The sequence below is a fragment of the Lysinibacillus sp. NPDC086135 genome (assembly GCF_044746345.1).
GTDB lineage: Bacteria > Bacillota > Bacilli > Bacillales_A > Planococcaceae > Lysinibacillus.
Map to the genome: position 1 here is coordinate 32,719 of NZ_JBIVCA010000007.1, position 57,671 is coordinate 90,389.

Consider the following 57,671-nt stretch of genomic DNA (forward strand, 5'->3'; position numbering starts at 1 on the left):
TGCGAAAGCGAAGCGGCAGCTACAAATGTTTTCTGTGCGAAAGCGAAGCGACAGCAACAAATGTTTTCTGTGCGAAAGCGAAGCGACAGCAACAAATGTTTTCTGTGCGAAAGCGAAGCGACAGCAACAAAGCGCCCAGTCGGAACGGAAATCAACCCCACGTTATGAAGGTGAGCAGATAAAGAACATTAAGGGGAGAAAGTGGGGATTTCATATGACAAAGGTAGAAGTATATCGTCCAAAAAATCACGTACGTTTTGTTACAGCATCTAGTCTTTTTGATGGACATGATGCTTCGGTTAATATTATGCGACGTATTTTACAATCAAGTGGTGTAGAGGTAATTCATTTAGGACATAACCGCTCCGTAGAAGAAGTCGTAAATGCTGCGATTCAAGAGGATGCACAAGGCATTGCGATATCTTCTTATCAAGGCGGACATATGGAATACTTTAAATATATGTATGATTTGTTGCGTGAAAAAGGGGCGCCACATATTAAAATTTATGGTGGCGGCGGTGGTGTTATTTTACCACGTGAAATTAAAGAGCTACATGCTTACGGGATTGCAGGGATTTTCTCGCCGGAGGATGGTCGTGTCTTAGGGTTACAAGGGATGATTAATGAGAAAATTAAAGGGACTGATTTCCCAACTGCTACAGGTAACTATCAAGAAAAGTTGGATGCCATAACGACAGAAACACCAGAAATATTAGCAAATTTAATAACTGCTGCTGAGTCGAATGATGATGAAGAAACGAAAAAGATGCTAGAAGAAGCTCGCAAACACTCAAAAGGAACACCTGTATTAGGTATTACAGGAACAGGTGGTGCGGGTAAATCTTCCTTAACGGATGAATTAATTCGTCGTTTCCTAAAGGAGTTTCCGGATAAACACGTAGCTATTCTTTCTGTCGATCCGACAAAGCAAAAAACAGGTGGGGCTTTACTTGGTGACCGAATTCGTATGAATGCGATTTTTAATAATCGAGTATATATGCGTAGTTTAGCAACTCGTGGATCTCGTACAGAGCTTACGGCTTCAATTGGGGACGTGCTAGATGTAGCGCGTGTAGCGGGCTATGATTTAATCATTGTTGAAACAAGCGGTATTGGTCAAGGTGATGCCGAGATTACAAAATACACGGATCTATCCATGTACGTTATGACAAGTGAGTTTGGTGCTCCAACACAGCTTGAGAAAATTGATATGATTGATTTTGCAGATGTGATCGCCATCAATAAATTTGAACGCAAAGGTTCTGAGGATGCGCTACGTCAAGTGCAGAAACAATATCAACGTTCACGTGAGCTTTGGGATGAATCACTTGATAATATGCCTGTGTATGGTACGATTGCCAGTCAATTTAATGATAAAGGAACGAATGCTTTATTTGCTGCATTAATAAATATCATTAATACGAAGACAGGAAGTAATTGGGAAACGGGATATGAGCAATTTGCGAAAACGCAAAAGCAAGATGTTATCATTCCAAACAATCGTCGTTATTATTTACGAGAACTGACAGATACTGTGCGTGGCTATCATAAAAAATCAGAGCAACAGGTAGAATTTGCTCGTCGTCTATTCCAATTAGAGGGAGCTATTGCAGCGGTTAAGGAAAAAGCGCCAAATGATGCACTTATCGCATCTCTCAGTTCTTTAGCAGAAGGCGTTAGAGATGAATTAACGGCTGAGTCTAAACGTATATTAGACAATTGGCATGCTTTAAAAGAAGCGTATGCAGGAGACGAATTTGTCACGAAAGTTCGTGATAAAGAAATTCGAACAATTTTAAAGACAATAAGCCTTTCAGGTACAAAAATACCTAAAGTTGCCTTGCCGAAATTCGTAGATTATGGTGAAATTTTACGCTGGGTTTATAGAGAAAATGTACCTGGTGAATTCCCATATACAGCGGGGGTATTCCAATTTAAACGTGAAGGTGAAGATCCGAAGCGACAATTTGCTGGTGAAGGAACGCCTGAGCGTACGAATAAACGATTCCATTATTTATCGAAGGATGATGATGCAAAACGTTTATCAACAGCATTTGATTCAGTAACGTTATACGGAGAGGATCCAGATTACCGACCAGATATTTATGGAAAGGTTGGAGAATCGGGTGTTTCAATTTGTACGCTAGAGGATATGAAAAAGCTTTATGCAGGCTTTGATTTATGTGCACCATCAACTTCAGTATCAATGACAATTAACGGTCCAGCACCGGTTATTTTGGCGATGTTCATGAACACGGCTATTGATCAGCAAGTGAAACTACGTGAGGGAGAACTTGGTCGACCTTTATCAGTAGAAGAATTTACGGAGACACGAGAGAAAACATTACAGGTTGTACGTGGAACCGTGCAAGCAGATATTTTAAAAGAAGACCAAGGGCAAAATACATGCATTTTCTCAACAGAGTTTGCGTTACGAATGATGGGAGATATTCAGCAATACTTTATCGATCATAAAGTTCGTAATTATTACTCAGTATCTATTTCTGGGTACCATATTGCCGAAGCTGGTGCGAACCCAATATCACAATTGGCCTTCACATTAGCAAATGGCTTTACGTATGTGGAATATTATTTAAGTCGAGGAATGAATATTGACGACTTTGCGCCAAATCTATCATTCTTCTTCTCTAACGGACTTGATCCAGAGTACACGGTTATTGGACGTGTAGCCCGTCGTATTTGGGCAGTTGTAATGCGTGATAAGTACGGCGCCAATGAACGAGCACAAAAATTAAAATATCATATCCAAACATCTGGACGCAGTTTGCATGCACAGGAGATTGATTTTAATGATATCCGTACAACGTTACAGGCGTTAATGGCATTGCAAGATAACTGTAATTCATTGCATACAAATGCATATGATGAGGCCATTACAACGCCTACGGAAGAATCTGTCCGTCGTGCGATGGCTATTCAAATGATTATTACGAAGGAACATGGCTTAGCGAAAAACGAAAATCCATTACAAGGAGCGTATATCGTAGAAGAGTTAACAGACCTTGTAGAAGAAGCGGTACTAGAAGAGTTTGATCGTATCAATGATCGTGGTGGCGTACTAGGTGCAATGGAAACACAATATCAACGTGGTAAGATTCAAGAGGAATCTATGCACTACGAGATGCTAAAGCATTCAGGTGAGTTACCAATCATTGGTGTAAACACATACTTAAATCCGAATCCGCCTTCTGAAGATGACATTAACAATATGGAAATTGCGCGTGCATCGACGGAAGAAAAAGAGACGCAAATTCATAATTTACAAGCCTTCTGGAAGCAACATGAAGGAGAGAACGAAGCGGCTCTTGCTCGTTTACAACAAGTAGCTGTAAACAACGGTAATATTTTCGCGGAGCTTATGGAAACTGTCAAAGTCGCTAGCTTAGGGCAAATCACAAATGCTTTATACGAGGTAGGCGGGCAATATCGTCGTAATATGTAACGATCTTCTTGCTGTATAACAATTATTCCATTTTGTACAAAATGTTGGTGTAGTTGTAAGTGTCTAGTCTTAGGATTAGGCACTTCTTTTTATTTCCGTTATAATAGAAATGTAAAAAAAAGGGGAGGCGCAATAGATGATGAAATCGGCAATTAACTACATCATTATTTTAGCTTTGGTGGTAGGAGTTATTTTCCTGTATGATAAGCAAATTGGCGCTGTTCCTTTACTATTATTATCTGTCTATTTGTTTTACATGGGGATAAAAAAAATGCGTGATATAAAAAACAGTAATTGAAGCTAGCAATGAGGATAATACTTTGTATATAATGGGTATTATGCTTATGATGGGAAGTTACTTTTGTGCGGCCTTTTTTTGCTGCGCTCCGAAAATAAAGCTATATGAATTTTAAAACGTCCATTGTGATGAGAGAAAGGAAGTGCACGAATGAATTTTCGTGAAATGACAAAAGAACAATTAGCGGAAGAATCGTTAATTAACTTAGCTTATGCAATTTTAAATGAAAAACGTGCCTCAGTGTCTTTTAATGATTTATTAACAATAATGCAAGAGCTTGTGGGCTATAGTGATGAAGAAATGAAAGCCCGCCTACTACAATTTTACACAGATTTAAATGTAGAAGGCCGCTTCTTATTTAATCAAGAAACAGGCTGGGGCTTACGTGAATGGTATAAAGTTGAACAGATTGAAGAAGAAACAGCTCCATCTGTTAAAACTCATAAGAAAAAATCTAAAGCTGCCGTTGAAGAAGAAGATGATTTAGATGAAGATCTAGATGAAGAAGATATTGACTTCGATGAAGATTATGAAGAATTCGTTGAAGAAGAAGATGATCTAGATGAAGAAGAAGAAGATAAAGAAGATATCGATTTTGAAGAAGAAGATATAGAGGACATCGATGAAGAAATCGACGAGGACTTTACTGATGAAGATGAAGAAGAATTTGAAGAAGAGGACGAAGTCTAACTTATTTCAGCAAACAACTTCTGAAATAAGCCGATTCCGGACGTAATTATGCCGACGCATAATTGATGATAATTACTCTTTGAAATTTTCTTTCTTTTATCCTTGTAGTAAAAAATCTTGACTTCTATCGCGGTTCCGTTTAATCTTTTACTTGGGCTCCTTAATTAAAGGAGAAAGACCGTGTATGTAATACGCTCCCCCTGCAAACCTATGCAGGAGGAGCGTTTTTTTATTTTTTTAACTATATTCAGTCAAGTTCTCCCATGTTTATAGCTACGGAATGAATATAAATGCTCTAAATTATTCATGATGTATAATAATCGGTGACTGCGTATATGTTAGGATGATTTTTTTAAAAGGAAAGTAGAAAAGAGATAGAAACGATTACAGCTTCGAATCGACTACAATTTTGTAGGCATTCTCGGCTTTTCTTATTTTAGGGATAAGAAATATCAATTTCTTAGGCCGTAGAGACATTTGCACCAATGCTCAAGATTACTTAGCTTAGGACGTGAATGCACTTTTCTTACTAGTAATTTCTAGAACAACATAAGGAGGAATTTTTTCATGACGAAGTATATTTTTGTAACAGGTGGGGTTGTGTCTTCACTTGGAAAAGGGATTGTAGCAGCATCTCTAGGTCGTTTATTAAAAAATCGTGGATTAGAAGTAACGATTCAAAAATTTGACCCATATATCAATATTGACCCAGGTACAATGAGTCCTTATCAGCATGGTGAGGTTTTCGTAACAGATGATGGCGCAGAAGCTGACTTAGACTTAGGTCACTACGAACGTTTCATAGATATTAACCTAGGAAAACATTCTACAGTAACATCAGGGCGTGTTTATCAGTCTGTATTACAAAAAGAACGCCGCGGTGATTACAACGGTGGAACAGTACAAGTAATTCCTCACATTACAAATGAAATCAAAGATCGTATTCAACGAGCTGGTCGCGAAACAAATGCGGACGTAGTTATTACAGAAGTAGGCGGAACAGTTGGGGATATTGAGTCATTACCATTCCTTGAAGCAATTCGCCAAATGAAAACGAATTTAGGTCATAACAATGTGATGTATGTTCACTGTACGCTTATTCCTTATATTAAAGCTGCGGGTGAGCTAAAAACAAAACCAACTCAGCATTCTGTAAAAGAATTACGTTCTTTAGGTATTCAACCAAATATTATCGTTGTACGCACAGAGCAAGAAGTGCCACAGGATATGAAAGAAAAATTAGCTTTATTCTGTGATGTTCAGCCACACGAAATTATCGAATCTCGTGATGCAGAACATTTATATGAAGTACCACTAAACCTTCATGCACAAGATATCGATGATATCGTGCTTGACCATTTTGGCATTGAAGCTCCAGAGGCGGATATGGAAGAATGGCGCGAGCTTGTAGCAAAAGTGAAGAGCTTACCAAATAAACGAAAAGTAGCATTAGTAGGAAAATATGTAGAGCTACAAGATGCTTACATTTCTGTTGTAGAGGCATTAAAGCATGCAGGCTATGCATTTAATTCTGATATTGAGATTGACTGGATCAATGCAGAACACGTGAATGCTGACAATGTTGTTTCACTATTAAAAGGTGCTGACGCAATTTTAGTTCCAGGCGGCTTCGGTGATCGTGGAGTTGAAGGTAAAATTTTAGCGACACAATATGCTCGTGAAAATAATGTACCATTCTTAGGTATTTGCCTAGGTATGCAACTTGCAACAGTGGAATTTGCTCGTAACGTACTTGGTTTACAAGGAGCGCATTCTACAGAGCTTGATCCAGAAACAGAATATCCTATTATCGATTTCCTACCAGATCAAAACGACAGTGTAGACATCGGTGGTACATTACGTTTAGGTTTATATCCATGTAAGTTAAAAGAAGGCTCAAAGGCAATCCAAGCCTATGGTCAAGAACTTGTTTATGAACGTCACCGCCATCGTTATGAATTTAACAATGAATATCGTGAGGCGATGGAAGCTGAAGGTCTTGTCTTCTCAGGTACAAGTCCTAACGGTAAATTAGTGGAAATTATCGAGTTACCAGAAAATAATTTCTTCGTAGCATGTCAATTCCACCCAGAGTTGGTATCACGACCAAACCGTCCACAGCCATTGTTCCGTGATTTTATCGGAGCAACATTTAAATAATGAAAAAAGAGTTGTCTCAAGTGCTGAGACAACTCTTTTTTTGATAGAAAGAACTTGTTTCTCGATAAAAGTCCAAAATGTTTCGATAAAATGAGATTTTGTTTCCATAAAAGCTCAAATAGTTTCGATAAAGAGCGATTTTGTTTCGATAATTCTTCAAAGTATTTCTGTAATGTTAGATTCTTTACAACTCTTCGTCATCAAGGCCAAGCATTTCATCATACGCAATTTTTACTGCTTCATAAACAAAAAGGGCAGCAATAGCATGTGGCACGACTATGCGCTTGCCTAAATCGTTCGGTAATAAACCACCGCGCATGCGTATTGAAATATACGTATACGCTAAATCTGCTAGTGGATTTTCAGAGTTATCAACTTCGCTAGCAACTGCTGCAAATGGAATAAACTGATTATTTAATTGCTGTGCTAAGGCTAATGCATCCTCATCGTGTGCACTACGTGTAAAAATGCATACACGATCAGCCTCGGTGATCACTGTATCTTTTGTCCAAGGGACTAACTTGGTAAAACGTTCAACAGCTTGGTATGCATTTAATTCGACTACTTGCATTTCGCCAAAACATGCGAAATAGACATTGCCTTCACCAATACCCGCTTGTGCAAGTAATCGCGCTGTTTCTTCAATAGCTTCCTCTTCAGTTTGTGTTATTCTTTGTAATAATCCACTTAATTGTGTTGTTAGAATTTTTGACATGATCCCACCTCAATCAATATTATAGGTATGATAAGAGCATAAAGCAAAAGCAGATAATTTATAATACTAGAAGGTATTAAGAGGTTAAAGGAGAATAATACATAATATAGGAAGTTTTGTGTAAGAATAATAACTCAAAAAGGGCGGAATGAAATGTGAAACGATTACTAATTGTCGATGATCAACCAGGAATTCGTTTGCTTTTAAATGAAGTGTTGAAAAAAGAAGGTTATGTTACATATTTAGCTGCAAATGGTATGGAAGCGCTGAAATATGCTGAGGAGGAAATGGATTGTGTCCTATTAGACATGAAAATTCCAGGGATGGATGGCATAGAAATTTTAAAGCGCTTAAAAGAGAAGTGGCCACAACTTCCAGTATTCATGATGACTGCATATGGTGAATTGGACGTTGTACAGGAGGCATTAGATTTAGGAGCAATCCGATATTTTACTAAGCCTTTTGATATTTTTGAAGTGCGAGATGAAGTTAATAAAACATTAAAAGTATAGAAAAACAGGCAGTGGTCAACACCGCCTGTTTTTCATGATTGTTATAAGATTTTTAGTAATTTTTTACCGTTTTATAATCACTAGCTGCCAAAATATATAACTCATCACCATACATGAAGTTGATTTCCGTTCCGACTGAGTGCGTCTGATGAGCTGTTGACGCTGTCGCTACGTTGCACTCCGCTTTCGCGTAGAAAATAACAGCCCCTGCTTTTCAGGGGCTGAAACCTTCGTTCCGTTACACTACACTACGGTTGTGCACTGCCCCTGCGTTCCACTCCGCTTTCACGTAGAAAATAACAGCCTCTGCTTTTCAGAGGCTGAAACCTTCGTTCCGTTACACTACACTACGGTTGTGCACTGCCGCTCCGTTCTACTTCGCTTACGTGCAGAAAAGAAGACGCTGTCGCTACGTTGCACTCCGCTTTCGCGTAGAAAATAAAAGCCTCTGCTTTTCAGAGGCTTTTATTTTTGCTATGATTAAATAGCATATCTATGTAAAAGAATAGTCCTAAGAGGAGGATTTTTAGTATGGCATTAGTATCTATGAAAGAGATGTTAATTAAAGCAAAAGCAGAAGGTTATGCGGTTGGTCAGTTCAACATCAACAACCTTGAGTGGACTCAAGCAATTTTACAAGCAGCAGAAGAAGAAAAATCTCCAGTTATTCTAGGCGTTTCTGAAGGCGCAGGTAAATATATGGGCGGATTCATCTCCGTTGTACACATGGTAAAAGGTTTGATGGAATCTTATGGCACTACAGTACCTGTAGCTATTCATCTTGACCATGGTTCAAGCTTTGAAAAATGTAAAGAAGCAATTGATGCAGGATTTACTTCGGTTATGATTGATGCTTCTCATCATCCATTTGAGGAAAATGTTGCGACTACTTCAAAAGTAGTTGAGTATGCTCATGCGAAAGGTGTTTCTGTTGAAGCTGAGCTTGGCACAGTAGGTGGCGACGAGGATGGCGTTATTGGTGGTATTATGTACGCTGATCCAGAGGAATGCCGTAAAATGGTTGAGCTAACAGATATCGATTGCTTAGCACCAGCACTTGGCTCTGTACATGGTCCTTACAAAGGAGAACCAAATTTAGGTTTTAAAGAAATGGAAGAAATCTCTAAATTAGCAGATTTACCATTAGTATTACATGGTGGTACAGGAATTCCAACAAAAGATATCCAACGCTCGATTTCATTAGGTACAGCAAAAATTAACGTCAATACTGAAAATCAAATTGCTGCTACTAAAGTAATCCGTGAAGTTCTTGATAATGATAAAGTTGTTTATGATCCTCGTAAATTCCTTGCTCCAGCACGTGAAGCGATTAAATCAACAGTTATCGGGAAAATTCGTGAATTTGGTAGTGCACAAAAAGCATAATTTTTGTATCTAAAATGCTACAAAAGCACAGATGAATACACAAATAAGAGAAGTGTTGATGCTGTTATCGACCTTCTCTTGTTTTTGAAATGATAAATTTTTGGCGAAAATAATATCAAATATGCCTCGGCATAAATTCCGTGAATTCGCCGGAGGCTTTAGGCCAACAAATATTTATTGCGCGAAAGCGTAGTGCTAACGCTACGCTTTCGCACAGATAAATTGCCACAGGACGTGGCGTTCTAAGGCTGAGTTCCTTTATTTCAGCGGGTGTTTACTCGTTGAAAGAAGTAAATATAAGGTTCATCACCAAAAGTTGGGGATGGCATTTGTGTGAAAACGAATGTAATGTATAGTAGTTGATTTTCAATCCAACTGAACGGCCATAGGAAAGCGCCCAGGTGGAACGGAAATCAACTCTACGTTATGGCAATAAGCCAAACAATGATCAGGAGGGAATATAATGAAATTTTTCATTGATACAGCAAACTTTGAAGAGATTAAAGAAGCACACGCATGGGGTATTTTATCAGGTGTTACGACAAACCCATCGTTAGTTGCTAAAGAAGAGAACGTTTCTTTCCATGATCGACTTCGTGAAATCACAGAGCTTGTAGATGGCTCAGTGAGTGGGGAAGTAATTGCTCTAGATGCGGAAGGTATGATTAAAGAAGGCTTAGAATTGGCAGCAATTGCTCCGAATATTACAGTTAAATTGCCAATGACTCCAGCTGGATTAGAGGCATGTCGTTTCTTTGCAGACAAAGGTATTAAAACGAACGTAACATTAATCTTCAGTGCCAACCAAGCATTAATGGCTGCTCGTGCGGGTGCTACATATGTATCACCATTTATCGGTCGTCTAGATGATATAGGTCAAAACGGTGTAGAACTAATTGAAACGATTGCAGATATTTTCACAATTCATAATATCGATACGCAAATTATCGCTGCATCTATTCGTCATCCGCAGCATGTAACAGCGGCAGCACTTGCTGGTGCACATATTGCAACTACTCCTTTTAAAGTATTAAAGCAACTTTTCCATCATCCATTAACGGAAAAAGGAATTGAAGGATTTTTAACGGATTGGAATAAGAGAAAAGGCAAATAATAAGATTATATAGTGAGCCAATTGCAGAAAAAATTACTTTCCAATCATGAGGGAGAACGCGAAATGGATGTTTATAAAATTACAGGCGAAAATCGTCTAAAGGGTACAATAAAAGTTAGTGGTGCAAAAAATAGTGCAGTCGCCTTAATTCCAGCATCAATTTTGGCGAACTCTCCAGTGACAATTGGAGGGATACCAGAAATTTCTGATGCATGGACGTTAAAGGCATTATTAGAGGAAATCGGTGGAGAGGTTTCATTTGAGGATGGCATAATGACCATTGATCCGACGGAAATGATTGCTTTGCCATTACCAAACGGCAACGTGAAAAAGCTTCGTGCCTCCTATTACTTAATGGGAGCAATGCTTGGCCGCTTTAAAAAAGCTGTGATTGGTTTACCAGGAGGCTGTTTCTTAGGGCCACGTCCTATTGACCAACATATAAAAGGCTTTGAGGCATTAGGTGCGAAAATCACTAATGAGCATGGAGCAATTTATTTACGTGCTGATGAATTAATTGGCGCAAAAATATATTTAGACGTTGCCAGTGTTGGCGCAACAATTAATATTATGTTAGCTGCAGTCCTTGCAAAGGGACGTACGGTTATTGAAAATGCAGCAAAAGAACCGGAAATTATTGATGTAGCTACTCTTCTCACTAACATGGGAGCTAATATTAAAGGTGCAGGTACAAGTGTTATCCGTATTGAAGGCGTAGAGGAACTTCATGGTACGGAGCATACGATTATTCCAGATCGTATTGAAGCTGCTACATTTATGATTATGGCTGCCGCTTTAGGTGAGGGCATTACAATTGATAATGTTATCCCATTGCATTTAGAGGCTATTATTGCAAAGCTTCGTGAAATGGGTGTAAAAATTGAAATCGGTGAAGAAAGTATTTTTGTGCCAAAAACGGATCTCTCTACATTGCACGCCGTTGATGTGAAAACTTTAGTGTATCCTGGATTCCCAACTGATATTCAGCAACCACTTTCTGTTTTAATGTCTCAAGCATTTGGTTCCTCAAAGATAACAGATACAATCTATACAGCTCGATTTAAGCATATTGATGAACTTCGTCGTATGAATTCCAATGCACGCGTTGAAGGAAACACAGCTATTATTACAGGTCCTAGCAAATTACATGGTTCGACTGTAACAGCTACAGATCTTCGTGCTGGTGCCGCATTAGTATTAGCAGGCCTTTTAGCTGAAGGCGAAACGGAAATTCATGATATCTATCATATTGAGCGTGGTTATAGCTCACTTATTGAGAAATTACGTGATTTAGGCGCTGATATTCGACGTGAAACAATAATGGCCCGTGTAGCAGAGGCAAAGGAATAATGAGAGCTAAAAGTTTTGAACTAACTATGTTACAATAGAGGTAATTTGAATGTTTCGGTGAAGAAATATGCCGATAACGGGAGGCAAATAAAACAATGGAACGTAGTTTATCGATGGAAGTAGTACGAGTAACAGAGGCAGCAGCAATCGCATCCGGGAAATGGATGGGTCGTGGTTTGAAAATTGAGGCAGATGATGCAGCGACGACAGCGATGCGCGTGATGTTCGATACAATTCCAATGCATGCTACAGTAGTGATTGGTGAAGGCGAAATGGATGAAGCACCAATGCTTTATATTGGTGAAGAGCTTGGCCTACGTAATGGAGGTCCTCAAGTAGATATCGCCGTTGACCCATTAGAAGGTACAAATATTGTAGCGAAGGGTACAAATGGTGCAATGACAGTTCTTGCTATTGCAGATAAAGGTAATCTGTTAAACGCACCTGATATGTACATGGAGAAAATTGCAGTAGGACCGGAAGCAGCAGGTAAGGTAGATATTAACGCTTCTGTTACGTATAATTTATTACAGGTAGCAAAAGCTAAAAATAAAGATATTTCAGATGTAGTAGCTACACTTTTAGATCGACCACGTCACCAAGCAATTGTTGATGAAATCCGAGAAGCTGGGGCACGTATTAAATTTATTCAAGACGGCGACGTTGGAGCAGCTATTAATACTGCTTTTGATGAAACTGGCATTGATATTATGTTTGGTACAGGTGGTGCACCAGAGGGTGTAATTTCAGCTGTTGCATTAAAGTGTCTAGGTGGAGACTTCCAAGCGAAGCTAGTCCCGGAAGATGAAGAACAGTTAGAACGTTGCAAAAAAATGGGTGTAGATGTAGATAAAGTTCTTTATTTAGATGACCTAGTTAAAGGTGACGATGCTATTTTTGCAGCGACTGCTGTAACAGATTGTGAGCTTTTAAAAGGTGTGCAGTATAAAGGAGCTTATGCATTAACACATTCAGTTGTTATGCGAGCGAAATCTGGAACTGTGCGTTTTGTAGAAGGTCGACACGCTCTTGATAAAAAACCTAGCTATTAATAAAAATTTCTTCTAAAATATACCTAGTGCATCTTTTTGCGCTAGGTACCTTCTTCTAAATTTTCAACCATCCCATAGTTTTATAAGGCTATATTATGCTTCATTGTTTTGCATAGTTAATTCAAATACCTATCGCTCTGCTTCAAGCTGATAGGTACGAATAGACTACAGAGCCTATCGTAAAAAAAACTTCTTTGTTAACCCCAAAAACAGCAATTATATTTTGAAAAAGACTGGAGTTGTGCATATGTCTACATTGACAATCGCTCAATTAGAAAACATGACGTTAAAAGAGCTTTACGCCCTTGCACGCCAATACAAAATTTCATATTATAGCAAGCTAACGAAAAAAGAATTAATATTTGCTATTTTGAAAACACGTTCAGAGCAAGAGGGATATTTCTTTATGGAAGGTGTACTAGAAATTGTTTCGCAAGAGGGCTTTGGCTTCCTTCGACCAATTAACTATTCACCAAGTAAAGAGGATATTTATATTTCTGCGTCTCAGATTCGTCGCTTTGACTTACGAAATGGGGACAAGGTATCTGGTAAAGTACGTCCACCTAAAGAAAACGAACGCTATTATGGACTACTACAGGTGGATGCTGTTAACGGCGAAGACCCAGAAGTAGCAAAGGAACGTGTGCATTTTCCAGCATTAACGCCTTTATATCCTGATCGTCAAATTAAGCTTGAAACAACACAACGTAATTTATCGACTCGTATTATGGATTTAGTGGCACCTGTAGGCTTTGGGCAACGTGGATTGATTGTTGCACCACCAAAGGCAGGGAAAACTTCATTATTAAAAGAAATCGCGAATGCTATTACAACAAATTATCCGGATGCAGAGTTAATTGTCTTACTTATTGACGAACGCCCTGAGGAAGTAACTGATATCGAACGTTCTGTGAATGCAGATGTAGTGAGCTCGACTTTCGATGAGGTTCCAGAAAATCATGTGAAAGTTGCAGAAATTGTATTAGAACGTGCACGCCGCTTAGTTGAGCATAAGCGTGATGTTATTATTTTAATGGACTCTATTACACGTTTAGCACGAGCGTATAACTTAGTTATTCCTCCGAGCGGTCGTACGCTTTCAGGCGGTATTGATCCTGCTGCATTCCATAGACCAAAACGATTCTTCGGTTCTGCACGTAATATTGAAGAAGGCGGTAGCTTAACAATTTTAGCGACAGCTTTAGTGGATACTGGATCTCGTATGGATGAGGTCATTTATGAGGAATTTAAAGGAACAGGTAATTTAGAGCTTCATCTTGATCGCCAATTAGCAGAGCGTCGTATTTTCCCTGCGCTTGATATCCGCCGTTCAGGTACACGTAAGGAAGAGCTTCTGCTTGAGCCTGAGCAACTTGAAAAGCTATGGGCAATTCGTAAAACATTCTCGGACGCATCTGATTTCGCGGAGCGCTTCATGAAAAAATTACGTACGACAAATTCAAATGAAGAATTCTTTGAAAAGTTAAATGAAGATATGAAAAAAGCTACTAAAGGTAAAGGCTTACTATAAAACATGAATCACCGTTGACTAGCAATAGTCGATGGTGATTTTTTTGATTAAAAAGGGCATAGCGTTACATAAAAACTGAGATTGTTCAGCTAAAACAAGATAATGTTCAGATAAATATAGGCTCGCTTTGACTAGTCGTATATTTTTCATCTCACAAAATGGTATTGATAATCATTATCATTACAAATATAATGGTAGCATAAATCTTATTTTTAAGGAGACAGAGATGAATTATGATGCGTATATGCTTCTATGGCAAAATGCATTTATCCAATTGAAGCAAATTGATTATGTCAGTAATACCGCTGTACGAATGGCAAAGGTTTTAAAAAATAGCACATTTCTTGTTATGACAGCAGGAGATGCAAAAATTATCATTGATGAGCAACCTTATCATGTTCAGCATTTTAGTATTTTCCACATTGGAAAGTCCCAATCTCTCCATATTACAGCACCAAATAGCATTAGCTACTTCCTCATTTCCTATAAAGGGGATGTGCTATACAAAGACGCATTTATGCAACACTTACAGATGCAATATCAGCCATTCCAAACAAATTTCTCTTGTGTACCAGCAAACCCAATAGCCATACATACAATTCTGCAAGAAATGTACAGCAAATGGCAGTCAGGTTCTATTCAAGAGCATTTATCGGTGAAAGTATCCTTTTATGAATTCATCTATCGCATTTTTCAAGAATTAGCAGAGGGACAGGGGAAACCACATGACATTGATAAGGTAGAAGTAGCACGTCTGTATATAGAGCAACACATTCATGAACCTTTATCCATCCAAGCTCTTGCCGATTTACTGAACATTAGTACACGTCATTTATTACGCATTTTTAAAGCTCGCTATGAAGTTGGTCCACAAATTTACTTACAGGAGCTAAGAGTAGAAAAGGCCAAGCATTATTTAATAGCCAATCATTATGGCATAAAAGAAATTGCTATTTCACTTGGATTTGAAGATGAAAACTATTTTAGTCGAGCTTTTAAGAAAGCAACAAATATGGCGCCAAGTAATTTTAGGCTGAAATATACATCTAGCATGTCCGAAATTGCTATTACAAATGAGAATCATTTTCAATACAATAAGAATCAGCTCGCGCAAGCAAAACAATTTGAAAATGGGGAAAATAACATAATGATGAAAAAAATAAGTAGGCATGTAAAGATACCATTTTTGCTAAGTTTGTTCGTTTTACTTGCAGCATGTGGAGAAGATACAAAACAATCTGTTGAACATAAAGAGAATGAGCCTAATTCAGAAGAAGTAAAAACTAGAACTGTGACAGATGATAGTGGACGACAAGTAGAGATTCCAGTAAAAGCAGAACGGGTAGTGACAGACTGGTATCTTGGACAAATTTTAGCGTTGGATGTTGTCCCAGTAGGAGCAGTGACAGCTAATTTAGACTATGCAGCATTTTTAAAATCATATTATAAGGAAGGGGAAATTGCCGACATTGGTACAGATGGGAGTGCGTCATTAGAAAAAATCTTAGAATTAAAGCCAGATTTAATCATTACATGGAATAAAGAAGATGTAGAAAAATATGAAAAGATTGCACCAACTATTGTATTTTCGGAAACAGAGCATAAATCGGCTACCAAGGAAATTAAAGCGATGGGAGAATATTTAGGTCGTCAGGACGAAGCTAGCGCATTTGTTCAAGATTTTGAGAAACGTATAGCGCAAGCACAGGAAAAAATATATAACGTTATCCCAGAAGGAGCAACTTTTACTATTTATGACGTATTCGAAAAAAATGCAACGGTTGTAGGGAATTCAAGTGTGTCAGGTGGTAGAGCACTTTATCAAATCCTTAATATGAAGCCTCAGGAAAAGGTACAGGAGCTTTTTGATACAAAAGAATCTACAGGTGGGCGTTATGAAATTTCCTATGAAGTGGTAGGAGACTATGTTGGGGATTATGTTTTTGTTATTAATTTCTTTAATAAAGAGGAGAAATTCCCTCCCACTTGGACAAATTTAGATGTTGTAAAAAATAATAAAACAATCAAATTAGAACCAGAATATTATTTCGCATCTGATCCACTCTCTGGATTGCGCCAAGCTGAAGATATGGCTGACAAAATAGTAGAGTTTACAAAAGCTCAACAACAATAATAAAGATTACAAAAACGTGAGCTACCTGTGTATGATCAGGTAGCTTATTTACTAGAGAACTATGAATGATATTAATAATAGGAGGTCTCTCAATGTTATTACAGCGTTTCTTTTCATATTACAAGCCCTATAAAGGATTATTTATTTTAGATTTTTCCTGTGCCATATTAGTAGCCCTTATTGAACTAGCTTTTCCACTCGTCTTAAATAAGGTCATTGATGATATTCTTCCTGACGGTGAAATGAAATGGATAATTACGGCTAGTATATTGCTCCTAATGCTTTACATATTCAATTCAATTTTAGATTTTATCGTTTCCTATTGGGGACATATGCTTGGCATTAATATCGAAACAGATATGCGAAAGGAAGCTTTCAGTCACATCCAAAAATTATCATTTCGATATTTTGATAATAATAAAACAGGTCATCTTGTCTCACGATTAACGAACGATTTAATGGATATTGGAGAGCTTGCACACCATGGTCCCGAGGATATGTTCATTGCTGCGATGACAATTGTGGGTACATTCGGTGTTATGTTCTACATTGATCCAACCTTTACAATACTTATTTTTCTACTTGTACCGTTTATCTTAATTTTAACGATTATTTTTGGAAAGTTAATGTCTAAAGCATTCCGTCAAATGTTTGGAGATATCGCAGATTTTAATGCACGCGTTGAAAACAATGTAAGTGGCATTCGTGTCGTACAAGCATTTACGAATGAAGAACATGAGATAAAACGTTTTAAAGTAAACAATGAAAGATTTCGAATGACAAAACTCTTTTCCTATAAAGTAATGGCTTGGAATGAAGCAATTTCAGGCATTCTCACAAGGGTTTTATCATTATTTACACTATTTGTTGGGGCATATTTCGTTTTAAAGGGTCATTTAACAAATGGTGAATTTATCGCATTTATTTTATTATCAAGTATTCTTTTAAACCCAATTAATAAAATTAATATGTTTATTGAAAGCTATCCGAAAGGGATGGCAGGGTTTAGACGGTACATTGAATTTTTAGAAACTGCGCCTGAAATTGCAGATCGTTTAGAGGCAAAAGATATCGATGAAATTGATGGGGAAATTATTTTTAATAAAGTATCGTTCGGTTACTCTGAAAATAATCGGGCCTTACATCATATTAATTTAAAGGTACGTCCTGGTGAAACAGTTGCGCTAGTAGGTCCATCTGGTGCAGGGAAATCTACTATCTGCAGTTTACTACCACGTTTTTATGAAGTAAATGAAGGATCAATTAGTATTGATGGTGTTGATATACGAGATTTTAAGCTACAGTCGTTACGTTCACATATAGGAATTGTTCAACAGGATGTCTTTTTATTTGATGGCACAATTCGAGAAAACATCGCTTATGGGGATTTAAACGCAAATGAGCAAGATATTTGGGATGCTGCACAGCGAGCGCAACTTACAGATGTCATTAAAGCTCTTCCTGATGGCATGGATACATTAATTGGTGAACGTGGCGTGAAATTATCGGGTGGACAGAAGCAAAGATTATCGATTGCACGTATCTTCTTGAAAAACCCCAAAATATTAATTTTGGATGAAGCTACATCTGCATTAGATACAGAAACCGAACAGGCAATTCAACAAGCATTAAACGAGCTTGCGGTGGGGCGTACAACATTAGTAATTGCACATCGTTTAGCAACGATAAAAGACGCCGATCGAATTGTCGTTGTATCGAAGAAAGGCGTTATTGAAGAAGGTACTCATGAGCAATTAATGGAAAGAAAGAATGCTTACTATGGCTTGTATACAGCGCAATTCGGTTTACAAATTTAAGCAGTAATTTATCAATTCAAAAAGGGAAGGAAGTTTTATATGTCAGTTCTTGAGATAGATCGTGTGGCTATTGGTTACTCCTCGACGCTCATTGTACATGATTTAAGTGTGGAAATTCCAAAAGGACAAATATCAACGATTATTGGTCCAAACGGCTGTGGCAAATCTACCTTATTAAAGGCTGTTGCGCGTGTACTACGGACCCAAGACGGAGCAGTTTACTTAGATGGAAAAGCAATTCATCAATTAAAGACAAAAGAAGTGGCGAAAAGAATGGCAATTTTGCCTCAAACAGCAACAGCCCCGGGAGGTTTAACAGTTTTTGAACTAGTATCCTACGGCCGTTTTCCTCATCAAGCAGGATTTGGTACATTGCAGAAGGAAGATTATGAGTATATTCATTGGGCTATTGATGTTACTGGCCTTAGAGAGTTTAGTGACCGTCCTATAGAGGCACTATCAGGTGGGCAACGTCAACGAGTATGGATTGCCATGGCATTAGCTCAAGGAACAGATATTCTAGTACTTGATGAACCTACAACTTATTTAGATTTAGCACATCAGCTTGATATTTTATTGTTGTTACAAAAGTTAAATATAGAGGAAAGACGAACTATTGTGATGGTATTACACGATTTGAATCATGCTTCTCGTTTTTCTCACTTTATGATTGCTATGAGAGATGGACAATTAATTGTGAATGGTCAGCCAAATGAAGTGATGACAAAGGAAAACTTACAAAAGGTGTTCAATATTGATGCAGAAATGGCAATCTGCCCATATAGTAAAAATCCAATCTGCTTATCTTACCAACTGTACGACATGAAAGAATAGCATTAAATAGGAAATTGAAATCGTAAGGATTAAGGAGGAAGTATATGACTACGTCGACAGGAGTAGGAGGGCTTAGAGATTTAGAGGAATTACAGCAGAGATCTCATCCAGTCCGTGGTGTAGTAGCTTTAATTGTTGGAGTGATAGGGTTAATATTTGCAATCGGTTTGTCTATTTCATTTGGTGCAGCAGATATATCATTGAGTACTGTATGGATAGCTATTACTCATTTTTCACCGGATTTAACAACACATCAAATTATACATGATATTCGATTACCACGAGTGTTAGGCGCTGGATTAGTAGGTGGATGCTTTGCGGTCGCAGGTGCGATTATGCAAGGCATGACACGCAATCCATTGGCTGACTCTGGATTATTAGGGCTAAATTCTGGGGCCGCGTTTATGTTAGCAATCTGCTTTGCTTTTTTCCCTAATTTATCGTACATGTATATAGTTTTATGGTCATTTGTTGGAGCGGGCTTAGGTGTTGCGATTGTTTATGGTGTAGGTTCGCTGTCAAAAGGTGGTCTAACGCCAATGCGATTAGTGTTGGCAGGTGCTGCTGTAAGTGCTCTATTAGGTGCTCTAGGGGAAGGCGTTGCCCTTTATTATCGTATTGGACAAGACTTAGCCTTCTGGTATGCAGGAGGTGTATCAGGTACAAAATGGTATCATCTTCAAATATTATCGCCATGGATACTGGCGGCAATGATTGGAGCACTAATTTTATCACGCTCCATAACATTACTTAGTTTAGGTGAAGAAATTGCCGTAGGACTTGGGCAACGTACTAACGTAGTAAAAATATGGGGAATGGTGATTGTTTTAGTATTGGCAGGAGCGGCAGTATCAGTCGTAGGGGCAGTCGGGTTTGTTGGGTTAATAATTCCGCATTTTATGAGATACATAGTTGGACACGATTATCGTTGGATTATTTCATGTTCACTAATATATGGAGCATTACTTGTTGTGCTGGCCGATCTTGTTGCACGGATGGTCAATCCACCTTACGAAACACCAATTGGGGCGCTTATTGCCTTTATTGGAGTTCCATTCTTCCTATATATAGCCCGTAAAGGAGGAAAAGAACTATGAGTAATAGTTTTTTAACGGTAACTCAACAAAAAGCTAAAAAGAAAAACTTCTTAATTCTGGGTACGCTAGTTTTACTAATAGTCATCACATTTGTCATTAGTATGAATACAGGGGTTATAAAGCTAACACCAATGGAGGTTATTCGAACACTTTTTGGTCAGGGCGATGCCCAACAGCAACTTATTTTATTTGAATTTAGGCTACCTCGTATTGTTATCGCTGTTTTAGTGGGGATGGGCTTAGCAGTTTCAGGGGCTGTTTTACAAGGCATTTCTAAAAATGCTCTAGCTGACCCAGGCATTTTGGGTATAAATGCAGGAGCTGGACTTGCCGTTATGCTTTATATTTCATTTTTTCCTTCGACTAAAGTAGCACCTGTATTCTTACTGCCAGTGTTAGCATTTGTAGGATCAGGGATAACAGCTGTTTTAATTTATATACTTTCTTATCGACGTCATGAAGGGATTACCCCAATGCGCTTAATATTAACAGGGATTGCAATAGCAGCGGGTATTAGCTCAGCGATGATTGTGCTGACGCTACGTTTATCACCTGAAAATTACCAATTCGTTGCAACGTGGCTTGCGGGGAGTATTTGGGGATCAAATTGGAGATTCGTATTATCTTTATTGCCATGGTTACTAATTTTACTACCATTTGTGTATTCAAAATCCCGCGTATTGAATGTTTTAAATTTAGGAGAAATAACAGCAGTCGGTTTGGGAGCTTCTATTGAAAGGGAGCGTCGTTGGCTTCTTGCAGCATCTGTAGGATTAGCTGGAGCAAGTGTGTCAGTAAGTGGGGGGATTGGATTTGTAGGGTTAATTGCTCCACATTTGGCACGTCAGCTCGTTGGGGCTAAACATCAACTTTTATTGCCAGCCGCCGCACTTTTAGGGGGCTTATTAGTTTTAATGGCTGATACAATTGGTCGCTTAATCTTAGAGCCATCAGAAATTCCAGCTGGGATTGTTGTAGCAGTTTTAGGGGCACCATATTTCTTATATTTATTAGCACGATTAAAGGAATAAAAGGGAGTACTGCAATCTTTTTTTATTGAGAATGAAAATTATTATCAAATAAGGAGTAGAATGATGAAAAAACGAACTATATTTTTAATTATTTTAGTACTTATGCTTGTGGGATGTAGTAACAATGACGAGACACCAGAAGATAAAAAAGTGAACAGTGATACTAAAGCAGCGACAGAAGCAACGACGAAAAAGATATCCACTATTAATGGAGAAATTGAAATTCCTACAAAAGTTGAGCGACTTGTAGTGGATGCATATTTGCCAACTTCATTACTATTAGGAGTAAAGCCAGTAGGTGCGACACAACGTGATTTAGAAAATGTCCACATTCAAGATCAAATTAATGATATAGAAAATACAGGGGAAAGTGCAATTGAATCAATTTTAGCTTTGAAGCCAGATTTAATTATTACAGCTGAAGCGGATGCAGAATCGTATGAAAAGTTATCCAAAATAGCACCGACTGTTGTTTTGCCCTATGAAACCTACCGTAGTGTGGAAGAAGAAGTAAAGGGGCTAGCTGAAATTTTAGGAAAACAAGCTGAAGGAGAAGCTTGGCTAAAAATGTTTGCAGAGAAAGTATCAGAAAATCGTGAAAAGTTAGCAGAAGTTTTAGATCAAAATGAAACGTTTTCTATCTTTGGGGCATATGGCAAAGATTTTTATTTATACGGTGATGGTATTTATCGTGGTGGGCAAGCAATTTATAAGCAATTACAACTAAAAGCACCCCAAAATATTCAAAAGGAGTTAATTGAAACAGGGGAAACGTTCAAGCAAGTCTCTTATGAAGTATTACCTGAATATGCGGGAGATTATATTTTCATAGATGAATCAAATGGTGCCGAGTTAAACAAAGAAGATTCTCTGTGGAAGTCAATGGATGCAGTGAAAAATAATAATGTATTTTATTTAGATGCTAAAAGATTTTGGCCGTTTGACCCGATTGCTGTACTTGCACAAGTAGAAGAAGTGACAAATTGGCTGTTAGAAAAGAAAAAGAGTGAAAAATAAATGGTTTTGTTCGTACTAAAGATGAAATGAGGAATGACGAATATGACGATAGAAATGTATGATGTAACGATTGTTGGTGGGGGACCCGCAGGTCTTTATACATCTTTTTATAGTGGGATGCGCGATTTAAAGACGAAAATTATAGAATATAGCTCTCAGCTTGGTGGTCGAATGTTAATTTATCCAGAAAAGATGATTTGGGATGTTGGGGCTGTAACACCAATATTAGGTAGACAGCTAATTGAGCAACTAGTTGAACAGGCAAAAACATTTGATCCAACGATAGTATTAAATCAAAAAGTTGAAAAGTTAGAAAAGCAGAGTGATGGTACATTTATTTTAACGTCCTCAACAGGTGAAAAACACTATTCGAAAACGGTCATTTTAGCAGTTGGATACGGTGTACTTTCGATGCAAAAGCTCGAGCTGGAAGGAGTAGATCGCTATGAGGTGACAAATTTATATTACACAGTACAGGAGTTAGAAATTTTCCGTAATAAGCATGTTTTAATTTCTGGTGGTGGTAATTCCGCTGTAGATTGGGCAAATGAGCTAGAGCCAATTGCTGCTAGTGTAACAATTGTTCACCGACGTGATGAATTTGGTGGTCATGAAAAAAATGTTATAAAAATGCGCGAATCCTCTATATCTATAAAAACGCCTTATGAAGTGGTGCAATTGCATGGTGATGGTGATTTAATACAGTCAGTGTCAATCGCAAATAAAGAAACGGACGAAATAGAACAATTAGAAGTGGATGTAGTCATCGTTAATCACGGCTTAAAATGTGATTATGGCGCACTTGAAGAATGGGGCTTAAATATTCAAGAAGGAGTAGCTATTGTCAATGAAAAGCGTGAAACAAATATAGAAGGTGTTTATGGTGCAGGAGATTTTGTAGATCATCCTTCAAAGGTAAGATTAATAGCAGGTGCATTTACGGATGGTATTCTAGCATTGAATAGCGCAAAGCTTTATTTAGAGCCGGATGCACCAAAAGTGGCGTACGTGTCTTCCCATAATATTCGATTCAAAGAACGAAATAAAAAAATAGGATTAGTGGATAATGACTATCGTGAAGTGCGTGGTTAACTATTAATTTTTTTGAAGGGAAGTTTAATAAAAATCTAAAGCCTACTCTAAACATGAGTCACCATCGACTAGCAATAGTTGATGGTGATTTTTTTACCACACCGTGTGGGTGATGCGCTTTTCTAGGGGTGATAGAGGAGTCTAAAAACGGAAGTTATTCCGATAAATCTTCAAAGTATTCATCTAAAAATGGATTTATCACAATAACGTGGAGCAAAATCGTGAGGAAGTATTGTTTTGCACATACAGTGGTAAAGTTGCAATCGAGCCATAAAGAAGATTCCACTAATTATGAACATAAAAAAATATATATCTTTTCGTCTTAAAATGGACAACATATCTTGCTAAACTTATAACGGTAAAACTATTTTCTGAAAGTCTAAGTTTCACAAAATGTGAGATCATTTCCGTAAATATGATGATATATATTGGACCGCATTTGCTATTGGTATTATCCCTATGTTTGTCATGATTAAGTTGTTAAGTAATAAATCTAAAAATATTGATAGATTTTACGGTTTTATTTTCGATTATTTTTTCATTTATGATGGACTCTTTAATAGGAGAAGTGTTTAGATATTTGTTATAAATAACTAATTGTTAATACACACAATACTATTGTCAAATGTATATTTCATATGGTAATATTGCAAAGTATGCAACGTGTACATATGTAGCCGACATATTCGGGCTATGTAAGGTACAGTTCGATAATACTCTGTTCCAGATGGTTCAGGGCGAGAGGAGAAAACGAATATGAAACAAGGAATTCATCCAGATTACAAAGAAGCAACAGTAACTTGCTCTTGTGGTAATACTTTCAAAACTGGTTCAGTAAAAGAAAACATCGTTGTCGAGTTCTGCAACGACTGTCACCCATTCTATACTGGCCGTCAAAAATTCGCGTCTGCTGATGGTCGCGTGGATCGTTTCAACAAAAAATACGGTCTTAAAAACTAATGTTAGTTTAATACCTGCCAAGCATGTGCTTGGCAGGTATTTTTTTCAGTATAATCAATTATGCCTCGGTATAATTGCGTCCGGAATCGGCTTTGTGCTTAGGCCTGCAAATGTTTTTTGCGCGAAAGCGTAGCGTCTGCGGCACGATGCAGGTCAGTTAGCCGTTATCGCATGGATGCGATGATTTTAGGCGAACATCCTCTAAGAACTCCTTTCCGATTCCGTGACATCCGCCGGAGGCTTAACTTCTTTCAGTGGGTGTTTGGATACAGCTGAAAAGTAGCTTAAATCCGCATTCATCTCACCAGCTATAGAGGTGGGAGACTGCTGTAGCTGAAAGAAGTTAAATGCCTAATGCGAGTCTTTTCAGTATCTAGATCGACATGAAGAAAGGGAGAAGACAAAATGGCACAGCTATATTTTAAACATGGTGCAATGAATAGTGGTAAATCCATAGAAATTTTAAAAGTTGCACATAACTATGAAGAACAACAAAAACCTGTAATGATGTTTACATCAGGCTTAGATACGCGAGATGAAGTAGGTTTTATCTCAAGTCGAGTAGGCTTACGTCAACAAGCCATTCCTGTTAATGATGATACAAATATTTTTGAACTAGTGAAAAATAATACTGTAAAACCATATTGTGTACTTGTTGATGAAGTACAATTCCTAAAAAAAGAACATGTTTTACAGTTGGCAAATATCGTGGATGAGTTAGATATTCCAGTCATGGGCTTCGGTCTAAAAAATGATTTCCAAAATGAGCTATTTGAAGGCAGTCAGTACATGCTTACATATGCAGATAAAATTGAGGAAATGAAAACGATTTGCTGGTTCTGTCATAAAAAAGCGACAATGAATTTGCGTGTTGATGAAAGTGGAAAGCCTGTTTATACAGGTGATCAAATTCAAATTGGAGGAAATGATTCCTACTATCCGGTTTGTCGAAAATGTCACGTGCATCCGCCGCTATAATGCAAACTGATTCAGTTGATAGAACTAATAAAAAGTAGCATACATGCGGAAATTTCCTTATACTAAGTAGTGGAAATGAAAAATGTTCAAAAATATTCTTACGCGCTTAGCGTAATTCAAATTTAAAGTTTCTCTGCAAATACAAAAGAGCAAACTTCATAAAAACTTAATAGAGGTGAAATCCATGTTCGATCGATTACAAGCAGTGGAGGATCGTTATGAAAGGCTAACAGAACTTTTAAGTGATCCCGATATTGTGAATGATAGTAAAAAATTACGTGAATATTCCAAAGAACAATCAGATATCCAGGAAACTGTTGATGCTTATCGTGAATATAAAAGTGTAAAAGAGCAATTAGTTGAAACACGTGAAATGCTAGATAGTGAAAAAGATCCTGATATGCACGAGATGGTGAAAGAAGAATTCAACCTACTAAAAGAACAGCAAGAAGAGTTAGAAGAACGTTTACGCATCTTATTAATTCCAAAAGATCCTAATGATAATAAAAACGTTATTATGGAGATTCGCGGAGCAGCTGGTGGAGACGAGGCGAATATTTTCGCTGGAGATTTGTTCCGTATGTACTCTCGTTACGCAGAGACACAAGGCTGGAAAATTGACATAATGGAAGCGACGCCAAACGCAATGGGCGGCTATAAAGAAGTTATTTTTATGATTAACGGTCAAGGTGCATATTCAAAATTTAAATTTGAAAATGGTGCGCACCGTGTACAACGTGTACCTGCGACAGAATCTCAAGGGCGTATTCATACATCGACAGCGACAGTAGCTTGCTTACCTGAGGTCGAAGAAGTGGATGTTGAAATCCATGAAAAAGATATCCGAGTTGATACATTTGCATCTTCTGGTGCCGGTGGTCAATCGGTAAATACTACGATGTCAGCTGTTCGTATGACTCACTTACCGACAGGTGTTGTTGTTTCGATGCAGGATGAACGATCACAAATTAAAAACCGTGAAAAGGCAATGAAAATTCTGCGTGCTCGTGTTGCTGATATGTATTTGCAAGAAGCACAAAAGGAAATCGATGCCACACGTAAATCAGCTGTAGGTTCAGGCGATCGCTCTGAGCGTATTCGCACATACAATTATCCACAAAACCGTGTAACAGACCACCGTATTGGTTTAACGATTCAAAAACTAGATCAAATCGTCGAAGGTAGACTAGGCGAAATTATTGATGCGCTCATTTTAGAGGAGCAAGCATCAAAGTTAGAGCGATTAAATGATGACCTATAATAGTGTAATGGAGGCCCTTCAATGGGCTTCTTCTTTTTTAGTGGATAATGATCGTGAGGAAACGGCAGCACGTATTGTCATGCAGCATATACTTGGCACTAGCTATTCAGAAGTAATGTTACACCTTCAAGATGAATTAACGGCTGAACAAAAAGAAAAATTTAAAGAACTCATCAAAGAGCATGCGAGTGGAAGACCTGTACAGTATTGCCTCGGTAGTGAAGAATTTTATGGCCGTTCATTTATTGTCGATGAGTCAGTACTTATTCCTAGACCTGAGACCGAGGAATTAGTGCTTGGAACAATTAATCATATGAACAAAATGTTTAATGATCAAGCAGTGAAGCTTGCAGACATCGGAACTGGTAGTGGTGCAATTGCTATTTCTATGAAGCTAGAATGTCCAGAGCTAACAGTCGTTGCCACTGATTTATCCGAAGCGGCTTTAACTACAGCACAAAGAAATGCTCAAAGATTAGCGGCGGATATTGATTTTCGACTAGGGGATTTAGCGAAGCCTCTGGCAGGTGAGAAATTTGATATCGTGTTATCGAATCCACCGTATATTGCTTTTGATGAGGCGAAAGAGATGTCGAGTACCGTGCTAGAGCATGAACCGCATAGTGCTCTTTTTGCAGAAGAAGACGGACTTATTTTATATAGAAGGTTGGCTGAGCAGCTTCCGCCCCTTATGAATAAACCTGCGCTCATTGGTCTTGAAATCGGTTATACACAAGGGGAGCAGGTGGCTCAATTCTTTAAAAATAGTTTTCCGCAGGCGACAATTTCGATAGAAAAAGATATAAATGGTAAGCCTCGAATGATTTTTTGTGAAATTTATGTATAAAGTATCTACTTCTTGCCAACAATGTTGAGCAAGGAGGGATTTTTATGCTAAACGAATACAAGATTATTAGATTACCTAAACGAAATATCATTCTAGCTTTTGCAAGATTAGTATTTATTGCGATTGCTTTACAATTATGTGTTTTATATATTCCAACATTAGTAGGTTTCGCAAAAGCGTCTATCTATCATGAGCAAGAACATGATTTTCGTATACGCGTTATTGCCAATAGCAATACGAATCAGGATCAGCTTGAAAAAGAGGAGCTTGTCAAAAATTTAAAGCCCTATTTTACGCAAGTAGTAGCTAGTGCTGGAGCTAAAACTGTGGATAACGAGCAAATACTTTTATTAAAACAAGAAATTGAAGCAGAAATAAAAGAAAATTATCCACAGATGGATACACAAGTTGTACTTGGGGATAACTTATTTCCACCAAAGAGAAAGGACGCTGTACTTTATCCACAAAATTTGTATCATTCGATTGTTGTGAAAATCGGTGATGCACGTGGTGATAACTGGTGGTGTAGCGTATTCCCATCAATTTGTGAGCCTGCGAAAGAAGAAGCGAAAGAAGAAGTAAAAGAAGAGAAGGAACACGTTACATTTTTTATATGGGAATGGATTAAAGGTTTTTTTTGAATGAATTGTTCACAAATTCAGACAACTTATGCACAATTTTTAATAAGTTATAAACATTATGTGGATAATTCAGTAAAAACGAATAATTGAAGGAAGGTTTTAATGATGGAAACCGTTTGCAAGATTGTGGACAGTAATGTGAATAGTCAGACAAATTATACACAAGCTGTGGATATCTTAAATGCAGGTGAGGTCGTGGCATTTCCAACAGAAACGGTTTATGGCCTAGGAGCTGTTGCAACAAATGACACGGCAGTAAAAAAGATATTTGAAGCAAAAGGTCGTCCTTCTGACAATCCGCTAATTGTCCACATTGGCACGAAAGAGGAAGTTGAACTTTATATTGAGCATATTTCTGAAGTAGCCAAAAAATGCATGGATTTATTTTGGCCGGGTCCACTGACACTTGTAATGCCCGTTAAGCCAAATGTGCTGGCGGACAGTGTGACAGCTGGTCTATCGACTGTAGGCATTCGTATGCCGGATCATCCGGTTGCACTTGCCTTACTTCAACAATTAAAAAAGCCACTTGCTGCGCCGAGTGCTAATCGTAGTGGAAAGCCAAGTCCTACAGAAGCAATACATGTTCAGGATGATTTGGGAGGGTACATACCTTATATTTTAGATGGAGGCTCTACTGGGATTGGACTCGAATCCACAGTGTTAGATGTTACACACGAACCTCCAGTAATTTTGCGTCCAGGAGGAATTACAAAGGAAATGTTAGAGGCTAAGATTGGTCAAGTACTGCAACCTTCAAAAATAGAGCAAAAATTAGAGGCTACTCCAAAAGCCCCTGGTATGAAATATACACACTATGCACCTAACGCCCCTGTGCTATTAATTGACTGTGATTTAGAGAAAGTCCATGGGGCTGTATATCAATTACAAAAACAAGGGCATAAGGTAGCGCTACTTGCACCAGCTAGCTTTGCTGACAGCAAGGCTGATTTTTATTTCTCAGTAGGAGAGGCCGGTAGTAAAGAAGAAATGGGTGCGACATTGTATCATGCGCTAAGAGCTTGCGATAAAACAACAGCTACAATTATCCTGGCGACTACTACATCGACTGAAGGGGTAGGGGCTGCAATTATGAATCGTCTTGAGAAAGCAGCCGGAGGAAAATGGTATACTCGTTAATAAAATACCTATAAAAATAGTATGCTAGAAGTAACTTCTGGCATGCTATTTTTGTATTCAAGATAATGTGAAACTTTAACATCATCCCACTGATTATTAGTCTTCACCAATCGGGCTTTTACGGGCAGTAAATCTCTCTGTATGTACTGATGCTTCGCTTTTTAGTACAGATCAATTACTGCCCGTTAATGCGGGATAAAAATCTGCTTAGACTTTTATACTTGATCTATAGCTGTTGAAAACGTAGCAAGTTTTTACTATAAATGAAGGTATTGTTCATTGTTGGAGTGACTTTTAACACTTAGTCGTAAGGAAAATGTATTATGATAATACTGTATTTTCGAGCATAAAATGATAAAATATTAGAGAGCGAAGGAGTGCTTTCTTGCAGGGGATTCTTGCAGGTATATTAACGTCTGTAGATGTGATTGGTTTATATGTATTAATACCAAATGTTAGATATCGATTTTTTTTATCAGTTTGGACAGCTGCTTTGCATATGCTGTTCCCGTTATTAGGTTTCGAATTAGGACACTTTTTAGTGCATTTCTTCTTAGAGTGGGGACAATGGATTTCAAGTATTTTATTATTTTGCATGGGCTTACATTTACTATTATTTACGCGAAAAGATGAAAAGGTTACTATTTCACCAATACTTTTAGCTGTGACTGCAAGCCTAGATACCTTTTCAGTAAGTATTTCTTTTGGTATGCTACACTTAGAGAAATCAGTATTTATTATAAGTGCAGGTGTAAGTGCGCTTATTTGCTCTTATGGGTCATTAGTCATTGCACGAAGAAGTCAGGTCTTACTTGGCGATAAATTCCAAATCATTACAGGGATTTTTTTTATCATTATGAGTGTACTAGCCATCCGGCAATAGAGAAAACAATGGAGGGTGATAAGTATGAAAATACTATTTGTTTGCACAGGAAATACTTGTCGCAGTCCCATGGCAGAAGTTATTTTAAAACATAAACAAACTGACAATGTTGAGGTCCGTTCAGCGGGCATTTATGCCATGCCAAATGCGGAAATGTCTGCGCATGCACAACAAGTATTATATGAAGCAAATATGACGCATCAGCATTTAGCAACGCAATTATCAATAACTGAAATGGAGTGGGCTGATTTAATTTTAACAATGACAACAGCTCACAAAGCTACAATTATTGCTAATTATCCAAATGCAGAACAAAAAGTTTTTACTTTAAAAGAGTATACAAGCGAAGGTAACGAAGGAAATGTTGTCGATCCTTACGGTGGTAGTAAAGAAATATATAAAGAAACATTTGTAGAATTAACGGAATTGGTAGAACGATTAGTAAAAAAAATTGAAGAGAATTGAGGGTCTCTATGAAAAAACAGTTTGGCTTACGACTTAAACTAGTATTATTTGTCGGTATTCTTGCACTGATCACGTACAGTATTAGTTTTATATTTATCGAATATTTACAACCTACCTTCTTCCCAGGAATTGATCGTAAACTGTTTGAAATTTTTACTTATCTGTCGGGGATTGCATGGTCATGCATTTTGGCTGGAATTTTCAGTGTGATCTTAATTAAACCTTTACAAAAACTGGAAAATTCAGCTTCCCGTGTAGCAGAAGGGAAAATTGGTCAAGATGTAGAAATGCCGAAAACAAGTGATGAGATTCGCTCTGTTGCAGAGGCATTCCAACAAATGGTGTTGAATTTAAGAGGAATGGTGGAAAGTATAGATAATAACTTCCAGCAAACCAATCAATCCATTATCCAACTTTCAGATGAAGCAGCTGTTGCAACAAAAAAAGCAGAGAATATTGCTTCTACAGTAAAGCATATTTCTTCTGGTGCAGAGACATCTGCAACGGCAGTCCAAGATACAGCTGAAGCTATTGAAGATGTACGAGCTCTCGCGACAGAAGTTAATAGTAGAGCAGAGGCATCGGCAACGCAATCTAAAGAGATTTTACATAATTTAACGACAACAACAAAGGCGATCGAAACATTAGTGAATAGTATTCAGCAAATCGCGGCTGGCAATACGGAGGCATTAGAAAGCATTCGTCTATTAGAGGAAAATGCCGGACAGGTAGAGCGCATCATTAGCTTAGTTGGCGATATTGCAGCACAAACAAATTTACTAGCTTTAAACGCTTCGATTGAAGCAGCGCGTGCTGGAGAACATGGGAAAGGTTTTGCCGTTGTAGCTGAAGAAGTTCGTAGTTTAGCGGATGAAAGTGCGAAAGCGGTACAGGGCATTACTTCCCTTATTCAATCCATGCAACAAAACGTTGAAATTGTTGTAAAACAAATGAATCAACAGGTGACATTTGCGACAAAAGAAGCTGCACGTGTATCAGAAACAACGACAGCAGTAGAAGGGATGTCTTCAAGTGTACATGAAATGGCGACAGCGATTGTAGAAATTTCTACACTTATTGAGCAGCAAATGCATAATATTGAAACAACTGCTCGTCAATCTCAAGAAGTTGCAGCCATTGCTCAAGAAACATCAGCGGGTGCACAAGAAGTTCGCAGTGCAGCAGAAGAACAAGCATACGCAATTGAGCAAGTAGAAAAACTAGCAGAAGGTTTAAAGAAACAATCTGAAGAGCTGCATAAAATGATTCAACAATTTGATAGACAAGCATAAATGTGAAGAATTTAGACTGTAGATAAACTCGAGTGAAGTTCGAGTTTACTACAGTTTTTTTATATGTTGTATGAAGGTTAGTATTTGATGCCCGCATAGATGATAGTGGCAGATAGAAGAGGCAAAGTGAAGGATAGCCCGTAAAGTGACGGAAAGAAGAGCAGCAACGACGGAAAGAACAGGCGAAGCGACGGATAGTACATCAAACTAAAAAAGCTTCTCATCTATTACGCCACACTCGCATTTTGCATAGAATCCCTCTATAGTGTTAACTACTGGCAATACAGAGAAAAAATATTGATATAGCATGTCCACTGCAATTGCAAAGGTAAAAAAACTTTAGAAGATAGAATATTACGACAAAAGACCGTTATCCGAATTTATCAACATGATATTCACATTATCCACAGGAAAATAACTTTAAAAGTGAATGTTTTAATGTGTGATTACAAGAAACGTTCGTCTTTTAGGGGAAATCAGCATAAAAATGCAAGAAAAATCATGTTATTCTTGAGATAGAAGTGGTACACTAGTGTTGACTATAATTTCGAAATGAGGGAACCCAGTGAGAATAGCAATTTCTTCTGATCACGGAGGCAATAACTTACGTCGTGAGATTATGCAGCTGTTAGATGAGCTACATATTAGCTACGAAGATTTTGGTCCACAATCTGCGGATTCAGTAGACTATCCTGATTATGCAAAACCAGTTACTGAAGGTGTTGCTAGCGGGGAATTTGATAAAGGTATTTTAATTTGTGGTACAGGCATTGGTATGTCCATTGCTGCAAATAAAATTAAGGGGATTCGTTGTGCTTTAGTGCATGATTTATTTAGCGCAAAAGCAACGCGTTGCCACAATGATTCCAACATTTTAGCAATGGGTGAGCGTGTTATTGGGCCAGGCCTTGCACGTGAAATCGCTAAAGTATGGCTTGAAACAGATTTTGAAGGTGGCCGTCATACGCGCCGCATTGAAAAAATCGCAGAGCTTGAGCAGTAAGAAAAGCAATTAAGTTTGTTTAACATATGTCCTAAGCTAAAAAGTGTCATCAAAGAAATTTGAGTATTTTTAGCTATGTGACATAAATAAATCTAGAAATAAAGGGGCTGAGCATAGTGGTTGTTCAACAAATACGAACACATTTGACTCAGTTACTCAGTGAATTTGAAGAGCAGGTAACCCTACGACCAAATACTATTTTTGTTGTAGGCTGCTCGACATCTGAAGTGATTGGTCAGAAAATTGGCACAGCAGGCGCGCTTGAAATTGGAGAGGCGATTTTTGAGCCGTTGCAGGCATTTGCAAAGAAACATCAACTACATCTAGCGTTCCAAGGATGTGAGCATATTAATCGTGCTATTACAATGGAAGCAACAACGGCAGACCAATTTGGTTATGAACGAGTAACAGTTGTACCAGTTCGTACAGCAGGTGGCTCGATGTCTGCTTATGCGTTTACGCAATTTACAAATCCAGTTGTTGTGGAAGCTGTGCAAGCAAATGCAGGTATTGACATTGGTCAAACGCTCATAGGTATGCATTTAAAGGCAGTAGCTGTTCCAGTTCGTACTTCTGTGCGAATGGTAGGAGAAGCGGTTGTGACAATTGCAACAACACGTCCAAAGCTGATTGGCGGAGAGCGTGCAGTATATAAATAAAATTACCTCTGAAATCAGTGGTATACAAAGAACGATTATACTTAGGAGGCTTTTTCAAACATGGCATACGAAAAATTAGCAGTACAAGACAAAGCAGTATTAGACGGAATTCTTGCGGAAAAAAAACGTCAACAAGCAAATATTGAGTTAATCGCATCAGAAAACTTTGTATCTGAAGCAGTAATGGAAGCACAAGGTTCTGTTCTAACAAATAAATATGCTGAAGGTTATCCAGGTAAACGCTACTATGGCGGCTGTGAACACGTAGATGTTGTGGAAGATATCGCACGTGATCGTGTGAAAGAAATCTTTGGAGCAGAGTATGCAAACGTACAACCACACTCTGGTGCACAAGCAAACATGGCTGTATACCACACGATTTTAGAACCGGGTGATACTGTACTTGGGATGAATCTTTCTCATGGCGGTCACTTAACACATGGATCTCCTGTAAACTTCTCAGGTATTCTATATAACTTCGTTGAATATGGCGTAACAAAAGATACTCAAGTAATCGATTATGAAGATGTACGCCAAAAAGCGTTAGAACATAAACCAAAACTAATTGTTGCAGGTGCATCTGCGTACCCACGAGAAATCGATTTTGCTAAATTCCGTGAAATCGCTGATGAAGTAGGAGCATATTTCATGGTGGATATGGCACATATCGCTGGTCTTGTAGCTGCTGGTGAGCACCAATCACCAGTGCCATACGCTGATTTTGTAACATCTACAACACATAAAACATTACGTGGCCCACGTGGTGGTTTAATCCTTGCTTCGAAAGAATGGGAACAAAAGCTAAATAAATCTGTATTCCCAGGTATCCAAGGTGGACCATTAATGCACGTAATCGCAGCAAAAGCTGTAGCATTCGGTGAAGCATTACAACCAGAATTCAAAGAGTATGCACAACAAATTAAAGCGAATGCAAAAACTTTAGCAGAAGTATTAATTGCAGAAGGTGTTGAAATTGTATCTGGTGGTACAGATAACCACTTGTTACTTCTTAATGTGAAATCTCTTGGTCTAACAGGAAAAGTAGCAGAGCACGTACTTGATGAAGTAGGCATTACAACAAATAAAAATACAATTCCTTACGATACAGAATCTCCATTCGTAACTTCTGGTATCCGTATTGGTACACCGGCAGTAACATCTCGTGGCTTCAATGAAGAAGACATGAAAGAAGTAGGTGCTATTATTGCTACGGTTCTTAAAAATCCGGAAGATGAAGCAGTAAAAGCTGAAGCAAAAGCTCGCGTAAAAGCATTAACTGATAAACATCCATTATACGTTTAATTTAAACTCTTTCAGCATGCTGAAAGAATTAAAGCCTCCGGACGTAGTTATGCCGGTGCATAATTGATTAGATAAAGCTGTGGTTAAAGTGGTAAATGCACTTTAACCACAGCTTTTTTTGCAATTGTCTTTAGTGAAGGTTGGGCGATTTATTGAGGATTGCGTCACGGATGAGCCATAGAGTGGGGGTGATATCCTTTAAGGATTCCTCGTGACCCACTTCTTATTGTGGCTGTCGCTTCGCTTTCGTACAGAAATATGTTATCTAAAGTGGAATGGAATTGACGATCCGTTTCGGTGGTGAGCTGTTTTTGCTGATTTGGAAATAAAATACTCTAATTTTTGAATTTATTTACATAAACTTAGTAGGAAAGGATATATTATATAATAGAGAGAGACAAATAATGTCCAGAACCATGTTCAAAAAAGTGACAATTTATTGAATATTTATATACAATGTAAGAGAGATTTAACTTCTTTCAGCGAATATGTCGAGGTATATTGATGGAGATAAAGGGAGGAGGGGCTGAATGGTTACTAATACAATGATCATAGAACATGAAATGCTATTAAATACAATTCGTAGGTTAGGTGATAATTCTAAAGAAAGTTACGTTATTTTTGATGCAACAAATAACAATTGCATATTAGAATGTAATGATTCTTTTTGTACACTTACAAATACTACTCATTCGCAAATAATAAATATCGATTATTTTTCATTGATGTCAAACGAAGAACAGACAACTATTGAAATGATTAAAAATAAAATACATAGCGGAGCCATAGTACAAGAAAAGTTGCATCATAGTTGCTTCGATAAATCTCCTTTTCGGGCAGAGATACAAGCACTCCCATTTCAAAATAATAAAAATGAAACATTATTTGTGCTAGTAGTTGTTAAGGAAGTTACTTACTATCAGACCGAAGAATTATTAATGCGCCTTGAGAAAACGATGTACGAAGCGATTGAAAAGGACTATTCCTTCGATAAAAAGATGAGCGTTATTTGCAGTAGTCTAGATCAATTTTTTATGCAGAAAATATCAAGTATGGTACTTGTTAAAACAGAGGCAGATCAATTACGAATTTTTAAAGGGAACGACAAAATAAAAGATTTGCCGGAGCGTTGTGATAACAAAGAATTTTTCAAGAGAGTTATGCAAGAGGAGACATCTATTCTAGTTAAGAGGTTGGATGAAATTGATATTCCAATAGAACATAAAATGTTTGCTAATTCATCTGAAATGCCATTTGGTTTGTTTATGCCAATATACAATCAACAACATCAAGCAATTGGATTGTTCGCGATATTTTTAAGGCAACATTCTAGTACTGATCAAAAGACTTTTGAAAGCATGCTCCGAAAAATCGGTGCACTTGTTGCATTGGCAAACTCATATGCAAAAACACAAAAAAAGATATGGGACTTAGTCTATATTGATATCACAACAGGGCTGCCTAATCGACATGGTTTTTTAAACAAGGTAGAAAAAGAATACAGCCAAAAGGGTAATATCAAAATCTTAAAGCCGAGCGAATTCCATCAAATTGTCGAGTTATATGGTCGTGAAGCGGGAGATGAACTTTTAAGACAAATTGCTAAACGCCTAAATGAAGAGAAGTATGATCAAAACGAATATATTGCTAGATTTACAAGCTCTAGTTTAATCATTACAAATGCGACATCGGATGAAGATTTTTTCTATTATAAAAGGCGGATAAAAGAGATTATTCGTCAGCCCTTTATTGTGGGTGGAAAGCAAATTTATATTACACTAAAGACTGGAATTGCTTTTTATAACCATGACATAAAAATTGCTGATGCGATTCGCTTTGCAGATAATGCTGTATCCTTCGCTACCAATAAACCAGGTACTCATATGGAAATATTCACACAAGAAAGAAATGATGTGCTTGAGCAGCAAATGACTGTATTAAACCATTTGGCACAAGCAATAAAAAATAAAGAAATCTCGGTGAATTTACAGCCAAAGGTTGATTTACAGACAGGTGAAATTCAAAGTATTGAAGCGCTTGCCCGCTGGATTTCTCCAAAACTCGGTTTCGTGTCTCCCGCAATTTTTATTCCAGTGGCTGAAAGTGCAGGAAAGGTACGCGAAATCGATATTCAAATATTAGAGATAGCCCTTTCGTGGCTAGCAGAGCGCAAAAGATTAGGGAAAAAATTAGTGAAGGTAGCAGTAAATATTTCGCCTAATCATTTTTACTATGAAAATTTTGTACAGGATACACTGGAGCTCGTTCAGAAATACGATATTGAACCGAGATACATCATTTTAGAAGTAACAGAAAATATTGGATTAGTTGATTTTCAGACTGCTTTTTCTATTATCCAGGAATTAAAGGAGTACGGCTTTAAAACTTCGGTGGACGATTTTGGAACAGGTTTTTCATCACTAAGTTATTTACAAAGACTGCCGTTTACTGAATTAAAAATAGATCGAAGCTTTATTAATGATATTAATGATGCTGCGACACTTGCTATTGTCCGATCCATTATTCAGTTAGCATTAAACTTAGGAATGACTTCCGTCGCAGAAGGCATTGAAAATAAAGAGCAGGTTGAGATTTTACGTGCACTCGGCTGTACAGTAGGACAAGGTTATTTCTATTACAAGCCGATGACAATAGAGCAGTTAGATGCAATACTCGATAAATAATCGCTATTATATGTAGCGAACATTCTTGAAAAGGAGTTGTCCCGAATTTATTTTTGAGACGACTCATTTTTTCTGTTATACTAGGTGAGATAAAAATGAATCCGAACTGTTAGGAGAGAATCCCTTTGAGCAAAGTATACGTATTTGATCATCCACTAATCCAACATAAGTTAACTTATATTCGTGATAAGAATACAGGAACAAAAGAATTTCGTGAGCTTGTAGACGAAGTTGCAACATTAATGGCATTCGAAATTACACGTGATATGCCAGTAGAGGAAATTGAAATTGAGACACCTGTTACAGTTGCTAAAACAAAAGTACTTTCTGGTAAGAAAATTGCGATTGTACCGATTTTACGTGCAGGTATTGGCATGGTAGATGGTGTATTAAATTTAATTCCAGCGGCTAAAGTTGGTCATATCGGTCTTTATCGTGATCCAGAAACTTTAAAACCTGTAGAATACTATGCAAAACTTCCTGCAGATGTAGAAGAACGTGATTTCATCATTGTAGACCCAATGCTTGCAACAGGTGGATCAGCAGTGGAAGCGATTAACTCACTGAAAAAACGTGGTGCGAAGAGCATTAAATTTATGTGCTTAATCGCTGCGCCAGAGGGAGTAAAAGAAATTCAAGAACATCATCCAGATGTAGATATTTATATTGCTGCACTTGATGAAAAACTAAATGACCATGGCTACATTGTCCCTGGTTTAGGTGATGCAGGCGACCGCTTATTCGGTACGAAATAATACTGAACAGTTTTCAACGGTAATAACAAGGTTCACCTCACGTTATATGATAAACCAATGAAAAATAGATTTAGTATGTAATTTTTAGGAAACTTATAACTTTTGGGAGCGTCCTTCAATATTGAAGGACGTTTCATAGTATGTTAGGCGAATTACTTCTCTTGAAGTCCGACACTGCTTCATATGATGACGATCAATGGGGGTAAGCACTTTTCATACAAATAAAACAAAGGACGGTGCAAATCGTTTTGACGAAAAAATGGAAAGTAATGACGATTTTCGGTACGAGACCAGAGGCTATTAAAATGGCTCCACTTGTATTGGAATTACAAAAGTATCCTGAGCAAATAGAATCGATTGTGACGGTAACAGCACAACATCGCCAAATGCTCGATCAAGTTTTAGAAACATTTAAAATTACACCAGACTACGATTTAAATATTATGAAGGATCGTCAAACATTAATTGACGTGACGACTAATGCATTACAAGGCTTAGACAAAGTCATGAAAGAAGCAAAACCGGATATTGTTTTAGTGCATGGTGATACAGCAACAACTTTCATTGCAAGTCTAGCTGCATTTTATAACCAAATTGCAATCGGACATGTAGAAGCAGGTCTTCGAACTTGGAATAAGTATTCACCATACCCAGAGGAAATGAACCGCCAGTTAACAGGTGTTATGGCTGACCTTCATTTCGCACCAACGGAAGTATCTAAGAAAAACCTTTTAGATGAAAATAAAAACCCAGAAACAATTTTTGTTACTGGTAACACTGCTATCGACGCATTAGCTACAACAGTAAATGAACATTACACACACCCTGTGTTAGAAAAAATAGGGTCAGATCGTATGATTCTATTGACAGCACATCGTCGTGAAAATCTAGGTGAGCCTATGCGTCATATGTTTAGAGCGATTACTAGAATTTTAGCAGAGCATGAGGATGTACAAGTTGTTTACCCAGTTCATATGAACCCAGCTGTAAGAGAAATAGCTAATGAAATTTTAGGAGATCATCCGCGTGTACATTTAATTGAACCTCTTGAGGTCTTCGATTTCCATAACTTTGCGGCTAATTCTTATATGATTTTAACTGATTCTGGTGGCGTCCAAGAAGAAGCCCCTTCATTAGGTAAACCAGTTTTAGTACTTAGAGATACAACAGAGCGTCCAGAAGGTATTGCAGCAGGGACTCTAAAGCTAGCAGGCACGGAAGAAGAAACAATCTACTCTCTAGCTAAGCAATTAATAGAAGATAAAAATGCCTACGAAGTAATGGCAAAAGCATCAAATCCTTATGGTGATGGACATGCTTCTGAACGTATTGTGAAGGCGCTTCTGGAATTTTTACAAAAAAGCAAGTAATATCCCTTTTTGAAATCAAAAAATAAGTCTAATGTACCAATTGTGATAGGTGAGCTAATTTGCGAGCATAATTGTGTCGTAGATTAGCTTTTTTTTGCACAAACGTGAACATTGATTTTGAAGCTATGAATTTTCATACACAAATTTGTCAACAATTTGACAAGAGTATAGTGGCTGTGAAGTTTTTCTCCTTTACTAATTGACTTCAAATATCTCCTATTGTATGCTTACAAAGGGTAATAATGATAAGGGTTTCAAATCGTAAATAGAGGTTGAAACACTTGTTACATCAAGTTTCTACTAAATTGACAGTTCAAACCAAAAACTGTCGATTTGCAACGTTTTGTGCGTTTCGGGGTGTAAGATATTTTTTGGGATTTACACCTGTAATTTCAAAATGACGCTCTCCCGTTACTATTCCGCTGTGAGTAGTGTTTTTCACTGCTCTTTTCTGATTTCACATAGTGGTCAGCAAACGTTTCTTTACTCGAAAAATTGATTCAGGAGATTATAAACCAATGCTAGATTTGCATCACATTTTTGCTGTGCAGAAGAGAGCGTTATTTTTTTTGCTCGCACTCTGTGCATTAGGCTGGGGATTTACGCCCTATCAGACGTTTTTTGCGGGCATCGCAATCGGTGCATTCTTTGGTACGTATAATTTTTGGATTTTAGTTCGCCGTATGGAGAAGTTTGATCGATCCATTAGTGAAGGGAAGAAAATAGGCTCGCTTGGTACAATGTTTCGCTTTGGATCAGGTGTAGCGGCAGTCGCTCTAGCCATTTCGTTGCCAAACTATTTTCACTTAATTAGCACGGTCATAGGGCTAATGATTCCGTACGTTTTTCTCTTTGTCGAGAGAATTGTGTCACGTGTAAGGAACCGCTAATGTGCTTTAAATTAGAAAGAGAGGTGAAAAATAACAATGAATCATGAAGCTCCATTGCAAGTGGTTGATTTTGGTCTTTTTAAACTAACATTCAACCTTTCAACTGTAATGATGTTACTAGTTGCGGCTCTAGTCGTTTTCTTAATCGCATTTATCTCAACTAGAAGCCTAAAGTTAAAACCTACAGGTATGCAAAACTTTATGGAATGGATTATGGATTTCGTAAAGGGCATCATCAAAAGCAATATGGACTGGAAAACTGGTGGACGATTCCATATTTTGGGTATCACGCTAATTATGTTTATCGCGGTATCAAACTTATTAGGTCTTCCGTTCTCTATCGCCTATAACGGCGAACTTTGGTGGAAATCTCCTACAGCTGACCCAACTGTTACAATGACTCTTGCAGCAATGATTTTAGCCTTAACACATTTCTATGGTATTAAAATGAAGGGGACAGGCCATTATGTTGGTACATTCTTCAAACCAATGTCATTCATGTTCCCGCTAAAAATTGTTGAAGAGTTTGCGAACACATTAACATTAGGTCTTCGTCTTTACGGTAACATTTATGCAGGTGAGATTTTACTTGGCTTAATCGCAAGTTTAGCTGTTACGGGTCCAATCGGATTCATCGGAGCAATTGTTCCAATGATGGCGTGGCAAGGTTTCTCTATTTTCATCGGCTTTATCCAAGCCTTTATCTTCACAATGTTAACAATGGTTTACATGGCTCATAAAGTGAGCGATGACCATTAATATAAAGCATATATCTTATGCTTAAACAAAAAAAACAAACAATTCCAAGGAGGAAATTTTCAAATGGGTTTATTAGCAGCAGCAATCGCAATCGGTCTAGGTGCACTTGGCGCAGGTATCGGTAACGGTCTTATCGTTTCAAAAACAGTAGAAGGTATCGCTCGTCAACCAGAAGCTCGTGGCGTTCTTCAAACTACAATGTTCATCGGGGTAGCATTAGTTGAAGCCCTACCAATCATCGCAGTAGTAATCGCATTCATCGTAATGAACAAACAATAATTCAGTTGTACACTGAATTCTAGTGGCGAAGCAGAAATCTCCAGATGAAACTTCGCCCTTCATTTTGTAACGGATAAAAGCTATGTGTAAATATAGCTTTTTAAAATAGGTAGTTTTTCAAGTAATTAAATTATTATGTTGAAGTTAAAGCTCTTGAAGGGAGTGAAACAATCGTGTTTTTAGATAATCTTGTACTAGGCAATGCTAGTCCTGGTTTCAATAGTGGTGATATCGCCGCAACATTAGTTATCTTCTTATTACTAATGCTATTACTTAAAAAGTTCGCTTGGGGTCCACTTATGGGCATCATGCAACAACGTGAAGAATTAGTAGCTAGTGAAATCGAAGCAGCTGAAAAAGCGCGCAAAGATTCGCATCAATATTTAGAAGAACAAAAGAGCCTTCTTAAAGAAGCTCGTACGGAAGCACAATCGATTGTTGAAGGCGCTAAGAAGCAAGGCGAAATGCAAAAAGAAGAAATTCTTACTGCAGCTCGCAATGAAGCAAACCGCTTAAAAGAATCGGCTTTACGTGAAATTGAGTCTGAAAAAGAAAAAGCTATTGCGGCTGTACGTGATGAAGTCGTTTCATTATCTGTACTTGCAGCATCTAAAGTCCTTAGCAAAGAGATTTCTGAGGCAGACAACCGTGCTCTAATTGAAGAGACGATTGCGAAGGCAGGGGAAGCTCGATGAGTAATTCAACTGTAGCAAAACGTTACGCACAAGCGCTTTTTGAATTAGCGCAACAAAAAAACATTCTTGCTGAAGTTGGAGCAGACTTAAATGAGCTAACAAAGGTTGTCAAAGAATCTCCTGATTTTTTAACACTTTTAAATGCTCCTAAGTTCTCTATCGAACGTAAGAAACAAATGGTAGCTGAAATCTTTGCAAGTGCAACGCCAGAGGTTTTACACACAGTTCAACTACTTGTTGAGAAAAAACGTGTAAACGAAGTGAAGCTTATTGCGAACGCATATGCTGAGCTTGCTGCACAGGCACAAGGTTCTGCAGATGCAACAGTATTCTCTACTCGTGCACTTTCTGCTGAAGAAAGCGCTAATATTTCTACAACATTTGCGAAACTTGTAGGGAAACAAACATTAAACATTACAAACGAAATTGATCCATCACTTCTTGGTGGTATTCGTGTTCAAATCGGTAATCATATTTATGATAGCTCAGTAGCGAACAAGCTTGAGCGCCTAAAACGTGAATTAATCGGTTAATAATTTAGAAATGTGAGAGGTGACATACATGGGCATCAAGGCTGAAGAAATCAGCAGTCTGATTAAACAACAGATTGAGAATTATGAATCTGAACTTAAAGTAAGTGAAGTTGGTACAGTTATCCGTATTGGTGACGGTATCGCTCTTGCTCATGGCCTCGACAACGCCATGGCTGGAGAACTTCTAGAGTTCTCTAACGGTGTTATGGGTATGGCTCAAAACCTAGAAGAAGGTAACGTTGGTATCGTAATCTTAGGTCCATATGCTGACATCAAAGAAGGCGATGAAGTTCGTCGTACAGGTCGTATCATGGAAGTACCAGTTGGTGAAGAACTAATTGGCCGTGTTGTAAACCCACTTGGTCAACCAGTGGATGGACAAGGTCCAATCAACACAACAAAATCTCGTCCAATCGAAAGTCCAGCTTTCGGTGTAATGGCTCGTAAATCAGTACACGAACCACTACAAACTGGTATCAAAGCGATTGACGCTTTAGTACCAATCGGTCGTGGTCAACGTGAGTTAATCATCGGTGACCGTCAAGTAGGTAAAACATCTGTAGCAATCGATACAATCTTAAACCAAGATGGCGAAAATATGATTTGTATCTACGTTGCTATCGGTCAAAAAGAATCAACTGTACGTGGTGTAGTTGAAACGTTACGTAAGCACGGTGCATTAGATTATACAATCGTTGTAACTGCTGCTGCATCTCAACCAGCTCCATTACTATACTTAGCACCATTTGCTGGTGTTTCTATGGCAGAAGAATTCATGTTACAAGGTAAGCACGTATTAATCGTGTATGATGATCTTTCTAAACAAGCATCAGCTTACCGTGAACTTTCACTTCTTCTACGCCGTCCTCCAGGTCGTGAAGCATACCCTGGTGATGTTTTCTACTTACACAGCCGCTTACTTGAACGTGCTGCGAAGTTAAATGAAACATATCAAAATGGTTCTATTACAGCTCTTCCATTCGTTGAGACACAAGCTGGGGATATCTCTGCATACATCCCAACTAACGTAATCTCAATTACTGATGGACAAATTTTCTTACAATCTGACTTATTCAACTCAGGTGTACGTCCAGCGATCAACGCCGGTCTTTCTGTATCACGTGTAGGTGGATCTGCTCAAATTAAAGCGATGAAAAAAGTTGCGGGTACACTACGTCTTGACTTAGCTGCATTCCGTGAACTTGAATCATTTGCTCAATTCGGTTCTGATTTAGATAAAATCACACTTGCTAAACTTGAGCGTGGTAAACGTACGGTTGAAGTTCTTAAACAAGACCTAAACAAACCACTTAAAGTTGAAAAACAAGTTGCCATCCTTTATGCATTAACTAAAGGTCACTTAGATGATATTCCAGTACAAGATATCGTTCGCTTTGAAGGTGAATTCTTAAGCTGGTTAGATACAAACCACACAAACGTTTTAGATCACGTTCGTACTACAAAAGAGCTTGCTCCTGATGCGGATTATGTAGAAGCACTAAATGCTTTCAAAAAAACTTTCGCTAAATCAGAATAAGTTCGAGCTAGTCACTTGATTAAAAAACAAAAGGTGGTGAAATACCAGTGGTAAACTTACGCGAAATTAAAGGTCGTATTAATTCTACAAAGAGTACGAAACAAATTACGAAAGCGATGCAGATGGTTTCTTCTTCAAAGTTACGTCGTGCAGAGCAAAACGCTAAAGCGTACGTTCCTTACATGGAAAAAATTCAGGACGTAGTAGGCGCGATCGCTTCAGGAACAAAAGACAGTGGACATCCAATGTTAACTGCTCGTCCTGTTAAGAAAACAGCTTACTTAGTCATTGGTTCTGACCGTGGTCTTGCAGGTGCTTACAACTCAAGTATCCTACGTCAAGTACAACGTACAATTGACGAGCGTCATAAATCAAAAGACGAATACGTTATTTTAGCGGTAGGTCGTGTTGTTCGTGACTACTTTGTGAAACGTGATCATAATGTCATCAGCGATGTTGTCGGTCTTCCGGACCAACCATCATTTGCTGATATTAAAGAAATCGCTCGTAAAGCTGTTGGTATGTTCACTGATGGTACGTATGATGAACTTTATATGTACTACAATCACTTTGTCAGCGCAATTGCTAACGAAGTGACAGAGAAAAAACTTCTTCCATTAACAGATCTTGCACCTGCTAGCAGTAATGCTTCTTACGAATTTGAACCATCTGGTGAAGCAATTCTAGAAGTATTACTTCCACAATACGCGGAAAGCTTAGTTTATGGCGCATTATTAGATGGGAAAGCAAGTGAACATGCTTCTCGTATGACTGCTATGAAAAATGCAACTGATAATGCATCTGATCTTATTTCAGATCTTTCATTGCAATATAACCGTGCACGTCAAGCAGCAATTACACAAGAAATTACAGAAATCGTTGGTGGAGCTGCAGCCTTAGAATAGGCCCAGCTTCCCAATGTCGTATAAGAATACGATAGGAGGGTACACAGTAATGAATAAAGGACATGTTATTCAAGTAATGGGTCCAGTTGTTGACGTAAAATTTAACAATGGCCAATTACCAGCAATCTATAACTCATTAACAGTTAAGATTGAACGTCCTAATGAAGAACCAACAATTCTTGCTTTAGAAGTTGCTCTTCATTTAGGTGATGATTCTGTTCGTACAATTGCAATGTCATCTACTGATGGCTTACAACGTGGAGCAGAAGTAACAGACTCAGGAAAAGCTATCTCAGTACCAGTTGGTGAAGTTACTCTAGGTCGTGTATTCAACGTACTAGGAGAAGTAATCGACTTAGGTGAAGAGATTCCAGCTGACGTTCGTCGTGATTCAATTCACCGCGAAGCACCATCTTTCGATGAACTTTCAACTACAGTTGAAATTCTTGAAACAGGTATCAAAGTAGTAGACTTATTAGCACCATATATCAAAGGTGGTAAAATCGGTCTATTCGGTGGTGCCGGTGTAGGTAAAACAGTATTAATCCAAGAATTAATCAATAACATCGCACAAGAGCACTCAGGTATCTCTGTATTCGCTGGTGTAGGTGAGCGTACTCGTGAAGGGAACGACTTATTCTTCGAGATGAGCGATTCAGGCGTTATCAAGCAAACAGCGATGGTATTCGGTCAAATGAACGAGCCACCAGGTGCACGTATGCGTGTAGCTTTAACTGGTCTTACAATGGCAGAATACTTCCGTGATGAGCAAGGTGCTGACGTACTTTTATTCATCGACAATATCTTCCGTTTCACACAAGCAGGTTCTGAGGTTTCTGCCCTATTAGGTCGTATGCCTTCTGCGGTAGGTTACCAACCAACACTTGCAACTGAAATGGGTAAATTACAAGAACGTATCACATCTACTAACAAAGGTTCTGTAACTTCTATTCAAGCGATCTATGTACCAGCCGATGACTATACTGACCCGGCTCCAGCTACAACTTTCGCCCACTTAGATGCAACTACTAACCTTGAGCGTAAATTATCAGAAATGGGTATCTACCCTGCGGTTGACCCATTAGCTTCGACTTCTCGTGCTTTATCACCAGAAATCGTAGGCGCTGAGCACTACGCAATCGCTACTGGCGTACAACGTACAATCCAACGTTACCGTGAATTACAAGATATCATTGCTATCTTAGGTATGGATGAATTATCTGATGAAGATAAACAAACAGTAGAACGTGCTCGTCGTATTCAATTCTTCTTATCTCAAAACTTCCACGTTGCGGAACAATTTACTGGTCAAAAAGGTTCTTATGTACCTGTTAAAGAAACTGTTCGCTCATTCAAGGAAATCCTTGATGGCAAATGGGATCACCTACCAGAAGATGCTTTCCGTCTAGTTGGTTCTATTGATGAAGTAGTTGAAAAAGCGAAAAGCATGGGCGTAGAGGTTTAATACTAGGGACGAGGAGGAAAAAATATGAAGACAGTTCTAGTCAATATTGTCACTCCCGACGGCCCAGTATACGATTCTGAAGTATCAATGGTAATCGCTAAAACAACTTCAGGTGAAATCGGTGTTCTTGCAGGCCATATTCCTATGGTTGCTCCACTTGCAATTGGTGCAGTGAAGCTTAAAAAAGAAGACGGTTCTACTGAACTTATTGCTTTAAGCGGTGGTTTCATTGAAGTTCGCCCTGAAAAAATCTCAATTTTAGCGCCATCTGCTGAAATTGCTGAAAGCATTGATGTTAAACGTGCTAAAGAAGCCGTTAAACGTGCTGAAGGTCGTCTTCAAGGTAAACAAGATAACATTGATTTCAAACGTGCTGACCTAGCATTAAAACGTGCGTTGAATCGTATCAACGTTCATGAGGGTAATATCTAATTCAAATTTTAACGGGCAGATTCAACATCTGTCCGTTTTTTAACATTGTGCTACCGTTTGAGAGTAACGCTAGAGGAATTAATTTGGAGGAACCAACATGGAAATATATGAGGCAATAGGACAGGAAGCTTTAATAGGGATTTTATCGCATATATTTTTTATCGCTATAACTTTTTATGCGCTACAAGCGTTTATGCTAGAAAAAATCTTTAAGAAGAATAATGTTTTTCAAATCCAATTAATTTATATTTTATTGAGTATTGCGATAGGATCAGCCGTTTCTAATTTCTTTCTGCAAATTTCAAATTGGTCAGGGAAGCTGCCATATTTATTTTAATAGCCCCTTATTACTATCTATACGTTAGTAATTAAATTTACATGTTTCACAGGGCTTTATAATATAATTTATGTGGTCCTTTGAAATATGTAAAAATTAGTTAAATTTTTCCGTCAAGTGTTTTCGTAGCGAAAGTGAAACACCAGCTACAGATGTTTTTTGTACCGAAAGCAGTCGTAGCGACAGGTACAGAAGTCTCCCATCTCTTAAGGTGATGAGATGAATTCGGACGCAATTATTCTTCGAAATAATTGATATAAATCCATTAGATTTGGTTTTTGTTCACAAATACTTGGGTAGATATTAGAAATTAACGCCTTTCTTCCGTGTTATTGGTCATTCACAAAAAAAAAAATCATGCGTACAATAAATAAATAGCAAAATATCAATAAATGACGTAAAATAGTGATTTGGAAGCTTGAACGAGCGTAAGAAAAGTTGTACTATAGAGTTGTTTGTTTACTGATTATGACATTATACTTCTTTTTAAAATAAAGTTTTGATAGATTAATAGATTGAATTCGGAGGGACATAGGGTGGAAAAAATAATAGTGACTGGCGGCCAAAAGCTACAGGGAAAAGTGCGCGTAGAGGGCGCAAAAAATGCGGTGTTACCAATCCTAGCAGCGGCTTTACTTGCTTCTAAAGGAGAAAATGTAATTAAAGAAGTCCCTAACTTAGCAGATGTCTTTACTATAAATGAAGTACTTAAAAGTCTAAATGCGGCAGTTACATATATACCTGAGGATAATACAGTATATATAGATACAACAAAAGAACTTTCTAGTGAAGCCCAATTTGAATTTGTCAGTAAAATGCGTGCATCAATTTTAGTGATGGGTTCCTTACTTGCTCGAAATGGCTATGCTCGTGTTGCTTTACCAGGGGGCTGTGCAATCGGTTCACGTCCAATTGAGTTACATTTAAAGGGCTTTGAAGCTATGGGAGCAAAAATTTCTTTTGGTCATGGATATGTAGAGGCGAAGGCGGAAGGTCGTTTAAAAGGCGCAAATGTGTATTTGGACTTCCCTAGCGTTGGGGCAACTGAAAATATTATGACAGCTGCAGCCTTAGCGCAAGGAACAACTGTAATTGAAAATGCTGCGAAAGAACCTGAAATTGTTGATCTTGCAAACTTCATTAATAGTATGGGGGGGCGTGTCATCGGTGCAGGTACGAATACGATTCGTATCGAAGGAGTCGATACATTATATGGAACAGAACATCATATTATTCCTGACCGTATTGAAGCTGGCACATTTATGGTTGCAGCAGCAATTACAAAAGGGGATGTAACGATTGAAAATGCTGTTCCTGAACATATGACAGCATTAATTGCAAAGATGCGTGAAATGGGTGTAGAAATAACTGAGCTTGATGAAGGAATACGTGTACGTGCTCCTAAAACATTAAAAGCTGTTGATATTAAAACTATGCCACATCCAGGCTTCCCGACAGATATGCAATCTCAAATGATGGCCTTAATGTTAACTGCTGAAGGTACGAGTATTATTACGGAAACGGTATTTGAAAATCGTTTTATGCATGTTGAGGAGTTCCGTCGCATGAATGCCGGTGCTAAAATAGAAGGACGTTCTGTGTTTATCGAAGGGCCTGTAAATCTTCAGGGTGCTGAAGTAATGGCGACTGATTTACGAGCTGCGGCTGCATTAATTTTAGCAGGTCTTGTATCTGAAGGTGTGACTAGAGTGACAAAGCTTCATCATTTAGATCGCGGTTATGTCGATTTCCATGGCAAGCTGGCTGCACTTGGCGCGCAAATTGAACGTGTACCAGTTGAGGAAGTTATCATTAAAGAGAAAACAACTGTTGAATTACCAACAAAGTAAATAAATTTATAAACCCTCTGCTTACGAGCAGAGGGTTTTTTCTTTTTAGTTTAATCCATGCTGGGGAGAGTTTTATAATTGGTTATCTTCATAACGTGAGGTTGATTTCCGTTCCGGCTGGGCGCTTTGTTGCTGACGCTACGCTTTCGCACAGATAAAACATTTGTAGCTGACGCTTCGCTTTCGCTACAGAAAACATTTGTAGCTGCCGCTTCGCTTTCGCGCAGAGCAGAGCTTCCTAGGGGTGTCCGATGAGCTGCTTTTGGTGCTGCTGTCGCTACGCTTTCGCACAGTCAAAACATTTGTAGCTGCCGCTTCGCTTTCGCTACAGAAAACATTTGGTGCTGCCGCTACGTTAACACTACGCTTTCGCACAGAAAACATCCGCTGCGCTGCAGGGTCTCGGGCCAACACGATGTTGGTCACGAAGGCGTTATCACAGGATGTGATGCTTTTAGCCTTCGTTCCTCTATCGCTGATCCCCAAGGAGTCGCTCAGCCTCCACTCCAATCAACTAATAGCATGGCATACGTTTTAAAAACTCTAATAAATAGGAATTAACATCCTCTTATATGGCGGAAATACGCTTCTTTTCAGCATCCTTTACATATACAGCCCTCAGTCTGTTTACCATCCTATATTGAAGTTCCCTTCACCAATGGTCACATATTTTGAAGAGTTTCAGCATATTATTCCTTATGAAAAAATGGATAATGAGTATAGGCATAATTTGTTTGATTGGAGCATTATATATGCTCCCTGTGGCATTTGGTGAGAGACTTAAGGTTAAGGATTCGCCTGCAACAACAGAGCAAGCTTGTGAAATATTCATAGAAGTGGAGGGACAACAGGAGAAAATCCCTTTAGAAACTTACGTAACTGGTGTGGTAGCTGCCGAAATGCCTGTTTCATTTAAAAAAGAAGCTTTAAAGGCACAAGCTATTGCAGCACGGACTTACGCGTTGAAATCGACAAATTACGGTAAAATAGCTATCGCTCCTACTGTTGCTAGACAAGTTTTTTACAATAAGGAGCAAAGAAAAGAGAATTGGACTAGCAATTTCCCGGGGAATGAAAAGAAAATTGTCGAGGCTATTAATGAAACGAAAGGACAAGTTCTTCAATATAATAATGAATTAATTACGGCAATGTTTCATTCTACGAGCAATGGAAAAACAGAAAGTGCCTACGATTTTAGTGGCAATGATGTCCCTTATTTACAAAGTGTTACGAGTAATTCGGATTTATCATCCCCAAAGTTTTCAGCGATGAAAGAATGGACATTAACTGAATGGAATGTACTGTGGCCTGTGAAATGGCAGGTAAGTGACTTCAACCGTGTACAGTTATTTGTAAATGATTCAGGACGTGTTGAGCGCATGCAGTTAGGTAAGAATGTGTGGTCAGGACGAGAAGTGCGAACACTTTTAGAAATACCATCAACGGATTTTAAAATTGCCTATAATTCTGCCGCTGGAAAAGTGCAAGTAAGTACGAAAGGATACGGGCATGGGGTAGGAATGAGTCAATATGGAGCAGAGGCTATGGCTAGCGATGGGAAAACTGCTGACGAAATTTTACACTATTATTATCAAGATATTGAAATAAAAAAGATAGATGCATGTTTAAAATAACTTCTAGTTGTTCACACTGCCACTAGAGGTGATGAAAATGAGAGAGGATAAAAATAGTAAAACTTCTCAAAATCAAGATGAAAAAGTTCAATTACAGAAGAAACCATGGTTTTGGCCAGCAGTTTACGCTGGTGGTGCTCTAATGCTAGCAGGTTTGCTACTTGGTTACAATAGTCTTGTATCCAAAGTAGAAGAAGCTCCGTCACCAAACGTAGCTGAAGTAGATTCAGGTCCTGTAGTTGAAACAAATGCAAAAACAGAAACAATGAAGTACCCGTTCAAGGAAGCGAATCTTAGTAAAATGCAAGTTTCACAAGAGTTTTATGAAGTAGAAGCTAATGCAGAGTCGCGTGAAAAAGCACTAATGGTATTTAATCAAACATTTACGACATCTTCCGGTATTACTCTTTCTATGAATGGTGAAGAATTTGAAGTACTTGCTGCTCTAAGTGGTAAGGTAAAACAAGTTAAACTTGACGCATTTACAGGCAATAAAATTGTTATTGAGCATGCAGATGGTAAGGAAACACATTATAGCTCTGTAAAAGACATTGCTGTCAAGGAAGGCGATGAGGTAACACAAGGTCAATTACTTGGAAAAGCGACTGACAATGAGTGGAACCAAGCAGCTGGCGTTAACTTGCATTTTGAAGTACTAGAAAACGGAAAATATATGAATCCGAAAAAATTACTAGCCTTTTAATTGAAGTCTCTCACCTTTATAGGTGGGAGACTTCTGCTAGTTTAAGTCACTTTTCAGCGTTAGCATAATTGATGATAGGAAAATTCGTAGATTTTAACTATAGTAAATGATAATTTTACATTGAAAGAAATGAATACTAAAAAATGCATAAAAAATCGGAATTTTATCGTGAAAATGTAAAACGTGTTCTGAATAGCTTTGTCCTCACATAAGGTGAAGAAATGCGCAGACGTGCATCTGATGCCATTTGTGAAATTGTGTGGAAAGGACGAAGAACGTGCACGAGCACATTCGGAAGCGCTGCATACGCCTCGGTGAATTATTGATTGAGACGCGTGAAACTGTGCGTGTCCTCGCGAAAATGACAGGTTATTCAAAAAGTACGGTGCACAAAGATTTAACAGAGCGACTGCCAACAATTCATGAAGGATTAGCTGAGCAAGTAAAGGAAATACTCGCCTACCATAAGGCCGTACGTCATATTCGTGGAGGAGAGGCAACGAAAAACAAGTGGAAGGAAAGAACGAGTCAAGATTGATTCGTTCTTTTTTTGATGCAAAGGACAAGCTTCCTTACATAAAATCGACTGAGTACGAAATTGGGATAAACATTGTGTATATTAGTTGGTTGTAGTGGATAATGGGCGATTCCTTTTAGATCACAATGTCATAGATGAGACCCTAGAGCGAAGCGTGTAGGGGTAAAAAGACTAAAAGCATTATGTCCTATGATAACGGCTTCGTGACCAACATCCTGCTGCCGCTACGCTTTCGCACAAAAAACGCCTGTTGCCCCGACGCCCCCAAGAAGCTTTGCTCTGCGCGAAAGCGAAGCGACAGCAACAAATTTTTTTAACTGTGCGAAAGCGCAGAGTAACGAAGCGGCAGCAACAACAAAGCGCCCATTCGGAACGGAAAACAACCGCATGATAGGCGATGAGTCAAAAAAGTGCTGAAACGATTTCTTCTTTTCAAGAAGTGTTCATATAATTGAAAGAAAGCAGTTCGGTTAACTAAAATTAGGTGTAATTACCAGTTGAGTATGATAAAATATTCTAGATAAACAGATAAAAACGAACGTTATGTAGTTGGAAATGGCGGGAAGGAGAAATTATAAAATGTTTTCGAAAGATATAGGCATTGACTTAGGAACTGCGAACGTATTAATTCACGTTAAAGGCAAAGGAATCGTCTTAAATGAACCATCAGTTGTGGCGATTGATAAAAAAACAAATAAAGTGTTAGCGGTAGGAGAAGAGGCTCGCCAAATGGTAGGGCGTACACCGGGTAATATTACTGCAATTCGTCCACTACGAGATGGTGTCATTGCAGATTTTGATGTTACAGAAGCGATGCTAAAACATTTCATCAACAAATTAAACGTCAAAGGATTTTTAGCTAAGCCACGTATTTTAATTTGCTGTCCAACAAACATTACTAGTGTTGAACAAAAAGCGATTCGTGAAGCTGCAGAAAAATCTGGTGGAAAAAAAGTATACTTAGAAGAAGAACCAAAAGTTGCAGCTATTGGAGCAGGTATGGATATATTCCAACCTAGCGGCAATATGGTAGTTGATATTGGCGGCGGGACAACTGATATTGCAGTCCTATCAATGGGTGATATTGTAACGAGTGAGTCCATTAAAGTGGCAGGAGATATTTTTGATAATGATATTTTACAATATATTAAAAAAGAATATAAATTGCTAATAGGTGAACGTACTGCAGAAGCCATAAAAATTACAATTGGTACAGTCTTTAAAGGTAGCCGAAATGATTCAATGGACATTCGTGGTCGAGATATGGTGACAGGTCTACCGCGTACAATAACGATTCACTCAGAGGAGATTGAACGTGCATTACATGAATCGGTTGCTATGATTGTTCAATCTGCAAAAAATGTATTAGAAAAAACACCACCAGAGCTATCAGCAGATATAATTGATCGTGGGGTTATTATTACTGGCGGTGGTGCATTATTACATGGTATGGACCAGCTATTAATTGAAGAGCTAAAAGTACCTGTGTTCATTGCAGATCAACCTATGGATTGTGTAGCAATTGGTACAGGCATTATGCTTGAAAACATTGATCGAGTGCCCGCATCCTTATAAAAATTTAATGAGGTGATTCCTTTGTTTAAAGGGTTTTATACAGTTGCAACTGGTATGATTGCACAACAAAGACGAACAGAATTACTTACCAACAATTTATCAAATGCAAATACACCTGGATTTAAAGCAGACCAATCAACAATCCGCTCATTTCCTGACATGCTCATGTCAAGTGTAGGAAAAACGAATGCACCTGCTAACCAGCAAGCAGGCTCTCAATATATGAGCCAAGTTGGCGCATTAAATACAGGGATTTATATGCAAGAAACATTACCAAATTACATACAAGGCCAAATCTATAGCACTGATTTCACGACAGATATGGCTTTGATCGATGGAAACTTACCGCAAAATGAAGATGGCACTTCTGGATCTATTTTCTTCCGTTTAGCACATCCAAATGGGGGCGAAGCGTATACACGCAACGGGAATTTTACATTAGATGGCCAAGGCTATTTAGTAAATCCACAGGGACTGTATGTGCTATCAGACAGAGGTCAACGCATCCAGCTGCCGAATGATGATTTTCGTCTAGATGAGAACGGGGCAATTTATGTTAATAATCAGCAAGTAGCTCGTGTTGGAGTATCATTTTCAGCGAATCCGAACATGCTACGTAAGCAGGATAATGGTTTAATTCGAACAGAAGATGGTGAGAACTTACCGACAGCTTACGGTGCCAATGGCGTAGCCTTTACATTGCGTCAAAATTATCTAGAGGGCTCAAACGTAGACTCTAGTCGTACAATGACTGATTTAATGACAGCATATCGCGCTTTCGAAGCTAACCAAAAAGTGTTACAGGCTTACGATCGCAGTATGGAAAAGGCTGCAAATGAAATCGGGAAAGTATAATAGGCAAACTGGAGGCGTTTGAACATGTTACGTACAATGATGACTGCAACAAACACAATGGGGCAATTACAAAATAAACTAGATACTATTAGTAATAACATTGCCAATAGCAGCACACTCGGCTATAAATCACAAGAAGCTACATTTAATGAATTGCTTTATCAGCAATATAATAATGACAAGCAAGACCGAGCTGACCGACAATCACCTGTTGGCATCCGTTATGGATCAGGTGCAATGCTTGGACAAATCCAATCAAATCAAAAGCAAGGCTCTCTACAAACAACAAATCGTGACCTTGATTTAGCCTTTACAAAACCAAAGCAATATTTCAATATTTTAATGCCAGATGGTGAAAATGGCGCAAAAACAGTGTATACTCGTCAAGGTGACTTTTATTTATCACCATTAAATAATGGAACAGTAATGGTTGTAACTGCAGATGGATATCCATTGGCAAACTCAACAGGACAAGCTATTACATTACCGGATAATGTAAAAAGTTTCGCGATCCGTGATGGAGGCGTATTAGAGGCATCATATCCTAATGGAGATGTTATTCGTACTGATGTAGCAGTGACAGAGTTCCAAAAGCCACAGCTAATGGAGAAAATTTCTGGCGCCTATGTTGGATTGCCGAATAACCTAGCTCAGCTTGGATATACACAAGCTGAAGTTGTCACTGAATTACGAGGAGCAAATCGTCAGCAAATTGGCATGCAGAGCGGTTCGCTAGAAATGTCGAATGTAAATCTTTCAAAAGAAATGACGGATTTAATTCAGACGCAGCGTTCATATCAATTTAATGCAAGAGCTGTAACTTTAGCCGACCAAATGCTTGGGCTCATTAATGGTATTCGATAGTAAACCCGTTATTACTGTTTAGTAAGTAATGAAGAGGAGTACAATCTATGACAAACGATTCAAGTCGAGGTTCTATGCAAACAAAAGAAACCGATACGCCACCAGAAGAGAAGGAACACCGCTCAAATGGAGAGCAACGAGAGGTTCGCTGGGTGCAAATACGGCTGATTCCGATTTGGCTTCGCGTTGTACTTATTATCATCTTAGTTGTTATTGCCGCAGTTGTAGGTGCAATGTTTGGCTATAGTGTAATTGGACAAGGTAAAGCCATGGACGTTTTTAAACCAGAAACATGGCAGCATATATTTGATATTATGAATGGTAAAGAATAAAATTATTCTTTACCATGCTTTGTGTTTACATAAAATATCTTTATTCATTAGGTGTCCAACACCTAATGAATAAAGATGTAGCCTCCGGCGGATGTCACGGATTCTATTCAACGCATTACGCCAAGGCGAAATTGATATTAAGGGGGAAAAGAAAATGTTAACAGCAGAACAAATTCAAGCAATTTTACCGCATCGTTATCCTTTTTTATTCGTTGATCGTATCGTTGAATTAGAAGAAGGCAAGCGTGCAGTTGGTTTAAAAAACGTCTCTATGAACGAAGACTTTTTTAATGGGCATTTCCCTGGCTACCCAGTAATGCCTGGGGTTTTAATTGTAGAGGCGCTAGCACAAGTTGGTGGTGTAGCATTATTAAATGCAGATGAATTCAAAGGTCGTCTAGCTTTCTTGACGGGTATTGATAATTGTCGTTTCAAGCGCCAAGTAGTACCGGGAGATCAACTTCGATTAGAAGTAGAGTTCGTGAAACTACGTGGAGCAATGGGCAAAGGTCACGGTGTAGCCACAGTCGATGGAGAACTAGTATGTGAAGCGGATATTTTATTTGCTATTGGGCCTGAACAGCCAAAACAGGCTTAATTTGCAATTATAGGCTAAAAGATATAAAATAATGATGTCGAGTAATGTCTTTACTGTTAATCTTTTTAATAGTTTATGACATTCAGTACTTTTAGTGACGTGAATGCAGTTAAAGATATCACGATTATTTAAATGTTTTATAAAAATGCAATGGCGTATATGTGATTGTAAATTGAAATACATGTAATTTTAGTTTTGTTTTTAAAACGTAGGAGGATTATATAGATGTATAAGGAATTGTCTTCAGGTGTTAAAATTAGCATTACGCGTTCGATTTCAACATCTTTTGAATCATACTTAGCAAGTATCGATTGGAAAGAAGAGCGTTTTTCTATGGAAGACTTTATTGCTAGCTGGCAAACTTATTTTCAAGATAATGCCGCATGGATCGAAAAAATCCCAGCAGATGTTTTGATGAGTACTGAATTCCATGAAGAGATGGCGCTAAAAATTGATGAAGTAATTGCAAAAATTTTAAATGAAGAACCAACAGCTAAGCAAATTGAAACAATCGAGGCCATGCAAAAAGAGCTAGGTACAAATTATAGCTACAACTGTAAAGCAGAAGCAGCATACGTTGAACAACTGTTAAAAGAAAAACAAAAATAGTTTGTAAAAAAATCGGATAGTTCCCTCCTTTCCCGGGCAATCTATGTAGGATCACAAATACACACATTGTATTTGTTGACATAGCATCGAGAAAGGAGGATTTTTCTATGTGGAGAATGTCATTTTTGGCAATTATTCTTGCTGCTTTATTCCTTGGAGGTTGTAACTGGGGAAACAGAGCTGTTGAAACAAGACCAGCGGAGAATGTTAAACACGACGTTCGCCGAGGTGTTGAGAAAGTAGAAGAAAGAAATGACGTTTACAATCGTGACGTTAATGGTGTTAACCGTAACACTGTTCTACCTGAAGCTACAACACCAGGCACTACTGGTCCAAGAACTACAACTCCAGGTACAACAACACCAGGTACAACAACAGTACCAGGTACAACAACACCAGGTACAAATGCTGATTTAAATAGTACAAATGGCTATAATAATGTACCAAATGCAAACGGTGTTGTTAAAGAAAAGGTCGTCGAAGAAAAAGTAACGCGATAATATAAAAAAGAGTGTTTCCATCCAATGGAACACTCTTTTTTTCATTTAATGTGGGAGAGCAATACTCGCGGGAGAGAAGTGAACACTCGCGAAGAACTACTAATATTCTTAGGAAGAGCGTTTTCAGATAATTGGAAAACACAATTTTTGTATATTTATCTTAAAAGTCTACCTGTCCAATAAAAAAATAACGATGCAAATTTTTGCATCGTTAAATCGAGATCAATCATTTTTGAGTTTTGGTCGTT

General features: G+C 38.1%; 55 protein-coding genes (1 of these 55 running past the window's edge). 53 read left to right on the top strand and 2 right to left on the bottom strand.

Annotation, left to right across the window (positions count from 1 at the left end; translation table 11 throughout):
* Positions 1 to 214: 214 nt before the first annotated feature.
* The 4 genes from icmF to ACIPKN_RS11015 all read left to right on the top strand — a co-directional run bounded on the left by icmF (position 215) and on the right by ACIPKN_RS11015 (position 6,611).
* Entirely contained in the window at positions 215 to 3,463 is a 3,249-nt protein-coding gene (icmF, locus tag ACIPKN_RS11000) for a fused isobutyryl-CoA mutase/GTPase IcmF (protein WP_400935964.1), read from the top strand.
* 136 nt (positions 3,464 to 3,599) lie between these two features.
* Complete coding sequence (locus ACIPKN_RS11005; protein ID WP_185903488.1) at positions 3,600 to 3,761, top strand: hypothetical protein; 162 nt, start codon at positions 3,600 to 3,602, stop codon at positions 3,759 to 3,761.
* A gap of 150 nt (positions 3,762 to 3,911) precedes the next feature.
* Positions 3,912 to 4,451, top strand: a complete 540-nt coding sequence (gene rpoE / locus ACIPKN_RS11010) for a DNA-directed RNA polymerase subunit delta (RefSeq protein ID WP_400935967.1) — start codon at positions 3,912 to 3,914, stop codon at positions 4,449 to 4,451.
* 567 nt (positions 4,452 to 5,018) lie between these two features.
* Complete coding sequence (locus ACIPKN_RS11015) at positions 5,019 to 6,611, top strand: CTP synthase (RefSeq protein WP_142509203.1); 1,593 nt, start codon at positions 5,019 to 5,021, stop codon at positions 6,609 to 6,611.
* Positions 6,612 to 6,795: 184 nt separating this feature from the next.
* Here the strand turns inward: ACIPKN_RS11015 and ACIPKN_RS11020 are convergent, their stop codons facing one another.
* Positions 6,796 to 7,326: a DUF2529 family protein gene (locus ACIPKN_RS11020; protein WP_400935970.1), complete on the bottom strand. Its 531-nt coding sequence runs from the start codon at positions 7,324 to 7,326 to the stop codon at positions 6,796 to 6,798.
* A 155-nt stretch (positions 7,327 to 7,481) separates the two neighbouring features.
* On the opposite strand from ACIPKN_RS11020, the gene ACIPKN_RS11025 reads away from it, so the two are divergent.
* The 49 genes from ACIPKN_RS11025 (at position 7,482) to ACIPKN_RS11265 (ending at position 57,423) form a co-directional block, all read left to right on the top strand.
* Positions 7,482 to 7,838: a response regulator gene (locus ACIPKN_RS11025; protein ID WP_132360320.1), complete on the top strand. Its 357-nt coding sequence runs from the start codon at positions 7,482 to 7,484 to the stop codon at positions 7,836 to 7,838.
* A 531-nt stretch (positions 7,839 to 8,369) separates the two neighbouring features.
* On the top strand, positions 8,370 to 9,224 hold the full coding sequence (locus ACIPKN_RS11030) for a class II fructose-bisphosphate aldolase (protein ID WP_132360322.1): 855 nt from the start codon (positions 8,370 to 8,372) through the stop codon (positions 9,222 to 9,224).
* A 463-nt stretch (positions 9,225 to 9,687) separates the two neighbouring features.
* Entirely contained in the window at positions 9,688 to 10,338 is a 651-nt protein-coding gene (gene fsa / locus ACIPKN_RS11035) for a fructose-6-phosphate aldolase (protein WP_142509200.1), read from the top strand.
* A gap of 63 nt (positions 10,339 to 10,401) precedes the next feature.
* Positions 10,402 to 11,688, top strand: a complete 1,287-nt coding sequence (locus ACIPKN_RS11040; protein ID WP_142509199.1) for a UDP-N-acetylglucosamine 1-carboxyvinyltransferase — start codon at positions 10,402 to 10,404, stop codon at positions 11,686 to 11,688.
* 95 nt (positions 11,689 to 11,783) lie between these two features.
* Positions 11,784 to 12,740 carry a class II fructose-bisphosphatase gene (glpX, locus tag ACIPKN_RS11045; RefSeq protein ID WP_100546229.1) on the top strand — a complete coding sequence of 319 codons (957 nt, stop codon included), beginning with the start codon at positions 11,784 to 11,786 and terminating at the stop codon, positions 12,738 to 12,740.
* Between the two features lie 247 nt (positions 12,741 to 12,987).
* Positions 12,988 to 14,271 carry a transcription termination factor Rho gene (rho, locus tag ACIPKN_RS11050; protein ID WP_142509198.1) on the top strand — a complete coding sequence of 428 codons (1,284 nt, stop codon included), beginning with the start codon at positions 12,988 to 12,990 and terminating at the stop codon, positions 14,269 to 14,271.
* A 226-nt stretch (positions 14,272 to 14,497) separates the two neighbouring features.
* A complete protein-coding gene (locus tag ACIPKN_RS11055) occupies positions 14,498 to 16,405 on the top strand; it encodes a helix-turn-helix domain-containing protein (protein ID WP_400935975.1) in 1,908 nt (635 codons plus the stop codon).
* A gap of 92 nt (positions 16,406 to 16,497) precedes the next feature.
* Entirely contained in the window at positions 16,498 to 18,222 is a 1,725-nt protein-coding gene (locus ACIPKN_RS11060; protein WP_400935977.1) for an ABC transporter ATP-binding protein, read from the top strand.
* Positions 18,223 to 18,261: 39 nt separating this feature from the next.
* Complete coding sequence (locus ACIPKN_RS11065; RefSeq protein WP_400935979.1) at positions 18,262 to 19,056, top strand: ABC transporter ATP-binding protein; 795 nt, start codon at positions 18,262 to 18,264, stop codon at positions 19,054 to 19,056.
* Between the two features lie 44 nt (positions 19,057 to 19,100).
* Positions 19,101 to 20,153: a FecCD family ABC transporter permease gene (locus ACIPKN_RS11070; protein ID WP_400935981.1), complete on the top strand. Its 1,053-nt coding sequence runs from the start codon at positions 19,101 to 19,103 to the stop codon at positions 20,151 to 20,153.
* Positions 20,150 to 21,184, top strand: coding sequence for a FecCD family ABC transporter permease (locus ACIPKN_RS11075; RefSeq protein ID WP_400935983.1), 1,035 nt, complete (start codon positions 20,150 to 20,152; stop codon positions 21,182 to 21,184). The genes ACIPKN_RS11070 and ACIPKN_RS11075 overlap by 4 nt, the downstream gene beginning before the upstream one ends.
* 60 nt (positions 21,185 to 21,244) lie before the next feature.
* Positions 21,245 to 22,201, top strand: a complete 957-nt coding sequence (locus ACIPKN_RS11080; RefSeq protein ID WP_400935985.1) for an ABC transporter substrate-binding protein — start codon at positions 21,245 to 21,247, stop codon at positions 22,199 to 22,201.
* Positions 22,202 to 22,243: 42 nt separating this feature from the next.
* On the top strand, positions 22,244 to 23,293 hold the full coding sequence (locus tag ACIPKN_RS11085; protein ID WP_400935987.1) for an NAD(P)/FAD-dependent oxidoreductase: 1,050 nt from the start codon (positions 22,244 to 22,246) through the stop codon (positions 23,291 to 23,293).
* A gap of 756 nt (positions 23,294 to 24,049) precedes the next feature.
* On the top strand, positions 24,050 to 24,253 hold the full coding sequence (gene rpmE, locus ACIPKN_RS11090) for a 50S ribosomal protein L31 (protein WP_010857976.1): 204 nt from the start codon (positions 24,050 to 24,052) through the stop codon (positions 24,251 to 24,253).
* A gap of 405 nt (positions 24,254 to 24,658) precedes the next feature.
* Positions 24,659 to 25,231 carry a thymidine kinase gene (locus ACIPKN_RS11095; protein ID WP_400935990.1) on the top strand — a complete coding sequence of 191 codons (573 nt, stop codon included), beginning with the start codon at positions 24,659 to 24,661 and terminating at the stop codon, positions 25,229 to 25,231.
* 184 nt (positions 25,232 to 25,415) lie between these two features.
* Positions 25,416 to 26,492, top strand: a complete 1,077-nt coding sequence (gene prfA, locus ACIPKN_RS11100) for a peptide chain release factor 1 (RefSeq protein WP_142509196.1) — start codon at positions 25,416 to 25,418, stop codon at positions 26,490 to 26,492.
* Positions 26,479 to 27,339: a peptide chain release factor N(5)-glutamine methyltransferase gene (prmC, locus tag ACIPKN_RS11105; protein WP_400935993.1), complete on the top strand. Its 861-nt coding sequence runs from the start codon at positions 26,479 to 26,481 to the stop codon at positions 27,337 to 27,339. Before prfA ends, prmC begins: the two co-directional genes overlap by 14 nt.
* A 44-nt stretch (positions 27,340 to 27,383) precedes the next feature.
* A complete protein-coding gene (locus ACIPKN_RS11110; protein WP_400935995.1) occupies positions 27,384 to 27,980 on the top strand; it encodes a stage II sporulation protein R in 597 nt (198 codons plus the stop codon).
* A 105-nt stretch (positions 27,981 to 28,085) separates the two neighbouring features.
* Entirely contained in the window at positions 28,086 to 29,120 is a 1,035-nt protein-coding gene (locus ACIPKN_RS11115) for an L-threonylcarbamoyladenylate synthase (RefSeq protein ID WP_400936190.1), read from the top strand.
* A 385-nt stretch (positions 29,121 to 29,505) separates the two neighbouring features.
* The gene (locus ACIPKN_RS11120; protein ID WP_323654267.1) at positions 29,506 to 30,003 is read left to right on the top strand and encodes a manganese efflux pump MntP; all 498 of its coding nucleotides are present in this window, start codon (positions 29,506 to 29,508) and stop codon (positions 30,001 to 30,003) included.
* 24 nt (positions 30,004 to 30,027) lie between these two features.
* The gene (locus ACIPKN_RS11125) at positions 30,028 to 30,468 is read left to right on the top strand and encodes a low molecular weight protein arginine phosphatase (RefSeq protein ID WP_400935998.1); all 441 of its coding nucleotides are present in this window, start codon (positions 30,028 to 30,030) and stop codon (positions 30,466 to 30,468) included.
* A gap of 8 nt (positions 30,469 to 30,476) precedes the next feature.
* Complete coding sequence (locus tag ACIPKN_RS11130; RefSeq protein WP_400936000.1) at positions 30,477 to 31,760, top strand: methyl-accepting chemotaxis protein; 1,284 nt, start codon at positions 30,477 to 30,479, stop codon at positions 31,758 to 31,760.
* A gap of 565 nt (positions 31,761 to 32,325) precedes the next feature.
* The gene (rpiB, locus tag ACIPKN_RS11135) at positions 32,326 to 32,763 is read left to right on the top strand and encodes a ribose 5-phosphate isomerase B (RefSeq protein ID WP_132360346.1); all 438 of its coding nucleotides are present in this window, start codon (positions 32,326 to 32,328) and stop codon (positions 32,761 to 32,763) included.
* A 116-nt stretch (positions 32,764 to 32,879) separates the two neighbouring features.
* A complete protein-coding gene (locus ACIPKN_RS11140; RefSeq protein ID WP_400936002.1) occupies positions 32,880 to 33,422 on the top strand; it encodes a TIGR01440 family protein in 543 nt (180 codons plus the stop codon).
* A gap of 60 nt (positions 33,423 to 33,482) precedes the next feature.
* Positions 33,483 to 34,724, top strand: a complete 1,242-nt coding sequence (gene glyA / locus ACIPKN_RS11145) for a serine hydroxymethyltransferase (protein WP_400936004.1) — start codon at positions 33,483 to 33,485, stop codon at positions 34,722 to 34,724.
* A gap of 530 nt (positions 34,725 to 35,254) precedes the next feature.
* Complete coding sequence (locus ACIPKN_RS11150; RefSeq protein ID WP_400936006.1) at positions 35,255 to 37,408, top strand: EAL domain-containing protein; 2,154 nt, start codon at positions 35,255 to 35,257, stop codon at positions 37,406 to 37,408.
* Positions 37,409 to 37,533: 125 nt separating this feature from the next.
* Complete coding sequence (gene upp / locus ACIPKN_RS11155; RefSeq protein WP_132360354.1) at positions 37,534 to 38,163, top strand: uracil phosphoribosyltransferase; 630 nt, start codon at positions 37,534 to 37,536, stop codon at positions 38,161 to 38,163.
* A 248-nt stretch (positions 38,164 to 38,411) separates the two neighbouring features.
* The gene (gene wecB / locus ACIPKN_RS11160; RefSeq protein WP_142509187.1) at positions 38,412 to 39,533 is read left to right on the top strand and encodes a non-hydrolyzing UDP-N-acetylglucosamine 2-epimerase; all 1,122 of its coding nucleotides are present in this window, start codon (positions 38,412 to 38,414) and stop codon (positions 39,531 to 39,533) included.
* Positions 39,534 to 40,051: 518 nt separating this feature from the next.
* Positions 40,052 to 40,423 (top strand): ATP synthase subunit I, encoded by a 372-nt coding sequence (locus ACIPKN_RS11165; protein WP_400936009.1) that lies wholly within the window; start codon positions 40,052 to 40,054, stop codon positions 40,421 to 40,423.
* A gap of 36 nt (positions 40,424 to 40,459) precedes the next feature.
* The gene (gene atpB, locus ACIPKN_RS11170; protein WP_142509185.1) at positions 40,460 to 41,182 is read left to right on the top strand and encodes a F0F1 ATP synthase subunit A; all 723 of its coding nucleotides are present in this window, start codon (positions 40,460 to 40,462) and stop codon (positions 41,180 to 41,182) included.
* Between the two features lie 63 nt (positions 41,183 to 41,245).
* A complete protein-coding gene (gene atpE / locus ACIPKN_RS11175; protein ID WP_400936011.1) occupies positions 41,246 to 41,461 on the top strand; it encodes a F0F1 ATP synthase subunit C in 216 nt (71 codons plus the stop codon).
* A gap of 173 nt (positions 41,462 to 41,634) precedes the next feature.
* A complete protein-coding gene (gene atpF / locus ACIPKN_RS11180; protein ID WP_132360364.1) occupies positions 41,635 to 42,156 on the top strand; it encodes a F0F1 ATP synthase subunit B in 522 nt (173 codons plus the stop codon).
* Entirely contained in the window at positions 42,153 to 42,689 is a 537-nt protein-coding gene (locus ACIPKN_RS11185) for a F0F1 ATP synthase subunit delta (RefSeq protein ID WP_142509184.1), read from the top strand. Before atpF ends, ACIPKN_RS11185 begins: the two co-directional genes overlap by 4 nt.
* A gap of 28 nt (positions 42,690 to 42,717) precedes the next feature.
* A complete protein-coding gene (gene atpA, locus ACIPKN_RS11190; RefSeq protein ID WP_142509183.1) occupies positions 42,718 to 44,226 on the top strand; it encodes a F0F1 ATP synthase subunit alpha in 1,509 nt (502 codons plus the stop codon).
* Between the two features lie 47 nt (positions 44,227 to 44,273).
* The gene (atpG, locus tag ACIPKN_RS11195) at positions 44,274 to 45,131 is read left to right on the top strand and encodes an ATP synthase F1 subunit gamma (RefSeq protein ID WP_142509182.1); all 858 of its coding nucleotides are present in this window, start codon (positions 44,274 to 44,276) and stop codon (positions 45,129 to 45,131) included.
* A gap of 49 nt (positions 45,132 to 45,180) precedes the next feature.
* A complete protein-coding gene (gene atpD / locus ACIPKN_RS11200; protein WP_079559414.1) occupies positions 45,181 to 46,596 on the top strand; it encodes a F0F1 ATP synthase subunit beta in 1,416 nt (471 codons plus the stop codon).
* A gap of 24 nt (positions 46,597 to 46,620) precedes the next feature.
* Positions 46,621 to 47,028, top strand: a complete 408-nt coding sequence (locus tag ACIPKN_RS11205; protein WP_323648674.1) for a F0F1 ATP synthase subunit epsilon — start codon at positions 46,621 to 46,623, stop codon at positions 47,026 to 47,028.
* 97 nt (positions 47,029 to 47,125) lie between these two features.
* Positions 47,126 to 47,365 carry a DUF1146 family protein gene (locus ACIPKN_RS11210; protein WP_400936016.1) on the top strand — a complete coding sequence of 80 codons (240 nt, stop codon included), beginning with the start codon at positions 47,126 to 47,128 and terminating at the stop codon, positions 47,363 to 47,365.
* A gap of 536 nt (positions 47,366 to 47,901) precedes the next feature.
* Positions 47,902 to 49,215: a UDP-N-acetylglucosamine 1-carboxyvinyltransferase gene (murA, locus tag ACIPKN_RS11215; RefSeq protein ID WP_142509179.1), complete on the top strand. Its 1,314-nt coding sequence runs from the start codon at positions 47,902 to 47,904 to the stop codon at positions 49,213 to 49,215.
* Positions 49,216 to 49,913: 698 nt separating this feature from the next.
* Complete coding sequence (gene spoIID, locus ACIPKN_RS11220) at positions 49,914 to 50,849, top strand: stage II sporulation protein D (RefSeq protein ID WP_400936018.1); 936 nt, start codon at positions 49,914 to 49,916, stop codon at positions 50,847 to 50,849.
* Between the two features lie 37 nt (positions 50,850 to 50,886).
* Positions 50,887 to 51,552, top strand: a complete 666-nt coding sequence (locus ACIPKN_RS11225) for a M23 family metallopeptidase (RefSeq protein WP_142509177.1) — start codon at positions 50,887 to 50,889, stop codon at positions 51,550 to 51,552.
* 277 nt (positions 51,553 to 51,829) lie between these two features.
* Positions 51,830 to 52,090 carry a sporulation transcriptional regulator SpoIIID gene (locus tag ACIPKN_RS11230; protein WP_049668034.1) on the top strand — a complete coding sequence of 87 codons (261 nt, stop codon included), beginning with the start codon at positions 51,830 to 51,832 and terminating at the stop codon, positions 52,088 to 52,090.
* A 579-nt stretch (positions 52,091 to 52,669) separates the two neighbouring features.
* Positions 52,670 to 53,665, top strand: coding sequence for a rod shape-determining protein (mreB, locus tag ACIPKN_RS11235; protein WP_132360382.1), 996 nt, complete (start codon positions 52,670 to 52,672; stop codon positions 53,663 to 53,665).
* A gap of 21 nt (positions 53,666 to 53,686) precedes the next feature.
* Positions 53,687 to 54,520 carry a flagellar hook-basal body protein gene (locus ACIPKN_RS11240; protein ID WP_400936021.1) on the top strand — a complete coding sequence of 278 codons (834 nt, stop codon included), beginning with the start codon at positions 53,687 to 53,689 and terminating at the stop codon, positions 54,518 to 54,520.
* A 24-nt stretch (positions 54,521 to 54,544) separates the two neighbouring features.
* The gene (locus tag ACIPKN_RS11245) at positions 54,545 to 55,384 is read left to right on the top strand and encodes a flagellar hook-basal body protein (protein WP_142509175.1); all 840 of its coding nucleotides are present in this window, start codon (positions 54,545 to 54,547) and stop codon (positions 55,382 to 55,384) included.
* Positions 55,385 to 55,431: 47 nt separating this feature from the next.
* The gene (locus ACIPKN_RS11250; RefSeq protein WP_132360388.1) at positions 55,432 to 55,716 is read left to right on the top strand and encodes a DNA-directed RNA polymerase subunit beta; all 285 of its coding nucleotides are present in this window, start codon (positions 55,432 to 55,434) and stop codon (positions 55,714 to 55,716) included.
* 154 nt (positions 55,717 to 55,870) lie between these two features.
* The gene (fabZ, locus tag ACIPKN_RS11255) at positions 55,871 to 56,314 is read left to right on the top strand and encodes a 3-hydroxyacyl-ACP dehydratase FabZ (protein WP_132360390.1); all 444 of its coding nucleotides are present in this window, start codon (positions 55,871 to 55,873) and stop codon (positions 56,312 to 56,314) included.
* Between the two features lie 225 nt (positions 56,315 to 56,539).
* Complete coding sequence (locus tag ACIPKN_RS11260) at positions 56,540 to 56,923, top strand: hypothetical protein (protein ID WP_400936023.1); 384 nt, start codon at positions 56,540 to 56,542, stop codon at positions 56,921 to 56,923.
* 107 nt (positions 56,924 to 57,030) lie between these two features.
* A complete protein-coding gene (locus ACIPKN_RS11265) occupies positions 57,031 to 57,423 on the top strand; it encodes a hypothetical protein (RefSeq protein ID WP_185903486.1) in 393 nt (130 codons plus the stop codon).
* Positions 57,424 to 57,645: 222 nt separating this feature from the next.
* Here ACIPKN_RS11265 and ACIPKN_RS11270 read toward each other — a convergent pair whose 3' ends face one another.
* Positions 57,646 to 57,671: the 3' end of a YwpF family protein gene (locus tag ACIPKN_RS11270; RefSeq protein WP_142509173.1), read on the bottom strand. 400 nt of this gene lie beyond the right edge of the window; the window shows 26 of its 426 coding nt (coding positions 401-426); its start codon lies beyond the right edge, outside the window; its stop codon occupies positions 57,646 to 57,648.

What these genes read in the sequence shown, in the direction of transcription:
- icmF (WP_400935964.1), top strand. Translation starts at nt 215, where the DNA reads ATGACAAAGGTAGAAGTATATCGTCCAAAAAATCACGTACGTTTTGTT.
- ACIPKN_RS11005 (WP_185903488.1), top strand. Translation starts at nt 3,600, where the DNA reads ATGATGAAATCGGCAATTAACTACATCATTATTTTAGCTTTGGTGGTA.
- rpoE (WP_400935967.1), top strand. Translation starts at nt 3,912, where the DNA reads ATGAATTTTCGTGAAATGACAAAAGAACAATTAGCGGAAGAATCGTTA.
- ACIPKN_RS11015 (WP_142509203.1), top strand. Translation starts at nt 5,019, where the DNA reads ATGACGAAGTATATTTTTGTAACAGGTGGGGTTGTGTCTTCACTTGGA.
- ACIPKN_RS11020 (WP_400935970.1), bottom strand. Translation starts at nt 7,326, where the DNA reads ATGTCAAAAATTCTAACAACACAATTAAGTGGATTATTACAAAGAATA.
- ACIPKN_RS11030 (WP_132360322.1), top strand. Translation starts at nt 8,370, where the DNA reads ATGGCATTAGTATCTATGAAAGAGATGTTAATTAAAGCAAAAGCAGAA.
- fsa (WP_142509200.1), top strand. Translation starts at nt 9,688, where the DNA reads ATGAAATTTTTCATTGATACAGCAAACTTTGAAGAGATTAAAGAAGCA.
- ACIPKN_RS11040 (WP_142509199.1), top strand. Translation starts at nt 10,402, where the DNA reads ATGGATGTTTATAAAATTACAGGCGAAAATCGTCTAAAGGGTACAATA.
- glpX (WP_100546229.1), top strand. Translation starts at nt 11,784, where the DNA reads ATGGAACGTAGTTTATCGATGGAAGTAGTACGAGTAACAGAGGCAGCA.
- rho (WP_142509198.1), top strand. Translation starts at nt 12,988, where the DNA reads ATGTCTACATTGACAATCGCTCAATTAGAAAACATGACGTTAAAAGAG.
- ACIPKN_RS11055 (WP_400935975.1), top strand. Translation starts at nt 14,498, where the DNA reads ATGAATTATGATGCGTATATGCTTCTATGGCAAAATGCATTTATCCAA.
- ACIPKN_RS11060 (WP_400935977.1), top strand. Translation starts at nt 16,498, where the DNA reads ATGTTATTACAGCGTTTCTTTTCATATTACAAGCCCTATAAAGGATTA.
- ACIPKN_RS11065 (WP_400935979.1), top strand. Translation starts at nt 18,262, where the DNA reads ATGTCAGTTCTTGAGATAGATCGTGTGGCTATTGGTTACTCCTCGACG.
- ACIPKN_RS11070 (WP_400935981.1), top strand. Translation starts at nt 19,101, where the DNA reads ATGACTACGTCGACAGGAGTAGGAGGGCTTAGAGATTTAGAGGAATTA.
- ACIPKN_RS11075 (WP_400935983.1), top strand. Translation starts at nt 20,150, where the DNA reads ATGAGTAATAGTTTTTTAACGGTAACTCAACAAAAAGCTAAAAAGAAA.
- ACIPKN_RS11080 (WP_400935985.1), top strand. Translation starts at nt 21,245, where the DNA reads ATGATGAAAAAACGAACTATATTTTTAATTATTTTAGTACTTATGCTT.
- ACIPKN_RS11085 (WP_400935987.1), top strand. Translation starts at nt 22,244, where the DNA reads ATGACGATAGAAATGTATGATGTAACGATTGTTGGTGGGGGACCCGCA.
- rpmE (WP_010857976.1), top strand. Translation starts at nt 24,050, where the DNA reads ATGAAACAAGGAATTCATCCAGATTACAAAGAAGCAACAGTAACTTGC.
- ACIPKN_RS11095 (WP_400935990.1), top strand. Translation starts at nt 24,659, where the DNA reads ATGGCACAGCTATATTTTAAACATGGTGCAATGAATAGTGGTAAATCC.
- prfA (WP_142509196.1), top strand. Translation starts at nt 25,416, where the DNA reads ATGTTCGATCGATTACAAGCAGTGGAGGATCGTTATGAAAGGCTAACA.
- prmC (WP_400935993.1), top strand. Translation starts at nt 26,479, where the DNA reads ATGATGACCTATAATAGTGTAATGGAGGCCCTTCAATGGGCTTCTTCT.
- ACIPKN_RS11110 (WP_400935995.1), top strand. Translation starts at nt 27,384, where the DNA reads ATGCTAAACGAATACAAGATTATTAGATTACCTAAACGAAATATCATT.
- ACIPKN_RS11115 (WP_400936190.1), top strand. Translation starts at nt 28,086, where the DNA reads ATGGAAACCGTTTGCAAGATTGTGGACAGTAATGTGAATAGTCAGACA.
- ACIPKN_RS11125 (WP_400935998.1), top strand. Translation starts at nt 30,028, where the DNA reads ATGAAAATACTATTTGTTTGCACAGGAAATACTTGTCGCAGTCCCATG.
- ACIPKN_RS11130 (WP_400936000.1), top strand. Translation starts at nt 30,477, where the DNA reads ATGAAAAAACAGTTTGGCTTACGACTTAAACTAGTATTATTTGTCGGT.
- glyA (WP_400936004.1), top strand. Translation starts at nt 33,483, where the DNA reads ATGGCATACGAAAAATTAGCAGTACAAGACAAAGCAGTATTAGACGGA.
- ACIPKN_RS11150 (WP_400936006.1), top strand. Translation starts at nt 35,255, where the DNA reads ATGGTTACTAATACAATGATCATAGAACATGAAATGCTATTAAATACA.
- ACIPKN_RS11165 (WP_400936009.1), top strand. Translation starts at nt 40,052, where the DNA reads ATGCTAGATTTGCATCACATTTTTGCTGTGCAGAAGAGAGCGTTATTT.
- atpB (WP_142509185.1), top strand. Translation starts at nt 40,460, where the DNA reads ATGAATCATGAAGCTCCATTGCAAGTGGTTGATTTTGGTCTTTTTAAA.
- atpE (WP_400936011.1), top strand. Translation starts at nt 41,246, where the DNA reads ATGGGTTTATTAGCAGCAGCAATCGCAATCGGTCTAGGTGCACTTGGC.
- ACIPKN_RS11185 (WP_142509184.1), top strand. Translation starts at nt 42,153, where the DNA reads ATGAGTAATTCAACTGTAGCAAAACGTTACGCACAAGCGCTTTTTGAA.
- atpA (WP_142509183.1), top strand. Translation starts at nt 42,718, where the DNA reads ATGGGCATCAAGGCTGAAGAAATCAGCAGTCTGATTAAACAACAGATT.
- atpD (WP_079559414.1), top strand. Translation starts at nt 45,181, where the DNA reads ATGAATAAAGGACATGTTATTCAAGTAATGGGTCCAGTTGTTGACGTA.
- ACIPKN_RS11205 (WP_323648674.1), top strand. Translation starts at nt 46,621, where the DNA reads ATGAAGACAGTTCTAGTCAATATTGTCACTCCCGACGGCCCAGTATAC.
- ACIPKN_RS11210 (WP_400936016.1), top strand. Translation starts at nt 47,126, where the DNA reads ATGGAAATATATGAGGCAATAGGACAGGAAGCTTTAATAGGGATTTTA.
- spoIID (WP_400936018.1), top strand. Translation starts at nt 49,914, where the DNA reads ATGAAAAAATGGATAATGAGTATAGGCATAATTTGTTTGATTGGAGCA.
- ACIPKN_RS11225 (WP_142509177.1), top strand. Translation starts at nt 50,887, where the DNA reads ATGAGAGAGGATAAAAATAGTAAAACTTCTCAAAATCAAGATGAAAAA.
- mreB (WP_132360382.1), top strand. Translation starts at nt 52,670, where the DNA reads ATGTTTTCGAAAGATATAGGCATTGACTTAGGAACTGCGAACGTATTA.
- ACIPKN_RS11245 (WP_142509175.1), top strand. Translation starts at nt 54,545, where the DNA reads ATGTTACGTACAATGATGACTGCAACAAACACAATGGGGCAATTACAA.
- ACIPKN_RS11250 (WP_132360388.1), top strand. Translation starts at nt 55,432, where the DNA reads ATGACAAACGATTCAAGTCGAGGTTCTATGCAAACAAAAGAAACCGAT.
- fabZ (WP_132360390.1), top strand. Translation starts at nt 55,871, where the DNA reads ATGTTAACAGCAGAACAAATTCAAGCAATTTTACCGCATCGTTATCCT.
- ACIPKN_RS11260 (WP_400936023.1), top strand. Translation starts at nt 56,540, where the DNA reads ATGTATAAGGAATTGTCTTCAGGTGTTAAAATTAGCATTACGCGTTCG.
- ACIPKN_RS11265 (WP_185903486.1), top strand. Translation starts at nt 57,031, where the DNA reads ATGTGGAGAATGTCATTTTTGGCAATTATTCTTGCTGCTTTATTCCTT.